This window comes from Paenibacillus sedimenti, from assembly GCF_014534655.1.
Lineage (GTDB): Bacteria > Bacillota > Bacilli > Paenibacillales > NBRC-103111 > Paenibacillus_E > Paenibacillus_E sedimenti.
Genome location: NZ_JACVVD010000001.1, coordinates 807,401 through 865,071, shown reverse-complemented (window position 1 = coordinate 865,071; position 57,671 = coordinate 807,401). Strand labels below are relative to the sequence as shown.

General features: G+C 48.5%; 50 protein-coding genes and 1 other RNA gene (2 of these 51 running past the window's edge). 3 read left to right on the top strand and 48 right to left on the bottom strand.

Annotated features, from left to right (window positions below; translation table 11 throughout):
* The 12 genes from ICC18_RS03220 to ICC18_RS03165 form a co-directional block, all read right to left on the bottom strand.
* On the bottom strand, nt 1-515 hold the 5' portion of the coding sequence (locus ICC18_RS03220; protein WP_188172920.1) for an ABC transporter permease. Its footprint begins 319 nt before the window's first position; only the first 515 of its 834 coding nucleotides appear in the window; its start codon is at nt 513-515; its stop codon lies beyond the left edge, outside the window.
* Nucleotides 490-1,443 carry an ABC transporter ATP-binding protein gene (locus ICC18_RS03215; RefSeq protein WP_188172919.1) on the bottom strand — a complete coding sequence of 318 codons (954 nt, stop codon included), beginning with the start codon at nt 1,441-1,443 and terminating at the stop codon, nt 490-492. The genes ICC18_RS03220 and ICC18_RS03215 overlap by 26 nt, the downstream gene beginning before the upstream one ends.
* A complete protein-coding gene (locus ICC18_RS03210; protein WP_188172918.1) occupies nt 1,440-3,863 on the bottom strand; it encodes a DUF8725 domain-containing protein in 2,424 nt (807 codons plus the stop codon). The genes ICC18_RS03215 and ICC18_RS03210 overlap by 4 nt, the downstream gene beginning before the upstream one ends.
* Nucleotides 3,864-3,984: 121 nt before the next feature.
* Nucleotides 3,985-4,665, bottom strand: a complete 681-nt coding sequence (locus tag ICC18_RS03205) for a TerC family protein (protein WP_188172917.1) — start codon at nt 4,663-4,665, stop codon at nt 3,985-3,987.
* A 54-nt stretch (nt 4,666-4,719) separates the two neighbouring features.
* A complete protein-coding gene (gene thiI / locus ICC18_RS03200) occupies nt 4,720-5,922 on the bottom strand; it encodes a tRNA uracil 4-sulfurtransferase ThiI (RefSeq protein ID WP_188172916.1) in 1,203 nt (400 codons plus the stop codon).
* Nucleotides 5,919-7,097, bottom strand: a complete 1,179-nt coding sequence (locus ICC18_RS03195) for a cysteine desulfurase family protein (protein WP_188172915.1) — start codon at nt 7,095-7,097, stop codon at nt 5,919-5,921. The genes thiI and ICC18_RS03195 overlap by 4 nt, the downstream gene beginning before the upstream one ends.
* A 151-nt stretch (nt 7,098-7,248) precedes the next feature.
* Nucleotides 7,249-7,944 (bottom strand): lytic transglycosylase domain-containing protein, encoded by a 696-nt coding sequence (locus ICC18_RS03190; protein WP_188172914.1) that lies wholly within the window; start codon nt 7,942-7,944, stop codon nt 7,249-7,251.
* A 137-nt stretch (nt 7,945-8,081) separates the two neighbouring features.
* Nucleotides 8,082-9,374, bottom strand: coding sequence for a hemolysin family protein (locus ICC18_RS03185; RefSeq protein ID WP_188173214.1), 1,293 nt, complete (start codon nt 9,372-9,374; stop codon nt 8,082-8,084).
* Nucleotides 9,375-9,716: 342 nt separating this feature from the next.
* The gene (locus ICC18_RS03180) at nt 9,717-10,151 is read right to left on the bottom strand and encodes a hypothetical protein (RefSeq protein WP_188172913.1); all 435 of its coding nucleotides are present in this window, start codon (nt 10,149-10,151) and stop codon (nt 9,717-9,719) included.
* A 22-nt stretch (nt 10,152-10,173) separates the two neighbouring features.
* A complete protein-coding gene (locus ICC18_RS03175; protein WP_188172912.1) occupies nt 10,174-10,389 on the bottom strand; it encodes a DUF1540 domain-containing protein in 216 nt (71 codons plus the stop codon).
* Nucleotides 10,390-10,436: 47 nt separating this feature from the next.
* Nucleotides 10,437-11,531, bottom strand: a complete 1,095-nt coding sequence (locus ICC18_RS03170) for a glycoside hydrolase family 15 protein (protein WP_188172911.1) — start codon at nt 11,529-11,531, stop codon at nt 10,437-10,439.
* A gap of 82 nt (nt 11,532-11,613) precedes the next feature.
* On the bottom strand, nt 11,614-12,114 hold the full coding sequence (locus tag ICC18_RS03165) for a YpuI family protein (protein WP_188172910.1): 501 nt from the start codon (nt 12,112-12,114) through the stop codon (nt 11,614-11,616).
* 181 nt (nt 12,115-12,295) lie between these two features.
* Here ICC18_RS03165 and ICC18_RS03160 point away from each other — a divergent pair, with 181 nt between their 5' ends.
* On the top strand, nt 12,296-14,170 hold the full coding sequence (locus ICC18_RS03160) for a S8 family peptidase (protein WP_188172909.1): 1,875 nt from the start codon (nt 12,296-12,298) through the stop codon (nt 14,168-14,170).
* A gap of 14 nt (nt 14,171-14,184) precedes the next feature.
* On the opposite strand, the gene ICC18_RS34705 is transcribed toward ICC18_RS03160, so the two are convergent.
* The 29 genes from ICC18_RS34705 to rsgA all read right to left on the bottom strand — a co-directional run bounded on the left by ICC18_RS34705 (nt 14,185) and on the right by rsgA (nt 38,191).
* A complete protein-coding gene (locus ICC18_RS34705; RefSeq protein ID WP_188172908.1) occupies nt 14,185-14,352 on the bottom strand; it encodes a thioredoxin family protein in 168 nt (55 codons plus the stop codon).
* Nucleotides 14,353-14,814 (bottom strand): MarR family winged helix-turn-helix transcriptional regulator, encoded by a 462-nt coding sequence (locus tag ICC18_RS03150; protein WP_188172907.1) that lies wholly within the window; start codon nt 14,812-14,814, stop codon nt 14,353-14,355.
* Nucleotides 14,815-14,951: 137 nt separating this feature from the next.
* Nucleotides 14,952-15,362: RNase P RNA component class A (rnpB, locus tag ICC18_RS03145), an RNA gene on the bottom strand.
* An 89-nt stretch (nt 15,363-15,451) separates the two neighbouring features.
* Nucleotides 15,452-16,561: a Nif3-like dinuclear metal center hexameric protein gene (locus tag ICC18_RS03140; protein ID WP_188172906.1), complete on the bottom strand. Its 1,110-nt coding sequence runs from the start codon at nt 16,559-16,561 to the stop codon at nt 15,452-15,454.
* Nucleotides 16,537-17,301, bottom strand: coding sequence for a tRNA (adenine(22)-N(1))-methyltransferase (locus tag ICC18_RS03135; protein ID WP_188172905.1), 765 nt, complete (start codon nt 17,299-17,301; stop codon nt 16,537-16,539). The genes ICC18_RS03140 and ICC18_RS03135 overlap by 25 nt, the downstream gene beginning before the upstream one ends.
* Before the next feature lies 1 nt (nt 17,302).
* Nucleotides 17,303-18,133, bottom strand: coding sequence for a hypothetical protein (locus ICC18_RS03130; protein WP_188172904.1), 831 nt, complete (start codon nt 18,131-18,133; stop codon nt 17,303-17,305).
* A gap of 116 nt (nt 18,134-18,249) precedes the next feature.
* Nucleotides 18,250-19,368, bottom strand: a complete 1,119-nt coding sequence (gene rpoD, locus ICC18_RS03125) for an RNA polymerase sigma factor RpoD (protein WP_188172903.1) — start codon at nt 19,366-19,368, stop codon at nt 18,250-18,252.
* A 43-nt stretch (nt 19,369-19,411) separates the two neighbouring features.
* Nucleotides 19,412-21,241, bottom strand: a complete 1,830-nt coding sequence (dnaG, locus tag ICC18_RS03120) for a DNA primase (RefSeq protein ID WP_188172902.1) — start codon at nt 21,239-21,241, stop codon at nt 19,412-19,414.
* Between the two features lie 50 nt (nt 21,242-21,291).
* Nucleotides 21,292-21,756: a YaiI/YqxD family protein gene (locus tag ICC18_RS03115; RefSeq protein ID WP_188172901.1), complete on the bottom strand. Its 465-nt coding sequence runs from the start codon at nt 21,754-21,756 to the stop codon at nt 21,292-21,294.
* A 260-nt stretch (nt 21,757-22,016) separates the two neighbouring features.
* On the bottom strand, nt 22,017-22,835 hold the full coding sequence (locus tag ICC18_RS03110; RefSeq protein ID WP_223192267.1) for a pyruvate, water dikinase regulatory protein: 819 nt from the start codon (nt 22,833-22,835) through the stop codon (nt 22,017-22,019).
* Nucleotides 22,836-23,004: 169 nt separating this feature from the next.
* Complete coding sequence (gene recO, locus ICC18_RS03105) at nt 23,005-23,754, bottom strand: DNA repair protein RecO (RefSeq protein ID WP_188172900.1); 750 nt, start codon at nt 23,752-23,754, stop codon at nt 23,005-23,007.
* A gap of 29 nt (nt 23,755-23,783) precedes the next feature.
* Nucleotides 23,784-23,942, bottom strand: coding sequence for a YqzL family protein (locus tag ICC18_RS03100; protein ID WP_188172899.1), 159 nt, complete (start codon nt 23,940-23,942; stop codon nt 23,784-23,786).
* Between the two features lie 93 nt (nt 23,943-24,035).
* On the bottom strand, nt 24,036-24,935 hold the full coding sequence (era, locus tag ICC18_RS03095) for a GTPase Era (protein WP_188172898.1): 900 nt from the start codon (nt 24,933-24,935) through the stop codon (nt 24,036-24,038).
* The gene (locus ICC18_RS03090) at nt 24,935-25,387 is read right to left on the bottom strand and encodes a cytidine deaminase (protein WP_312029483.1); all 453 of its coding nucleotides are present in this window, start codon (nt 25,385-25,387) and stop codon (nt 24,935-24,937) included. The genes era and ICC18_RS03090 overlap by 1 nt, the downstream gene beginning before the upstream one ends.
* A gap of 6 nt (nt 25,388-25,393) precedes the next feature.
* Complete coding sequence (locus ICC18_RS03085) at nt 25,394-26,098, bottom strand: diacylglycerol kinase (protein ID WP_188172896.1); 705 nt, start codon at nt 26,096-26,098, stop codon at nt 25,394-25,396.
* The gene (gene ybeY / locus ICC18_RS03080) at nt 26,098-26,622 is read right to left on the bottom strand and encodes an rRNA maturation RNase YbeY (protein ID WP_188172895.1); all 525 of its coding nucleotides are present in this window, start codon (nt 26,620-26,622) and stop codon (nt 26,098-26,100) included. Before ybeY ends, ICC18_RS03085 begins: the two co-directional genes overlap by 1 nt.
* A 57-nt stretch (nt 26,623-26,679) precedes the next feature.
* Nucleotides 26,680-28,908, bottom strand: coding sequence for an HD family phosphohydrolase (locus ICC18_RS03075; RefSeq protein WP_188173212.1), 2,229 nt, complete (start codon nt 28,906-28,908; stop codon nt 26,680-26,682).
* A 40-nt stretch (nt 28,909-28,948) separates the two neighbouring features.
* Nucleotides 28,949-29,914, bottom strand: coding sequence for a PhoH family protein (locus ICC18_RS03070; protein WP_188172894.1), 966 nt, complete (start codon nt 29,912-29,914; stop codon nt 28,949-28,951).
* Between the two features lie 6 nt (nt 29,915-29,920).
* Nucleotides 29,921-31,114, bottom strand: coding sequence for a sporulation protein YqfD (gene yqfD, locus ICC18_RS03065; protein ID WP_188172893.1), 1,194 nt, complete (start codon nt 31,112-31,114; stop codon nt 29,921-29,923).
* Nucleotides 31,115-31,150: 36 nt separating this feature from the next.
* Complete coding sequence (yqfC, locus tag ICC18_RS03060) at nt 31,151-31,429, bottom strand: sporulation protein YqfC (protein WP_188172892.1); 279 nt, start codon at nt 31,427-31,429, stop codon at nt 31,151-31,153.
* Nucleotides 31,430-31,585: 156 nt separating this feature from the next.
* The gene (locus tag ICC18_RS03055) at nt 31,586-32,065 is read right to left on the bottom strand and encodes a YqfB family membrane protein (RefSeq protein ID WP_188172891.1); all 480 of its coding nucleotides are present in this window, start codon (nt 32,063-32,065) and stop codon (nt 31,586-31,588) included.
* A gap of 18 nt (nt 32,066-32,083) precedes the next feature.
* Entirely contained in the window at nt 32,084-33,073 is a 990-nt protein-coding gene (gene floA / locus ICC18_RS03050) for a flotillin-like protein FloA (protein WP_188172890.1), read from the bottom strand.
* Entirely contained in the window at nt 33,070-33,747 is a 678-nt protein-coding gene (locus ICC18_RS03045) for an NfeD family protein (RefSeq protein ID WP_188172889.1), read from the bottom strand. Before ICC18_RS03045 ends, floA begins: the two co-directional genes overlap by 4 nt.
* Nucleotides 33,748-33,888: 141 nt before the next feature.
* Nucleotides 33,889-34,332, bottom strand: coding sequence for a GatB/YqeY domain-containing protein (locus tag ICC18_RS03040; protein WP_188172888.1), 444 nt, complete (start codon nt 34,330-34,332; stop codon nt 33,889-33,891).
* A gap of 8 nt (nt 34,333-34,340) precedes the next feature.
* Nucleotides 34,341-34,514: a 30S ribosomal protein S21 gene (gene rpsU / locus ICC18_RS03035; protein ID WP_010491812.1), complete on the bottom strand. Its 174-nt coding sequence runs from the start codon at nt 34,512-34,514 to the stop codon at nt 34,341-34,343.
* Nucleotides 34,515-34,627: 113 nt separating this feature from the next.
* The gene (locus ICC18_RS03030; RefSeq protein WP_188172887.1) at nt 34,628-34,978 is read right to left on the bottom strand and encodes a histidine triad nucleotide-binding protein; all 351 of its coding nucleotides are present in this window, start codon (nt 34,976-34,978) and stop codon (nt 34,628-34,630) included.
* A 97-nt stretch (nt 34,979-35,075) separates the two neighbouring features.
* Nucleotides 35,076-36,539 (bottom strand): methyl-accepting chemotaxis protein, encoded by a 1,464-nt coding sequence (locus tag ICC18_RS03025; RefSeq protein WP_188172886.1) that lies wholly within the window; start codon nt 36,537-36,539, stop codon nt 35,076-35,078.
* Between the two features lie 189 nt (nt 36,540-36,728).
* Nucleotides 36,729-37,031 carry a hypothetical protein gene (locus tag ICC18_RS03020; protein ID WP_188172885.1) on the bottom strand — a complete coding sequence of 101 codons (303 nt, stop codon included), beginning with the start codon at nt 37,029-37,031 and terminating at the stop codon, nt 36,729-36,731.
* Nucleotides 37,032-37,129: 98 nt separating this feature from the next.
* Nucleotides 37,130-38,191, bottom strand: a complete 1,062-nt coding sequence (gene rsgA / locus ICC18_RS03015) for a ribosome small subunit-dependent GTPase A (protein ID WP_223192266.1) — start codon at nt 38,189-38,191, stop codon at nt 37,130-37,132.
* A 195-nt stretch (nt 38,192-38,386) separates the two neighbouring features.
* Here rsgA and ICC18_RS03010 point away from each other — a divergent pair, with 195 nt between their 5' ends.
* Nucleotides 38,387-40,309, top strand: a complete 1,923-nt coding sequence (locus ICC18_RS03010; protein ID WP_188172884.1) for an FAD-dependent oxidoreductase — start codon at nt 38,387-38,389, stop codon at nt 40,307-40,309.
* 78 nt (nt 40,310-40,387) lie between these two features.
* On the opposite strand, the gene ICC18_RS03005 is transcribed toward ICC18_RS03010, so the two are convergent.
* From ICC18_RS03005 to addB, 6 genes are all read right to left on the bottom strand, one after another.
* Entirely contained in the window at nt 40,388-42,379 is a 1,992-nt protein-coding gene (locus ICC18_RS03005) for a stalk domain-containing protein (RefSeq protein ID WP_188172883.1), read from the bottom strand.
* 152 nt (nt 42,380-42,531) lie between these two features.
* Complete coding sequence (locus ICC18_RS03000) at nt 42,532-43,629, bottom strand: chymotrypsin family serine protease (RefSeq protein WP_223192265.1); 1,098 nt, start codon at nt 43,627-43,629, stop codon at nt 42,532-42,534.
* A 143-nt stretch (nt 43,630-43,772) separates the two neighbouring features.
* Entirely contained in the window at nt 43,773-47,300 is a 3,528-nt protein-coding gene (locus tag ICC18_RS02995) for an SbcC/MukB-like Walker B domain-containing protein (RefSeq protein WP_188172881.1), read from the bottom strand.
* A gap of 101 nt (nt 47,301-47,401) precedes the next feature.
* Nucleotides 47,402-48,577: an exonuclease SbcCD subunit D gene (locus tag ICC18_RS02990; RefSeq protein WP_188172880.1), complete on the bottom strand. Its 1,176-nt coding sequence runs from the start codon at nt 48,575-48,577 to the stop codon at nt 47,402-47,404.
* Between the two features lie 15 nt (nt 48,578-48,592).
* Entirely contained in the window at nt 48,593-52,588 is a 3,996-nt protein-coding gene (addA, locus tag ICC18_RS02985) for a helicase-exonuclease AddAB subunit AddA (RefSeq protein ID WP_188172879.1), read from the bottom strand.
* A 25-nt stretch (nt 52,589-52,613) separates the two neighbouring features.
* Nucleotides 52,614-56,144, bottom strand: a complete 3,531-nt coding sequence (gene addB / locus ICC18_RS02980; RefSeq protein WP_188172878.1) for a helicase-exonuclease AddAB subunit AddB — start codon at nt 56,142-56,144, stop codon at nt 52,614-52,616.
* A 200-nt stretch (nt 56,145-56,344) separates the two neighbouring features.
* Between addB and ICC18_RS02975 the strand changes: the two genes are divergently transcribed.
* Entirely contained in the window at nt 56,345-56,788 is a 444-nt protein-coding gene (locus ICC18_RS02975) for an Rrf2 family transcriptional regulator (RefSeq protein ID WP_188172877.1), read from the top strand.
* A gap of 443 nt (nt 56,789-57,231) precedes the next feature.
* Here ICC18_RS02975 and ICC18_RS02970 read toward each other — a convergent pair whose 3' ends face one another.
* A protein-coding gene (locus tag ICC18_RS02970) for a citrate synthase/methylcitrate synthase (protein WP_188172876.1) crosses the window boundary here: on the bottom strand, nt 57,232-57,671 show its end. The gene runs 661 nt beyond the window's last position; 440 of the gene's 1,101 nt are visible here — the last part of the coding sequence; the start codon falls outside the window, past its right edge — the gene reads right to left on this strand; it ends in the stop codon at nt 57,232-57,234.

Sequence of the window (57,671 nt, the reverse complement as noted above, 5' to 3'; positions counted from 1 at the left end):
AGTATCGTGGAGAAAAAGACGCCCACAGCTCCAAGCAGGAGCATAACAAACACATAAAAAATAAATACCGACAGCAGCTGCCACGGCGATACCCCGCCATATAAAAACACAATGCTGTATAGCGGCATGGTAGCCACGACCGTCAACAACATGAAGCTGAGCGAGGAGAATAATTTGCTTAAGATGATAGTCCCTGAGCTCTGCTGTGTCGTTAGCAGCATATTTAACGTTTGTTTCTCACGCTCCCCGCTAACTACGCCAGCCGTTAATCCCGGCGTCATGAAAGCGATCAGTACCAGCTGCGCACCGCTCAAAAAGTAAAACAACTCGCTGCTTTTTCTGATGCTGAGAACACCGCCGGGTTGGTTCCCCATATTGATATAGGCGAAGCCAAGGGCGAGCAGACCTATTGCCAGCAAATATACAAGTATGGAGATTGGAGACCGAATCGTGCGCATGCGCAAGCGGAACTCTTTTTCCATTACCGGGTTAATCCAATTTAATTTGTTGTTCATCGTGCGCACCGCCCCCCTTCGTAATTTCCAAAAACACATCTTCCAAATTCGTCAAGGCTTCACTGAACGAAAGGACCTGGAAGCCCTTCTCAACTAATCGAATTAGCAGCTTGGCCTGATCTTCATCTGCGCCTCCGAAATGAACGTGAATCCCTTTCTCATCCGTGAATACCATTGTGACATGAGATTGTTGTTCGAGATAAGAAGCTGCTTCTTCCATGCCGCCGACGACGCGAACATGCAAGACACGATTCGCTTTCATCCGATTTTGAATATCCGACACTTTGCCTTTGGCAATGAGCTTGCCATATTCGATAACCCCGATCTCATCCACCATCTCCGCAAGCTCAGGCAATATGTGCGACGAAATGATGATCGTCTTGCCCATAGCCTTCAGTTCCTTCAGGATTTCCCTCATCTCGATTCGCGCCCGAGGATCCAGTCCTGATGCAGGTTCATCGAGTATAAGTACTTCAGGTTCATGGACTAGGCATCGCGCAAGACAAAGACGCTGCTTCATCCCTCTCGATAATGAATCCACATAGAAATCCGCTTTTTCCGATAAATTCACCAGTTCCAAAAGTTGTGGAATCAGTTTTAAACGTTCCGCCCTCGGAATCCCATAGCTAGCTCCATAGAAATCCAGATATTCTGTTGCTTTAAAATTATCATATACCCCAAAGAAATCCGGCATATATCCAATCAATTTACGGACTTCTTTCGGTTTCTCCGTCACGTCATAGCCCCCGACCTTTGCAGTACCCGATGTCGGGCTCAGCAAGGTGGCTAAAATCGACATCGTCGTTGATTTGCCTGCACCGTTTGGACCAACGAAACCGAATACAGTCCCTTTATCAATCTGCATGGTAAGCGAATCGAGTGCCGTAAAATTTCCGTATCTTTTGGTCAATTGCATAATATCGATCATGGTTTCACCGCTCCTTCCATTGAAATGGCCGGAATGCGGAATCCGATATTATTTTGTAATGCAGTTGCTTTTATGCGGATCATTTTTCCCTCCAGAATATAGGGCTGAAGCTTCTCGCCTTCCCATGTCATGAGAGGCTTTACATCGATGGTCTCCCATTCACGCGACTGCGTATTCCACAGATCTAACGTCACGTCTCTATTGACATCGGCGTGCATCTCCATCTTTTGATAATTCGCTCCGGGTATCGAAGGCAACCGATACTCGAACGTAACATCGCCTCCCCCCATTTGCATGTACGGGCCATTATGAAAATTGATGTCACTTACTTTAAGATGATTATCGACCAGATCCGGGACGAGCATCGGAAAAGGAATATGGATTTTTCCATCTGTCGATACAAAATTGATCTTCATTTTTTGTGCAAAAAGCGTTAATTGATCAGTAGGCAAGGTTTTACCATTGCCCAACAGGATCGAAGTCTGATCCTTCGACCAGCCGATAATGAGCGGATCAAATCCACCCGACAGCTTCGTTTTGTCAAATAAATAAGCATTCAACACAGAGCGTTGATGTAAATTCGCATCCAAGCCGCCCATTCCTGAATTAGGAAACGCTACATGAGCGGCATCGGGTCCATATGAAATGCCACTGCCGTTGGAAGTGTCAAAGCTTGCTGATGCCCCGGCTTTCATCGGGCCGATTTTGATAAAAACCTGATTGATAATGACGGCTACATCCGTCAAATCGTGCTGCGTATGATTCGTTATTTCACCCTTGGCTGCATGACCCGAGAGTGATGTTACGGTATAGTCCAGTTTCCCGGTTTGAATCCGCTTTTCCTCATCCACATGCAACTTGCTGACCGAAGAGTAAGGAACATTTTGCAATCTGGCTAACGTTGCTTCTTGTTCCTGACGAATGAGCAGTTCGCTTTGTTCATTGATTTGCTGCCCGTTATAATTATCGTTTTGCAAGAAAGGACGCACGGCTGCAGTTCCAGGAATTTTCAGATCCAGGTTGCCGCCTTTCGGCAAGAAGACTGACATCGTGGATTGCATAACGCCTGACCCCGATCCGTCCAGCTCAACCGTATGAAAAGCCTGGGCCATCATACTGCCGCGATTCGTCGCGCCAAACTGAAATATACCGATGCTCGTGACTACCGCTAACAGTGGAATGACAACCCATGCCAATTCTCTTCGATCCATCCGCCTGAGTATAAAATAAAGAATCGGTCCCACGACGATGGCGTAAAACAACATTACCCATGCTAAAATAGCCAACCTAGGCGGTTGCAGGTTCGGGAAAAATTCCAATGCCTGCTGCATCTCCCAATACGGTTGCGGTCCGAACCGCATTTGGTTCGTAGTATTATCAACTGCGCGCTGCAGAGGATCTGCGAGGATTTGCTCCCATAGTCTGGAATTTCCATTCCAGGACGCAAGCGGATTCAAAGATAAATCATATGCCGCATACACAATGGATCCGCTCCCGTAAGCTTTGCGGGCAAACAGCGGAATGTTCCCTTCGGCAATCACGATTTCCGCGTCTTTAGCAAGCTGGGCTTGAGAGATTGTAAACGGAGACGTTACAGTCAGCTCCTTTTCACCCGATTTGGCAAGTTCGGGAAGATTTTGAATTGCCGTCGTGCCTTGATAAGTAACAGGAGCTGCCTCGATAAATGGTGCCGCCGTCTTCGGATAGCCTGCCCCTCCTGCCAAAATTAAAGTGCCGCCACGCTGTGCCCATAAATGAATCGCTTGAACCTGTTCTTGGGTGAAGGTATCTGAGGCAAAATCGTTCAAAACGAGAACGTCAAGCCCGGCAAGACCTAATGCGGAACCCGGTATATCCGCTTGTTTCAAATGGAGCACATTCAGCTTCTTGCCCGATTGGTTCAACACCGCCAGAAAGTTCATCGTATCCGCATCTCTGGCTAGAACCCCAACCTGCATCGTTTCTCGCGGCATGTTGAAAGCTTCCAAATATGTAGAACCATCCAGACTAATCTTTTTCCCGGATTGAACTGAGTTTTGAAAAAAAGATATCCGATTATTGCTCTTTGAATACGTGTATCCAGGCACCAGCATGCGGATCTCTTTCGTGCTTCCCTGAGGAAGTTCAACATGCTGAACATAACTGAAGTCTTTGCTCCCGTTCGGATTGGCAATCTGCAGCACGAGATCGCCGGCTATGTCCGCTCCCTGATTTAACAATGTGAATTTGACTGGGGTCAGTAAACCCTGCTTCACATTGGATGCGCCGAACCCGACTTCGGCTTGAACCTCTACTCTAGCTTCCTCCGCCACGGCTAACCCTGCAAACCATGGTATAGCTTGGACCCCTAAAACGAACAAGATAAGTAGTGCCAAACGAGCGATGCGGGACGTTCTTCCGCTGTACCTGCTTACTTTCACACTGTAAGCTCCCTTCTCCTCAAAGTCTATCTACAATCTAGACGACAAAATTGGTAAAAAGTTTCAAAAAAACATAAAAACCGCCAAGTTGATTAATCATCAACTTGACGGTTTTCCCAACCTAGCCGTTTCGTGTCTTCAACTTCAGCGTGCGTGCCCACTTCACGGCAAATCCAATGCCTACGACTAACAACGTAGTGGTAATTGGAATCCATACATGGAGGAATTCGTTCTCCAAAAGGAACAAATCGATCATTTTCTCATCTTTGACAAACATTTCTCCTGCCGTATAGCCCAGTACACCTGCTCCCAGATAAACAAATATCGGGTATTTATGAAGCAGGTTCATGACCAAGGTACTGCCCCAAATAATGATGGGAATACTGAGTCCGATACCGAGAATAATGACCGTCATGTTTCCGTTGCCTTTGGCTGCGATGGCCAGAACATTATCCAGACTCATGACAAAGTCTGCGACAATAATCGTCCAGATCGCTTTGCCCAGCGTAGTTGCCTCTTTGACATTGGAATGGCTGTCGTCGTCAGTCAGCAGTTTAACTGCGATCCAGAACAGCAGAATCGAACCTCCGGCTTGGATATAAGGAATTTTAAGAAGGCTCACAGCAACTAAAGTAAGAATTAAGCGTAGTGCAATCGCACCGAATGCTCCCCACCATATCGCCTTTTTACGCTCCTCAAGCGGCAAGTTTTTACTCGCCAGCGCAATGACTACGGCATTATCTCCGCTTAACACAATATTGATTAACATAATTTGCAAAAACAAAAAGAGCGCCTCTACCATCTTTCATACCTCCGAAGCATACTTTTGTGTTTTACTATTATTTTCATTCTGACTTCAGAACAAGTGTTGTGTTGCCTTATTTTCGCTAAACATTATCTGTATGGTTTCTGTTTGCCGTACAGCTTGTTCGATAAGCTCCGGCAGGAAATCCATACTATGTTCCAACTTTTCTACCACTCGCAAATTAGGGTTTGTGCTGGGCGACGGCGGTAAAAACAACGAACAGCAATCCTCATACGGCAATATGGAAATCGGGAATGTTCCGATTTTTTCCGCAATCCGGATGATCTCTTGCTTGTCCATCATAATCAAAGGCTGCAAAGTCGGCAGCGATACGACGCGGCCAATCACATTCAGGCTGGACAAGGTTTGACTGGCTACCTGTCCCAAGCTTTCACCTGTAACAATGGCGTCCAATCCTTCGCGTTCTGCCACTTTCTCAGCAATACGGTACATAGCCCTGCGTATCAGAGTGACCAATAAGTTATCTTGATAAACACGGTGAATCGATGTTTGCACATCCGTAAACGGCACCAGATGGAGCTTCATGGAATGTGTATAGCCCGAGAGCTGCCGTGCCAGCTCAATGACCTTTTCCTTTGCGCGTTCACTGGTATAGGGATAACTGTGAAAATGAATCGCTTCAAGCTCGAGTCCTTTGCGCATGGCCAGCCAGCCGGCTACAGGACTATCGATTCCGCCTGAGAGCATGAGCAGCGCCTTACCATTCGTTCCTAAAGGGAACCCGCCTGCCCCTTCAATCACTTCTACGTACAGCAGAGCTCTTTCTTCGCGCAATTCTACCCTTAATTCAACTTCAGGATGATGGACATCCACCGTAAGTCCTGGGCAGGCTTGCAGCACATAACCCCCGACCAGAACGTTCATCTTTTGCGAGTCATAAGGAAACGATTTATTTACCCTTCGAACGCTTACTTTGAATGTGGCCGGCTGCTTTGGCAAAGCTTTCATCATCTGAAGCGCAAGCTCCTGAATCGCTTCAAGCTCAAGCGGGGCATGGTAAGCAGGACTAAACGACGTCAGTCCGAATACTTTCTGAAGCGCCGCTGACGCTTCCACAAACGAAGCCCCTCCTAGCTCCACATATACGCGCCCGTACTCAGGAATATACCTTAAATCTGGAAATGCCGCGAACACGTGACGAATTTGCGACATCACGCTTTTCTCAAAGCGTCTTCGATTCCTGCCTTTGAGCGTTAATTCCCCTAAACGCAGAATCATACAATCCGGTTTCATCTTCGCTTTCCCCTCCTGGCTGACGGTACGTTAAGCATTGGGGCAAGCTCATTTACAACATGCCGTAGCGCCGTTATCAATTGATCTGCATCCTCTTCCGTATGTTCCTCGGAAAAGCTTATGCGCAGCCCGCTGGCCGCCTGCTCGCGGCTGCAGCCCATGGCCAGCATCACCAGGCTTGGATCCGACTCGCCCGAAGAACATGCAGATTTGGTAGAAACATAAATATTTCTCTGTTCTAAAGCATGGACAACCACTTCAGCCCTCATACCGCTGAAAGAAAAATGTACAATATGTGGTGCCGCCTCAACTTCAAGCTCTGATCCTGTAATCGCTAGCTCAGGAATAGCGGCAATCCCTTGAACAATGCGCCGCCTGATCCGGTACCTGTGCTCTGTCTTTGCCTCCATATCCTCCATGGAAAGCCTTAACGCTTTAGCCATCCCCACAATAAGAGGAACATTTTCCGTTCCGGAACGGACACCGTACTCCTGGCCTCCACCGGCGAGTTGCGGCTTCAGTTGTATACCGTCCCTGCGATATAAGAAGCCGACGCCTTTGGGACCTCGGAACTTGTGAGCCGATCCGCTGCACAAATCGACGCGCCATTCTTTCGGCCGAAAAGGCAGTTTGGCAATGGCTTGCACCGCATCGACGTGAAAGATGATCTTAGGATAATCAGTAAGGATCCTCCCAATCTCACGAATCGGTTGAATGCTGCCTACCTCATTATTGACATACATGATGCTGACAAGCGTTGTTTCATCGCACACCGCTTCCTTGAGTTCATCCAGCTTGACAATCCCCTTATTGTCCACCGGCAAATAGGTGACTCGAAATCCTTCCTGTTCAAGCTGACGGAATACCTCAAGAACGGAAGGATGCTCAATGACCGTGGTGATCAAATGATCTCCACGATTTCGATAACTATATGCTGCACTTTTAATGGCAAGATTATTGCTTTCCGTGCCGCAAGACGTGCAAATAATTTCATCAGCACGTACGCCTAAAGCGCCAGCCACAATCTCTTTGGAACCCTGTACCAGCTTTTCAGCTTGCATGCCGAGTCTATGTATCGAAGACGGATTGCCGTAATGTTGCTTCATCACTTCGGCAACTGTTTCAACTACTTCCTCATATGGCGGGGTTGTTGCCGCGTAATCCAGATAAAGCATAATTTTTTTCCTCGCTTGCTTATACAAATCTTTTTAAAATGCATTCTTTCATCATTAAAGCTTAAAATGAGACATAACTCAAGCTTCTGCTGAAAACAAAAAAAAGCCGATCCCCGTAAAATAAACGGAAATCAGCCCGCTATCATACAACTTATGTAGAGAAGCTTATCTTGTGCCCGAGTACTTTTTTCACATATGCCTGAGTCTCTCTTGGCAGTAAATGAATTCTATCGGCCAAGTCTTGATCATTGCGGATACCAAGTCGATCTACACGATTAGGTCCGGCATTGTATGCGGCCAAAGCAACGCCTTCATTGCCTTCGTACTTCTTTAGCAAATTGCTCAGAAAATGCGTACCTGCATTTACATTTTGCTGAGGATCAAAAGGGTTCGTTACACCAAACCCGCGGCCCGTACCGTCCATAAGCTGCATCAAGCCTTTGGCGCCGGCAGAGGATACTGCACGGTGATTAAAATGAGATTCTTGTTGAATGACTGCTTTCACTAGCGAGGAGTCAACGCCAAAGCGTTTGCTGGCTGCTTCAATGAGATTATCGTATTGCGTGGAAGCTGACTCCTTACTTACCGATTGCAACGGGGTATACGATTTATTCAAAGCAATTAAAGCACTTGGAATGTTGCCGGTTGTCTGGCCTAGCGTGGAGGACAACGTTGTGTCATTACTGCCGCTTGACGCCGCTTGTCCCATAATAGCCTCTAAGAGTGCGCCAAAATCGCCGGAATCATCAGAGCCGGATGTTGAAGTATCGCCTGATAATAAGCTCATCTTATTTAGTATCTGAAGCTGCAGCAATTCTTTCATGACTCTAGGGTCAATGCTGTTCATGCGGAGTCCTCGTTTCTGTAGATGTGTTAGGCTTCCTCTATTGTACACGTTTTGAGCCCTGGAGACTATCCTCATTTTTTTGCGATCGATACTTAGCCAAAAAAAAGGAACAGCCATTTGGCTGTCCCTCTCATACCCTAAGAAATGTTTTGCTCCAAGACCTCGTTCTGTTCAAGATTCTTTCGGACCTTGACCCGTGAGATACGAAGATGGTCCGTTTCTTCTACAATAAACGTCAATTCGTCATTATACGTCACTTGCTGGTTTTTGCTCGGCGGAATCTCGATCTGAGCATAAATCCAGCCTCCGATCGTATCATAATCATCGGATTCGATCTCGGTTCCGAAATAATCATTCACTTCATCAATGAGCAGCAGTCCATCGATAGAAAATGTATTATCATCCTTCACTTCAATTGTCGGGCGCTCTTCATCGAATTCGTCTTGGATCTCGCCAACGATTTCTTCCATAATATCTTCAAGCGTGACGAGTCCGGAAGTTCCGCCGTATTCGTCAATCAGCAGCGCCATCTGACTCTTTCGTTTCTGCATCATTTTGAGCAAATCGCTAATATGAATAGAGTCCGGAACCGTTGTTATCGGTCGAATGATTTTTTTAATGCCTTTTAGATTCGCATCTGGCTTCAAAAGATCCTTGATATGGACGAAGCCGATAATATTGTCTTTGTCCGGATCGCAAACCGGGTAACGGGTCCGCATTTCCTTGATGGCGATCGAGAGATTTTCTGAGAAGGAGAGGCCTGCGTATAAGCATTCCATCTCGGTTCTTGGTATCATAATTTCTTTGGCGGTTGTCTCGGCAAAATCAAATATATTATCAACAAGCGTAAGCTCTGTTTTATCAATTAGTCCATTTTTATGACTTTCTTTCATCAGCACTCGAATTTCTTCCTCGGTATGCGCGGATTCATGTTCGGTTGTCGGTTCGATTCCGACACGGCGTAGCATCCAGTTGGACAGGCCATTCAGACTCCAGATAAAAGGATACATGATTTTGTAAAACAAGACTAGCGGTCCGGATGAGATCAAAGTCACTTGCTCTGATTTCCGGATTGCATAGATTTTAGGGACTTGCTCACCAAGCGTGATGTGCAGCGTCGTCATGAGCGTGAAAGCAATCAGGAATGTTATCGTATGAAACACGGATTCCGGCAAGTTCAGCGGGCCAAGCAGCGGCTCCAAAATTTTGGCGAAGGTCGGTTCTCCGACATAACCGAGTCCAAGCGACGTAAGTGTGATGCCGAGCTGACAAGCAGATAAGTAGGCATCCAAGTTGTTCATGATGCCTTTGGCGAATTTGGCTTTACGATTGCCCTCTTCGGCCAGCGAATCAATCCGACTGCCTCGCACTTTGACTAACGCAAACTCTGCCGCTACAAAAAATCCGTTCAAAAAAACAAGGCCAAGCATTAGTGCAAAACTAATTAACGTTCCCGGTAAAGGATCCTCCAATACCTTACCTATCCCCTCTAAAGTGCAAATATCGCACCAAGGAGAGTAGGTACACCTCCCTTAAAAGTCAATTTAAAATAGTAAATATCACTTTTCATTATATAATAATACTCTAAGCAATCAAAGGTGCGAATATGACTCCTGACGCCAAAAAGTACGAGCAAACGGGAGCATAGGGGGTAAAATGAGACAACAATGGTGGCATACCAGAGAATTGCCCCTCTCTGGCCCGAATAAACCCATTTTTCCTCTAACAAACAAAACAAGCCGATTTCTCGGCTTGTACTTGTAAATCTATGGTCAAGCATAATACGGGACTAACAGAAAATAAGCGGCGACAGCAACTAACCCAAGTGCGATAGACCAGGAGCCCAAAGCTCTGTTGCCAAAAAAGAACGCGATCACGCCCAGGATCATGCCTGAGATGCCCAACAAAACCGGCCATACAAAGAGAGATGCCAGCGCAACGAACAGGGCGATATAGCCGACTGCTTTATTGCTCCTTACCGAATCTACCAACTCGGCGACCTCTTCATCGCCTACTTCCTGCGTGCGAGAAGCGGTTTCCTTAGTTTTGGCAGATCGATACTGATCGGCGTAGGTAATTTTCCGCACTGGTGCAGTAATTTCCGCCGCATACTCTTCTTTGTTGTTTAAACCGCTCTCGATGCGGAGCTGATCATGTTGGTAACGTTCCTTCTTGGCTTTGCCCGATGAAACGTCGTCTTTTTTCATGTTGCCTCCATGTTGCTTGAAGCTATTTGTTTTTTTTGGGTTCAAACGTGTGGCAGCAAGTGCTGGCTGCTTTTTTTGCAGTATCTTGGTGTTCCGTATCAAACGACTCACCGGCAAATTCTACGTTATAATTTGCGTTCGCATGTTGATCCACTTCGATCATAATCGTACCTGCGCTGCAGTTGTTGCCTTGCGCCCAGTATTCGCAATCGGCAACTGCACATTTCACATCCGGCATAATGATCACCCCTTTAACAATTTGCCCGCAGCCGGGGTGACCTATTCTTAATTAAGTTTGTTAGATAGCACCAAGAACATCGCTTGCGACCATAAAAGCGGTAATGCCGGTTCTCCCCATTTTGAGAGCCATTCTTCGTAAACGGCAGGATTTCGGAGGTTGTCCGCAACCTGTTCAGGTAGTCTTCCAAGGGGATCCGCTTTGCTTATGATCCATTCCAGGCAGCGCATCGCCTCATCACGATCGCCGGTTTCAGCCTTCAGCCACCCATACCATGCGGTCAGAAGCAGCCACTCTCCGCCACCGTAATAACGATCTGCCGGGTATCGCTGAATACCGCCGTGCTTCAAATCATGTTCAATGGCTTGCACGGTCTGCTGCATGATCGGATCTGTTGGTTTCAAAACACCGAAAGGAACGCCAAGCCATAACAAGCTTGCATCAACATCCGGCAAAACCGGCTGCCACACTTCATTTACACATTGAATAGATTTAACAAGGCGTCCTTCCTTGACCGCATGTTCGAGGATAAATTGCCGAATCTGTTCGGCTCTTTCTAACAAAGGCTGACGCTGCTCCAGTTCACCTAAAGCTTTAAGTCCTCCATATACACAGGCTAACGTTGCAGGATGAACATAGTCAGGAAATTCTTCCCAGCAGTCGAAATTGGGGTAATGCCAGAACGTCATCAAGTAATCAACCGTAATTTCGATACTCTCTCTTAGTTCCTGAAGCAAGGAGTGATCGCCAGTAGCGCGGACATGCTCCGCCAAACCCCATAGCCATGTTCCGTATCCATCCAGTTGAAAGTGTCCCCATTCCGATTGATCTTCTCTGCCGTCGAGATGGTACCTGGTCCCCAGAAATTCCCCACGGTCAATCCATTCCTTTCGTTCATGCTTGCCGATAAGCATGTCCACTGTGCTTCTCTTATCCTTCAGCACACGGTGTACCCAGCGATAAAATTGTTCGGCGCTTTCGCTCTGATGAGACTGATCCATCGCATAGGCGATAAATGTGCCATCCCGGAGCCAACTGTATGTATAGTGGGTGAATAACGGAGATGCAGCATATCCCCCGCGAGGGTGCTGGTTCAATTTAATAATAGATATACAATTAGCTGTTAACTGGTCGCGATCCATGATACTGCACACCTCCTAAATGAAAAGAGATGCAACTGTTGTCGCATCCCTTAATTGTCATTTTGTCTTTAAATAGAATCTATTATACCTTTTCGCCCTGCATGCGGCGTTGAGTGATGTAGTCTGTCTCATAATAAGCCAAATCCTCACGAAGCTCTTCGAATACTTTGGAAAGCTCGATCGTCAGATCGCGCACTTCGCGCGAAGGCTTTTTGCGGAAACGAATCGCATCCTGACCTGTGTAGGCATATCTGCCATCTTCTGAATAGCATTCATTTTTAGGATAGAAAAATGTATTGACGCATGTATGATACACTTCATACAACACTTTTTCGGAAAAATCCACGTTAAACGTCGGACGTCGCAAGCAAACGCCCAGTTTCTCATAAGCGACTTCACAAAATACAAGCAGATGGCGTGTATCTTGCAGATAGCCTCTGTAAAACTCATCCATTGCCGGGTCATTCTCCACATTTAACTGTGCGAGCGAATGTTGATTCAGAAACAGCTCCATTTTGGCAGTAGTTTCTTTTAGTTTAATACGGGTAGAATCACAAATATTTTTGACATTAAAAACAGCCATGCATGAAGACCTCCTCTAATTGCGCTATTCCTATCCTACCATAAAATAGCCTGAAAAGGTATAAGCAAAACTCCAGTCGGGATGCATAAAACAAACCTCCGCGCCTAACCCTACTTCAAGAGATATTTTTTTGATGCTAATAAAGAAGTATTGCTTGGATAAAATGCGAGGAGGCCTATTCATGTGGCGTTATGTATGTTCTTTTTTTCTCGTTTTGGGCTTAGGTATTTTCCTGCTGGCAGATCGGCCTAACCGAAATACAACACCTGGACCTGAAATCTATAACGTGAAGTATGAAATGGCAAGCAAGCAGTCGCTCCTGGATCAGGATGTGAAGCTGACCGATGATTTGTGCAGAAGCCAATGCTCCCTTGATTTCACGAATATGATCGGACAAATCGAGGCCGGCGGGCCAGTGGATCAGGTTTTGAAGGCAATGAAGTCTGAACATGAGAAAATGGACGTTTTGGTGTGGTCCAAAAGAAACCAACCTCTGGAGCAAGGTATTCAAGCCGGTGAATTTCAAACGCCTTATAAGGATCAGGCCGCTTCATACATGAAAGAAGCAAAAACAGCTGTAGAAGCAGGAAAGCACTATCAATCACCCAAATTCGGCCAAGGCCAACAAGCGTATTTCGTGATAGGAGTACCGTCGGAGAAAGCAGACGGTTCACTTGTTGGCATCATTCATCAGGACATCCTGCATCAAGTTGCTGACCATCAGCGCAAAAATTTACGGCTAGAACCCTATCCTAATGAAAATCGTTGGAAAGTCGAGTCCGTAGATACAAACACATTAAAAGATAAAGTCGTCGATCATCCGGAAGACAATCAAGGGACGAGCCATTATAACCAAAATGAGGTTGTCGTTCGTTTTAAACAAAACCCTACAGATGATCAGCTTGCTCAAATCAAAAATGAGATCAAAGCTAATTCCGTACAAAAATTAGGATATACGTACGTATTTCGTACGGATGGCATGGAAGCGAAGCAGTTAATGACCTACTTCAATAAGTGGAATGTCGCTTATGTAGAACCTCACTTTTTATATTTAACAAACAGCTGGTTTGATGACGACAATGATGATTACGGTGATTCGAATGGGGATGCGAACCCAACCGAAACGGCGCCAATCAGTCAGAATTTTACGCCGAATGACAATTTGTTCAGCAGATATCAATGGAACTTGCCATTAATAGAAACTGTTCAAGGCTGGCAAGTGAATCGCGGGGCCGAAGATGTCGTCGTTGCAGTTGTCGATACTGGGGTGGATTTGGAACATCCGGATCTGAAAGACAATCTTTTGTCGGGTTACAATGTCATTAGCGGTACAGATTCGCCGCAGGACGATGTCGGACACGGCACGCACGTCGCGGGGGTTATCTCCGCACTTGTCAATAACAGTCTAGGTGTCGCTGGGATGACTTGGTATAACAAGGTGCTTCCCATTAAAGTTCTTGATCAAACGGGGGCCGGCAGCACCTATGCAGTCGCCCAAGGGATCATCTGGGCTGCAGATCACGGAGCCAAAGTGATGAACCTCAGCCTAGGCAACTACGCGGATTCCAGCTTCCTCCATGACGCGATCAAATATGCCTATGATAAGGATGTCGCGCTTATCGCCGCAAGCGGCAATGATAATACGGAGCAACCCGGCTTCCCTGCGGCATACCCGGAAGTATTTGCCGTCGCTGCATCGGATTCGGAAAATAATAAAGCGCCATTTTCCAACTATGGCGACTACATTGATGTAGCTGCGCCCGGAGTAAGTATTGCAAGCACGTATCCCAACAATCAATATGCCGCATTATCAGGAACATCCATGGCTAGCCCGCATGTGACTGCCTTGGCGGCATTGATACGCTCAACGAATCCAATGCTTAAAAATACCGAAGTTTACGAGATAATAAGACAATCGGCCCAAGATTTAGGTTCCCCGGGCAAAGATAAGTACTTCGGGTTCGGGTTGATTGATGTTGTTAGAGCGGTTCAGGCGGCTGAACAAACCAAAAGTTTCAATTCCTATGCACAGCCGAATACTTCGGCTCAGAGATAAAAGAAACGCCGTCCCTAGAGGATGGCGTTTTTGCTCGCGTAAAATTCGCGAACAATCTCCTCAAAAATGGGAAGTAATGTTTTGCACGGCGAACACCATGGAGCATCAAAATCAACAAGGGTAACGCCTTGAGTACGGATGAGGTTTTTAAACGCTCCCCCAGTGGCGGAAATAATGGCCATCTACTTCACATCTCTCAGGAAGCTCAGACTCTTTTTCAGCAATCTGATAAGCTGTTTGCTGTCTTCTTCACCTAGGTGAGCCGCCAGCTCTTTGAACACATCAAAAAAATGAGCTTCCGTTGATTTTATTTGCTCCTCACCTTTCGGTGTTACCCGTACAAGAACGATCCTGCGATCGTCCGGATCCGGCATGCGCTCAAGGAAACCGCCCTCTTCAAGAGCATCAACTAAATGAGTGGCTCCTGCCGGGGTCATCTGCAAAGATTTGCTCAGTTCGGAAATTTTAATCCCAGTAGAATTTGGTCCAGCGTAGTAGGATACTGTTGTAAGCAGTGTAAATTCGCTTTGTCTAAGACCTTGAAAAGACCGGCTTTTGCTGCTTGCTCTTGATAGTTGACCAAAAGTACGTGCTAATTCTTGAACTAGGAAAGTGGAATCGCCCTGACACTCAAATTCATTCATGAGAAAACCTCCTTTTATTTTAGCACATAAACTTTACTTACTAAATATTTATTAAATATATTATTTACTAACTAAAATAAAAAGTCAAGAAAAATGAAATACCCGCAAGGCGAGAAGCCTTGCGGGTAACCGACAGAATGGAAAGTTTGCCGTAAGCCGGGTTCTGTACTTCCAGTGGTCATAACGGGCGTCTATTTCCCTGCCACCATTGAAGCGACAATCATCTATCTAGGCCGTACATTGCTGCACGGCTCAAGCGACCAACCCGAACGCGTCTCGGGCAAAGACTGCCGCTGCGAGAGCGGCCTGCGTTCCTCTAGGTCTTGCTCCAAGTGGGGTTTACCAGGATCTATGTCACCATAGAACCTCGTGGTCTCTTACACCACGGTTCCACCCTTGCCTGTGCGCTTATTAAGCGCCATCGGCGGTCCGTTTCTGTGGCACTATCCTTCAACTCGCGTTGACTGGACGTTATCCAGCACCCTGCCCTATGGAGCCCGGACTTTCCTCTCGCGTGTCACCACGCCAGCGATTGTCTGTCAAACTTTCCGTTGCATTTGCTAGTATACAAGGATTGTCCGCGAAATACAACTACTGATCGCTTCCTCATTTTCCAGCGGAAAGAACTTGATCAGATTTATAGAAATTGAAATGGCTCCGTGTTCACCACGGACGCGATCACTTGTGTGTCCGTCTTCGCCAGCTGCGCGGCGAGATAATCGGCCACGCCGCGTATCATAATCTTCTCGACATTGTGCCCTACGTCGAGCAAAGCAATCCCCGCTGCCAACGCATCGTGCGCGGTATGGTAATCGATGTCGCCGGTGACCAGCACATCGGCGCCGGCAAACATGGCGTGCCGCATATAGCGGCCGCCGGATCCGCCCAGCACGGCCACCTTGCGGACGGGCCGTGCCAAATCGCCGACGACGCGCACCGCCGGCACGTCGAACACCCGCTTCGCGAGCTCCGTCAGCTCGCGGAGCGTCATGGCCGCAGGCAGTTTGCCTGCGCGGCCGAGCCCGAACACTCTACCCTTGAGATCCATCGGGTAGAGGTCATAGGCCACCTCCTCGTAGGGGTGGGCCTTCAACATCGCCTGAACCGCCTTGCGCTGCACGCTGGCGGTTACGATCGTCTCCACGCGAACTTCCTGTACGCGTTCGAGTTTGCCCGCTTCCCCGATATGCGGCTGAGTCCCTTCCTGCGGCAGGAACGTGCCCGTGCCGGGGATGTTGAAGCTGCAATGGCTGTACTGCCCGATCCACCCCGCTCCCGCGGCGAATAGGGCATCCAGCACCTGCTGATGGTGCGTCTCAGGCACGAAGACTACAAGTTTTTGCAGCTTCTCCGTATGCACATCTTCGAGATGCGTCAGCTCAGTTAATCCGAGTGCCACTGCCATCATGTCGTTGATGCCGCCTTCCGCGACGTCCAGGTTTGTATGAGCGATATAAACAGCAATATCGTGCTTGATTAGCTTTTCATAAAGACGGCCAGCCGGCGTGTCGGTTTGAAGATGTGCAAGCGGACGGAAAATAATCGCGTGATGGGCGATAATGAGATTCGCTCCGATGCGAATGGCTTCTTCCACGACTTCGTCTGTCACGTCAAGCGCCACGAGCACCTTTCGGATTTCTTTTTGCAAGGAGCCGAGCTGCAAGCCGATTTTATCATCCGGCATTGCATAATGCTTAGGTGCAAGCTGTTCAAATAATTGAATTACGGTTTGACCTTTTGCAAACAAGCGAGCACCTCCTTGATCTCCCGAATTTCTTCGGCAATTTGTTCAGCCTTCGCCTTGGAAGCTTCAGCCGAAGAGCGAGATAGTTGTGCCTCAATCATCGCAAGCTTCTCCAGCTCGCTTTCCCATTTGCGAAACCAAACCTCCGGGGCTTCTTCCAACAAATAAGGTCCCATTTGCAGGAGACGGGCTTTGTCTACGACCTTGCCGCCATGCAAACGCCTATCCTGATACAAGGCTTGGAACGGACCCGCCATAACGCCTTCCGCAGGAACGGCAGTCAATATTTCATAGATCTTGCCGTCTTCCTCCAAAATCGCCTCAGACTCAACGAACCATCCATGCTCATCCAACCAACGACGTACTTGATCCTCACCAACATTCGGCTGCAAAATCAAATGTTTCACGCCGCGCAGCTTGTGCTTGCCAGCTTCCAAAATACTGGCAATCAGGTTTCCGCCCATGCCGGCGATCGTAATTACTTCTGCTTCGCCCGGTTCAATGACAGCGAGCCCATTACCTGATCGAACACTAATTTTACTTGACAATCCGCATTCCAAAACCTGCCTGGTCGCAGCCTCAAAAGGCCCAGGATTTACTTCACCGGCTACCGCGTATACAACAATACCTTTTTGGACCAAGTAAGTCGGAAGGAGCGCATGATCTGAACCGATATCGGCGAGTCGGGACCCTTTAGGTACTCGGTCTGCAATCATTTGAAGTCTTTTTGATAATTTCACCATGTTACATTACCCACTCTACCCATTTTTTACGAAACAAAAATAACGCTATTCCCGCTGATACCAGCTTACCTGTAAACGACAATTGGATCAATCTGGAGCTCATATCTACATCAACTAGAAACGTAATTGCTTCTGGAGCGAACCAAACCAGTCCACCTACCAATAATAATATACTTGCAGACTGCTTATTGGTATGATGCACAAGCCATGCGATCCATATAAGTACTATACTAACGGGAATCCAACTAATTTCAAGCAAGAACCAGCCGGGATTGTCCAGTTTACGCATCAAAAACCAGCCATACGTGCCAACAAGCCCGATCCAGCCGCAAAATTGAAAGATCCCCATTCGAGCCGCCAGCCCATTGATGAGCCAAACCAAGCTGCAGAGGGCTACATAACCGACATAGGCATAAGATGAACTCACTTCATACAAGTGCAACAAGTAAAGACCAATAAAAATCATTGCCATCGAAGCAAGCCCACAAAGTAAGCAGCTGACGATAGGTGATTTATTGTATTGACGATATCCAAGCACATAACAAATTACGACAAAAAGAGTGGAAATTCCAATTTGCATTGGCATTCCAAAAGAGTTAAAATTAAGAGCAGATAAGGCTAAAGCGGCAATGATCGCCATGACGACTATCCATATTTTCCAATTACTGTTCGCTACTGAGGACGCAGAAACTCCCATCAACGATTTTGGTTTTTCCATTCCTTCGTCTAAATATAAATTCATCAAGAAATCACAATAATGTTCGGGCAACAGCCTGCTTCTCCGCCAATGCTCGATTTCTTTTACTATTATTTTCCTTTTTTCGGTATCCATTAGTTCGCTCACCTTCCTAGCTACTTTATCGGTGAATTTGGCTGAACGCATTAGTATGAATTGGAGAAACTGACACAAAAAGACCCCACCACGTCGATGGGGCAGGGCCTTCTCACTTATTCCAAGAAATCCTTTAATCGTTTGCTTCGACTCGGGTGTCTTAGTTTACGGAGCGCTTTGGCCTCAATTTGACGAATCCGTTCTCGAGTCACGCCAAATACTTTGCCTACTTCTTCAAGCGTCCGCGTGCGTCCGTCATCCAGTCCAAAACGTAAGCGGAGTACATTTTCTTCTCGCTCGGTCAACGTATCCAGAACATCCTCAAGCTGTTCTTTCAGAAGTTCATATGCCGCGGCATCCGCTGGCGCTAAAGCTTCTTGATCTTCAATAAAGTCTCCCAAGTGGGAATCGTCCTCTTCACCAATCGGCGTTTCAAGGGATACCGGCTCTTGTGCGATCTTCATGATCTCACGTACTTTATCCGTGCTGAGATCCATTTCTTTCGCAATTTCCTCCGGTGTAGGTTCGCGCCCCAGTTCTTGCAGCAATTGACGGGAAACCCGAATCAACTTGTTAATCGTCTCAACCATATGTACCGGTATACGAATTGTTCTCGCTTGGTCTGCAATTGCGCGAGTAATCGCTTGACGAATCCACCAAGTTGCATACGTACTGAACTTGTAACCCTTGGTGTGATCGAACTTTTCTACAGCTTTAATAAGCCCCATGTTGCCTTCTTGAATTAAATCCAGGAACAGCATGCCACGACCCACATAACGCTTCGCGATGCTGACTACGAGTCTTAGGTTAGCCTCTGCTAAGCGTCTTTTTGCTTCTTCATCGCCATTCTCAATCCGTTTGGCCAAATCGACTTCATCTTCCGCAGAAAGAAGCGGTACACGACCAATTTCCTTCAAATACATCCGAACAGGATCATTAATTTTAATGCCCGGCGGCAAAGCCAGATCATCATCGAAATTGAATTCATCGTGTTCTTGCTCATCAGGATTAATTGACATCTCGTCGTCCGATTCGTTCCCTACATCGATGCCATGCTCAGAAAGCTGTTCGAAAAATTCATCGATTTGCTCCGGGTCCTGATCGAAGGGGGCCAATTTCTCCATAATATCCTTGTAAGTCAGTGAGGACCGCTTCTTACCCTGCTCGATTAGCTGGTCTTTCACCTGTTCCAGGGTTAATTCTGTCTCTAGTTCTGTACGCTGATCATTCGCCATAGTACGGACTCCCTCCTCCCTACAAATAAGTGTCTCCAGTTGACTATAATTGCTTACGTAGGGCCATAATCTCAATTGCTAACTGAACTGCTTTCTTCGTATCGCCCGCTCTGTCAGCTATCATGCTTTGTTCAGTCATGCGGGCAATTTCTTGTGTAATCGAATATTTCTTGATTTCACTGATGTAATCATCGACGATTCGATTACTGCTAACGTGACCAGCTCCAATATCTGCAATAGAACTGGCTAAGCTCTCCAACTTTCCATCTTGAAGCATTAACATATATCGGCTTACGTCGGGCTCCATATTGTCTTCAAAAAAAGAATATAGATAAGCAGCTAATACTGCATGAGCTTCGAAATTAAATTGATCGCCTAATTGCTCTTCAACATACTTGCATACTTCACGGTCTTGCATCATAGCCGCAAGTAACAATCGCTCAGACTTTTGATATTTGTCGAGAATAGGATCTCGCGATCTTCCAGCTGGTCTCCCATTATTCATAACATTATTCCACAGAAATGGTTTATTATCCCCGTCTGATCGGTTTTTTTCCGATTGCAGCAAGATTTCATGAAGATCCAGCTTCATCGACTCATAAGACGAATCCGGAAATTCCGAAGCAAGCTGCTTCAAATAATGTTCACGTTCCATAGGTGAATGGAGATCAGCAATCATCTTTACTGCGGCTTGCAAATAACGGAGTCGGTCACCGTCCTCGTGCAGCTTGAAGTTTTTACGAATGTATAAAAGCTTATATTTCATCGACGGTACGGCAGGTTCAATAATCTCCCGTACAAATCGGTCAAAACCGTAAGTACTTACATATTCATCAGGATCCTTACCATCCGGCAGCATCGCTACGGTTACTTGACAGCCAGCCTCTTCTAACAGAGGTATGCTTTTGAATGCGGCGGATTGTCCGGCATTGTCGCCGTCATAACATACGACGATTCTGTCCGCATTGCGGTTTAATAACGCCGCATGTTCTTTCGTCAAGGCTGTACCCATCGTGGCGATACCATTGCTGACGCCTGCCTCCCATGCTTTGATTACATCCACATAGCCTTCAAATAGAACAGCTTGTTGAAGCTTACGCATATGAGGTCTAGCTTGATGCATGTTGTATACTGTCCGGCTTTTATTGAACAGCATAGATTCCGGACTATTTAAGTATTTGGGCTGTGCATCACCCATCGATCTTCCACCGAACGCGATAGTCTTACCCGTCGGATCGCATATCGGGAACATGATGCGGTCCCGGAATTTGTCCACATACCCGCTGCCTTCGTGTCTGGCGGAAATGAGCCCGCCTTTCTCCATCAGCGGCAACGAGAATCCCCGTTTTTCCAGCTGTTGAACGAGTGTGTCCCACATGGTTGGCGCGTAACCGATTTGAAACGTATCGATCAGCTTATCCGATATTCCCCGTGAGACCAGATAGCCTTTGGCCATTTTACCTTGCTCTGTGTTGCCTAATATATAATGATACAACTTTGCAGCAAAATCATAAGCTTTCAGCAGATTGGCTTTCTCAAGCTGCTGTTCGCTCTGCTCCTCCGTTGCTTCTTCCCAAGTGATAGGCATGTCAACCTCTTCAGCCAGCTTGGTCACGGCTTCAGAGAAACTAAGACCTTCGATTTCCATCAAAAAACGTATAACATTTCCGCCAGCCCCGCAACCAAAACAGCGATATATCTGCTTTTCCGGTGTGACGGTGAAAGATGGGCTTTTCTCAGAATGGAAGGGGCATAGACCCTTCATATAATGGCCTTGCTTACTTAAATGGACATGCCTGCCAATGACATCAACGATATCATGGCGCTTGAGGACAGCCTCGATGACCTCTTCAGGTATGCGTCCGTACCTCATGTTCGTTCCACCTACAATTCAAGTCAGCGTTTCCGACTCATTACTATTCGCTACTCTTTTTCAATTTCCTGCAATCGAATCAAAAGTTTTGTCAATCCTTGTAGAAAATATTGCCGATCCGCTTCGGTAAAGGGTCTTGGCCCCTTGCCGTGCTTACCGCTTCGGCGCATTTTGGCGGAAGTATGCCGACGATCCAAAAGAAAGTCAATCGTACTATCGGTATATTGCTGCCCCCGGTTAGTTAAACAAATCGAACCTTTGGCCAATCCCAGAGCGGCAAGTCCGAAGTCCTGCGTCACCAGAATATCACCCTTGTGAATATGATTGGCGATATACAAATCGACAGATTGATCGGACCGATCGACCTGTACAACTTTGACGTCTGTACTTTCCTTCATTCGGTGATCGAAGGAAGCAACTAGTATGACTTGAACACCGAATTGTTTGCCCGCCTGCTCAATCTCGGCTTTAACAGGACAAGCATCGGCATCGACGATAATAGTTCTCGCTCGCATCTTCCATAGCCCCCGATGCTCTGTCGGAATCTCACCGTAATATTATATACGATGGACTTGCAAAAAATCCTGCTAGGATAAAGATAAAACTCTACTAATGCAAGTTAAAAAAGTCCGCTTTCAGAACCGAGAAGGTTGAACGTTATATGGAGAAGGAGGAACGGAGCGTAGTGATTTGCTACGTGAGTACTGGACTTCCCGTATTCGTTCAAGATTCAACGTCGAATCATTCCCTGAACAGCATCGTTATGAAAGTGGACTTACTGGATTCGCTCGATATGATCCATGATAAGGCTAGCCGTCTCCTCAACGGCCCGGTTCGAGACATCGAAGATGACGCAGCCGATTTTACTCATAATTTTGTCGGCAAATGCCAGTTCTATCTTAATACGTTCTACATTGGCATAGGTTGCATTTTCTGCAAGTCCGAGCGTACGCAGACGTTCCTGCCGGATTACATTCAATTTATCCGGATCAATTCGAAGACCGATAATCTTTTCTTTGGGTACCGAATAAATAGCCGCGGGCGGCTGCATTTCCGGCACAAGCGGCACATTGGCCACTTTGAATCGCTTATGCGCCAAGTACATGGATAACGGGGTTTTCGAGGTGCGTGAGACACCAAGCAGGATGATGTCGGCCTTTTGGATACCGCTAAAATCCCGACCGTCATCGTACTTAACTGCAAACTCAACGGCTTCGACTTTTTTGAAATAATCCTCGTCCAGCGGATGAATCATTCCAGGCTGTCTTCGCGGCTCCTGCTGCAGTGCTTGCCCTAAAGTTGATACGATAGGTCCAAGCAAATCAATGTAAGGAATTCCGTATTCATTCGACTTTTGAATCAAATCGTCACGCAACTCAGGAATAACTAAGGTAAACACGATTATTCCCCCTTGAACACGGGCCGTATTCAGCACTTTATCAATGCCTTCGCGATCATGAATGAAAGGGACACGGACAATTTCTAAATGTGCAGGGTAAAATTGCATTGCAGCGGCACGTACAACAGATTCCCCTGTTTCTCCTACCGAATCTGAGACAACATATACGCGGGTTGGCGATTGATGGTCCATCATATCCCTGCTCTCCTTTCAATAAGTGCGTCCCATTAGTCATAAGTATGTACGCCATGCAAGAACAGAACGAAAGCACAAAAAAACTCACCAATATGCATGCAGCAGAATGGCGAGACGTTTTCAACAAATCATATCAAAGCGAAATCCACATGTCAATAAATCAGAAAGGTCAAATATTATATTTCTCCATTTGCTCAATAAATCCTCTTGCTTTCCACTGAATACCAACGTGAACGTCCATATAAGCACGCAGGCATTGCTTCAGCTGCGCTTTCGTTTCTTCCTTGACTTTAATGGTGCCAAGCCTCCGCATATCCATTCTAGGGAACAACTTAAGCAGCTTCAATGCACCTTCTCCTATGGGTATGGCAACCGGATCTTTATGCCGACAGCGCGCACACAATATCCCTCCCATTGCAGGACTAAAGGCTGTAATCGGAGATTCAGCTCCGCAAGAAACACAGGCATCTGTTACGGGCAAATACCCTGCCAAATCAAACATTTTCATCTCATACAGATGAACGACGATTTGCATGTCTTTGCCCTCTTCAATCGCAGCGAGACCGGCCTTCACTTGCTCGAACAAATAGGAGCTTCCCTCTTCATCACCCAGCATTTTATCCGTCAGCTCGACTAAATAAGAAGCATAGGCGGACATATATAAATCCTCACGCAAAGCGTGGTGCGCCTCAATAATTTCGGCACTATTCAGCGTACCCATTTGACCGCTTTGTTTGAAAAACACAAAATCGCCGTACGTAAAAAGCTGCGTTACGGCGGCATGTCTGCTTTTCATTTTTTTGGCTCCCCGAGCCATGATACTGACTTTGCCAAGCTCGGGTGTGAACAGACTTATAATTTTGTTCCCCTCTCCGTAGTCCATACTACGAAGCACGATTCCTTGTACGCTGCGCAGCAATTAACGTCCCCCATGAATGCCGCTTAGAACTAATGAAAGCCATCCAGCCCTTCCAGCGGCTCTTCGTTACTTTGATCCTCTTCCTGTATATCTGTCTCCATGCCTGGCTGAGCAGAGACTTGTTTATACAGCAGATAGGCATCTACATCACCGGTCTTTGAAAAATACTTCCACGAAAAGTCTTTCATGTGCAGCATCCTCCCCATCGCTCGTGATACGTATAGGATGGTTCGGAGGAGGCTAATCTATGCCTTGCAATAACTGGTACGAATAAACCGTTATTACTCGTGGCGGAATCCGAGATCACGCAGAACACGCTCTTGGTTGCGCCAATCTTTTTTGACTTTTACCCAAAGTTCCAGAAAAGTTTTGGAGCCCAGCAGCGCCTCAATATCCTGTCTGGCTTGTTTGCCGATCTCTTTGAGCAAGCTGCCCTGCTTGCCGATGATAATTCCTTTTTGCGAATCGCGTTCAACGAAAATAACGGCCGAAATGCGAACAAGACCGTTTTCCTCCACCCGCATGTCTTCAATTTGAACGGCAATCGAGTGTGGAATTTCCTCACGCGTTAGGTGAAGAATTTTCTCACGGACGAGCTCAGCGCATACGAATTGTTCCGGGTGGTCCGTAATTTGGTCAGCCGGGTAATACTGCGGTCCTTCCGGTAAGTATCGGATGATTTGCTCCAGCAGCGTTGTCACATTATTGCCCTTTAGAGCGGAAATCGGCACAATTTCAGCAAAATTGTACAAATCTTTGTAGCTCACGATAATAGGCAGCAGCTCTTCAGGATGTACGCGGTCTATTTTGTTAAGTACGAGGATGACCGGTGTTTCTACATGTTTAAGCTGTTCGATGATATATCGGTCCCCGCCGCCCAAACCTTCTGCTACGTCGACTAGAAAGAGAATCGCGTCAACCTCGCCAAGCGTGCTGTGTGCAACTTTGCTCATGTAATCGCCCAACTTGGATGTCGGCTTATGAATGCCTGGTGTATCCAGAAAAACGATCTGACCGTTATCCGATGTGTAAACGCCATGTATCTTATTCCGTGTTGTCTGCGGCTTGTCCGACATAATGGCTATCTTTTGGCCGATGATCTGGTTCATCAGCGTCGATTTCCCTACATTCGGACGTCCGATAATCGCGACAAAGCCTGATTTAAACTCCTTGTTAGTCACTACTTTTCCTCCATTGAATGCAAATCTTTGGTTGTAAATGCTCCAGGCAATAAATCTGCAACTGTCGTTTGAACGAAGTCACCTTTAAGATTTCCTAAATAAACAGGCATATCCGGCTTACATAACTCTATCAAAACTTGTCGGCAAACGCCACAAGGAGAAATCGGTCCTTCCGTATCACCCATAACGGCAATTGCATGAAAAGAACCTGCCTGGTTCCCGTCCGCGATTGCCCGAAATAACGCGGTCCGCTCGGCGCAATTCGTTGGCCCGTAGGCGGCATTTTCGACATTGCAGCCATGGTGCACATGACCGTCGGCCCCAAGCAGCGCAGCTCCAACTTGAAATTTTGAATAAGGTACATAAGCTTTTTTCATTGCTTCTCTAGCATGTTGAATAAGTTCTTTTGGATCCATAGACTTCGTCCCTTCTTGATTATTATTGCTTAAAATAAGAGTTTAAAGTAAATGCAGGCATGCAAAAGCTAGTATGGTTACTGCTGTGCCAATTAACGCTCCCAGTATGAGGGCTGGGAATGGTCTTGTTTTTTTATCATACAGAATCATAAAGATAAGTGCGGATAACGTATACGCAAGCAGTGCGACAATAGTCAGGGTGACAAATAACGTAATGACTGTCGATACTGCGAATGCGATTGCAACCAGAAGGCTCGGACGAACGAGCTTCCCTTTGTCAGAGAAACGAGTTTCAATGACGATAACGGTCAGAACGACGAGTGCAATCAGTACCCATATAGTCCCCGCTGAAATAGGAGTATTTTGAAGCTTGGCTTGCCGAAACAATCGGTCTATAGGTTCGAAGAACACAATCATACCGACAATGACGGCAAAACCCGCGGACACCAATACGGACGCCGCGGCGACGTCCTTCGCAATTTTGGCAAGCGGATGACGATCCGGCATCGCCAGATCGACTGCTTTTTCCACAGCGGTATTAATAAGTTCCGTAACAATCATGAGGGTGACGGCCAGCAAAATAAACAGGATATCTGTTTTGGGCAATTGAAAGAACAAGGCCGCCAGTAAAACGAGAAAAGCAACGCAAAAATGAAATTTCATATTGCGCTGCGTATCAAGAGCATATTTGATTCCTTCGTAAGCGTATCGGAAGCTCCTGCGCCATTTACGGAAGCCGTCCGACATTAGCGGGTGAGACCTGCTTTTTGCAAAATCTCTTCTTGCTTAGCGAACATCACTTTTTCTTCTTCTTCACTCTGATGGTCGTAACCAATCAAGTGCAGGAAGCCATGCACGAACAGAAATCCAAGCTCTCGTTCAACTGAATGTCCGTACTCTTCTGCCTGGGCAATGGCGCGTGGCACAGAAATAATAATATCGCCTAACGGTTCAATAAATGCAAAATCCTCGTCACCGTCCGCACCTTCGACTTCTTCACCGTCTTCGTAGTTAATTTCAATCTCATCCACGCCGAATTCGCTCATCGCAAACGAAAGCACATCAGTCGGTTTATCGATATTGCGGTACTGCTTGTTGAGCTCATGAATCGCCTCATCGTCAACAAATGTAAGCGCAACTTCGCCTGCAGTAACGCCTTCCGACTCACCAGCCAGTCGTAAAAGTTCTTCAAGTTTGCCGGCAAACTCAGGCGTGATGTCCTTTACTTCTTGCTCGCTGCTCCATTCCAGCGTTAAATCAACACTTGCCATTGCAGCCGCCTCCTTAAATTAACCCCACAAATATAAATTACACAATCAACATCACCGTTAAGTGCCCGTCTTCTTGGAAGCCAGTTCACTTGGATACTCAATCCTTGAATGAAAAATACCTAATAGAGTTTCGTTCAACGTTTTGGCAATCGTGTCCAGTTCTTTCAACGTGAGATCACATTCATTGAACTGACCGTCGTCCAGGCGCGATTTAATGATTTTGTGGACCATCGAGTCAATCTGCTCCAGCGTCGGATTTCGAAGAGAACGAACGGCAGCTTCTACACTATCTGCAATACCGACAATAGCCGCTTCCTTGGACTGCGCTTTCGGACCCGGATAGCGGAAATCCTCTTCACGAATTCCGTTGTCCGCGCCCTCCTCCTCTGCCTGTTTCACTGCTTTATGATAAAAAAAGTGCAGCAGGGTCGTACCATGATGCTGTTCGGCAATATCCCTAATCGGCTTCGGCATCTTAAAATCCTTCAACATTTCAACCCCATCGCGCGGATGGGCAACGATGATTGATTTACTCAAGTTCGGATCGATGCGATCATGCGGATTCTCGATGTTCGTTTGATTTTCAATGAAGTAACTTGGACGTTTCGTTTTTCCGATATCGTGGTAGTACGATCCGACTCGACACAACAGGCCGTCCGCCCCGATCGACTCCGCCGCAGCTTCTGACAGGTTACCAACCATCACACTGTGATGATAAGTGCCTGGTGTCTCCGTGAGCAACTTACGCAGCAGCGGATGATTAGGGTTTGACAGCTCCACAAGTTTTAGAGGCGACAAGATACCGAATGCAACTTCAAAGAAGGGCAGCAAACCGATGACGAATACGACTGTGAGCAGGCCGCCGGCAGCCGCAAAGGAGAGCGACATAATCGCTTCTTTTTGGGAGAATTGATCCTCCATCAGCATCATGGCCGTGATCGTCAGCATCGAGAAGAACGAGATCATCAAACCGGCTTTCAATATGGTCGCTCGTTGGCTTGCCCTTTGAATCGTGAATACAGCAACGAAACAAATAACCAAACTTACTAATCCGTATCGAAAATCAAAAAGAAGCATATGCTCCGTGTTGAAAATAATGCTTGCCATTAAGGAAAATAAGACCGATGAGATGAAAGCAAGCGGTGCGTCCAGCAAAATCGTGATAAGGATGCTTCCTAGAGCCATAGGAGCCAGGTACCCGATATACGGGTAATCCATGTTCTGACCAAGCGAAATGATTTTCATACCTGCAACGTTTATCAGAAAAATAAGGATAAGCATCACAAGTTGCGAATTATTGTATGTAATCGGTAATGTGCTTTGTCTCACAAACATAAAGACAACAAAAGATAAAAGGGCAGCTAATATCGCAAGGCCCAGCTGCGGCAAATGATTCGCTTTGTCCTTGAGCAGCTCCAGATTATCCAGCCTTGCGTAAATCTCCTCGGTGATGACATCACCGACGTTCACAAGGACATCATTCTTGTTAATATAGACAGGCTTTACACTTTCCCGGGCTTGTCCTCTTGCATCGTCGGTACCTTTTTGATCGAAAAATTTATTCGGTGTAATAACCGCTCGAACAATCTCTGTCACCAATTCCCTTGACGTATTCTTCGTCAGGTTGGATGTGTTAACCAGCTCCGCCACTTTCGCACGCGCCGTCTGTGCATCAAGAATCTGATCGTTCATCAGTTTTGATACAATATCCTTTGTAACCGGCAGCATGGCGGTTAAATCTTCTTTTGTCAAACGGGGAAGTTTGAAGAATGCTTCCTCAGGGAGCTGATACTGTTGTTCAGCCAGCCCCTGTTGTATCTGTTCCAACAATGAATCGTTGTACTGGCCGCTGTTACGCAGCGTTTTAACCGACTGATTTTCCAGCTCGCTGATGAGCTGTGGAATGACTCGGCGATAAATGCTGACCTTATCGTCGAATTTCACTTCTTCGTCAACATTGATTTGTAATAATTTATCATAAATAGCATCAATTAACGCATCATTCTTCAGATTAACAACCCGATATACAGGTTGGACGCGTTTGGCCGCATCTTCTTTGGCTTGCTCGGTAGCTACAGCATTCTCGATTTGCCTTGGTGCGTAGATCGTTTTCTCGCTGACAGCGCCTAGTTGAATATCATATACTTGCGGGACGAGCTTAACATAAAGAGACATATAAAAGATGAGCGCCAGCAGGAGAAACAACAGCAAACGCACCCAAATGCTGTATTTCCATCCGATCAGCCGGTAATGAAATTTGCCTTTTACTTGCACTTCATTCTTCATCACGGAAGGTCATTCCTCTCTACATATCAACCAAGCTTGTTCACTTATCCTTTTCTTCGTTATAGGCTATGATGATCTTCTGTACAAGCGAATGACGGACAACATCCTGCTCATCAAAATAAATAAAACCAATCTCCTCGATATTGCGGAGAATCCGATTCGCTTCAACGAGTCCTGACGACTTGCCGCGAGGCAGATCGATTTGCGTCACGTCTCCGGTAATAACCATTTTGGAACCGAAGCCAAGGCGCGTCAAAAACATTTTCATTTGCTCCGGCGTTGTATTTTGCGCTTCATCCAGAATGATGAAAGAGTCATCCAGCGTTCTGCCGCGCATGTAAGCGAGAGGGGCGATCTCAATAAGCCCGCGCTCGAGCGACTTGGCCACCTGCTCGGGACCTAATACATCATTAAGAGCATCATACAATGGGCGCAAATAAGGGTCAACTTTTTCCTGCAGATCCCCGGGAAGGAATCCGAGACTTTCGCCGGCTTCAACAGCCGGACGCGTCAAAACAATCCGTTTGACGGCACCCTCTTTAAGCTTGGTTACGGCAAGAACGACGGCCAGATAGGTTTTACCCGTGCCTGCAGGCCCAATACCGAAGACAATGTCTTTCTTTTTGATCGTCGATACATACTGCCGTTGGCCGATTGTTTTGACCCGAATCGGTTTACCCCGATGGGTCGTAGTAATCTCGCCTTTGAACAGGTCAAGCAGCTGGTCCGCTTTCATTTGTTTGGCAAGCTCCACTGCGTACAACACATCGCGCTCTGTCAATGTGTAGTTATTACGAATGAGCTGCAGCAAAACCTCAAAAAGCTGCTGAAGTGAGTTCACTTCGCCAGCAGCTCCTTGTATCGTTATTTCCTCTTCTCGAGTAAAGATTTGCGCTTCAATTTCGCGTTCGATCAAGTGCAGGAACTTATCCTGCGGTCCGAACAAAGCTAGTCCTTCAGCAGGATTTTTCAAAGTCAATTTCACGGATTGTGCGTTTTCTACCAACAGGCCTCATTCTCCTCGTGTCACAATTGGCTGTTCTACAGCTATATTTTCTTCCACTTCAAAATGCACTTCCATATAAACTTTACCACTCTCTGTTTTTTCATGCAAAATTTTTTCGCCGGCGATCCGCGAATCCGGTCCAGCGGAAGTGAGTAAATCGGCTCTCGCTTGCTCTAAACCGCTCTTCTTGGCATTCTCTGCTTCAACAGGCTCCTCGATATAATTAACCTCCATGACTTTCTCATGAAGCCACCCTATTGGCAGTGTAATAGAACGCCATTGCAGCGTTTTGCGTTCGGGAATCGTTTCGAACTGAGCATATTTGTGTTTGCCATAGCCGCTGACTTTCAGTGCCCTCGTCCCGAAAATGAGATAATTGCGATTGGTCGTTTCTCCTGTATATACTTTATAGCTTTTCGTTAACAGCACTTCGATTTTGGAGGTATACCAGACAATCCCTTTCACTTTTCCATTCGCTACGACAACCTGATTATTCGCATCATTACCGATAATCCCGGAAATGAGCACGTCCCCTTTGCGGACATACGTATTCGGCTTCACCATCGGTCTGCCTTTCACCGATTGAATTTCCGTAACAAGCGCGTTTTTCGAAGCAACCAGATGCCTGGGGTTCATAAGCGGTCCTCTATCCGGAATCGTCGCTTCTACAACTTTAATTATAAGATGCGTCCCGCGAATTTCGACACCAACCCATGCGGCATTCGGCAACATTCCCTGAATTTCGCGCGAAAGCTCCTCGGTTTTTTTTAGCCTAAATTTCCATTGGAACGTATGTATTCCTTGTTTAGCGGCTGCTTGCAAGATCTCGTCTTTCCTAATGCGCTCATTCCCTTCCACACTAACCTGCCAAACAAGGGATGTCAGCACGTACAAAGCAACGATGAAAGCGGCTATACCGCCAAGGAACAGCTTGCGTCTGCCCAGTCTGTCCATAAAAAAAGGAAGCCCATGACGCGTCAGGACATGTACGCGACAGCCTGTCCGTTTCAAAAGCGGTCGCAGCCTGAAGAAGTCCTTGATCAAGATATATAACTCCAGCTTATTCTCTTCCGTCGGCTTAATATCCCATATGGAGAAGCCGCTCTCCATCATGGGATTAATGATGCCTTGGGCGCCCTTACCTTTTAGCTGTATGCGAACATACCCTCGCAGACGGGCAATGAAAATTGATTGCTTCATGGTACAGCCTCCTGTTCATAACTATCAAGCGCGCATCTATGGGATGTACTTTACATCATCAATCAAACCTTCGATGAATACTTCCTCTGATAAAATCGCGCGAATGACCAGCTGCTTTCCGTACACTTCTAGCTTCCCTTTCGTTAATTCGAGCTTCAAAATCTCGCTGGAGAAGTGAAGCACGCCCCGGTGATTCTCCACATAAAGCTGTACGTTGCCGATCATCGTAATGCGCGGCAAATCCTGCACCACATCCTGGGGAAGATCGAGGATTTTAGCCGTGAACTGGTTCCATTTGCGGGTCAAGCGACGCATAGCTGGGCAGTACCCCCTCTAAACTAGATGATCATGGCGGCAGGAGCGCGCATAGACTTTTTACCAAATTATGCTGTAAATCCGTGATTTATGTGCTCCAAGAAAAAACACCCCGTCTGATAGTAGTCAGAGGGGGTGTTAGCTCGGAACTATTATTTATCGGCGATACGGCTTCTTTGACCTAGGGGGGCCAAGGATTTCTGCCCATACGATGCCTTGCATAAGCTGCTGCTGCGTCGGTTGTACGGAAAGCAGTTCAGGGCTATGGCCGGGTTGATTGTCAGCAGTTGATTCAGCAAACGCGTTTAATGCCGACGCGGGTGAATGAAAAGGCGATTCCTTACGCTCAGGAGAGAGCGTTGAAGTTCTGGCAGCTTCAGACCTCCCATATTCGTTCTGCTGGCGTTTTGGCTGCTTGGTTGCAGATGTATGACCTTCTGAGCTTCGAGGCGCTCCGTGAGGCTTTGAAGGGCTGCTTAGTTTGCCATCGAATGAAGGCATACCATGAATCGTTCGCCTCTTGTCGCTTCCTTTCGAAGATGCATCCATCCACTTCTTTCTGACTTGATAGAAGAAGGTTAGCGCTATTATGACCAAGTACCAATGCTTGAATGCAAACTCGATCCATTGTTCCACTCCGGCACTTCCTTCCTGCTATTCCTTCTCATTCTTGCCGTCATTCATTTTGCCGAGAGAAGAACGCATTTGCGTATCTGCATCAATATTTTTGAGATTCATGTAGTCCATGACACCTAACTGGCCGCTGCGCAGTGCTTCCGCCATCGCCAGCGGTACCTGCGACTCGGATTCGACAACTTTTGCGCGCATTTCGACAACCCGAGCCTTCATCTCCTGCTCGGCTGCAACCGCCATCGCACGTCGTTCCTCGGCTTTTGCCTGGGCAATACGCTTATCCGCCTCAGCTTGCTCAGTTTGCAGATGTGCGCCAATGTTCTTGCCTACATCGACATCGGCAATATCGATGGATAAGATTTCGAACGCGGTCCCTGCATCCAGTCCTTTACCCAGAACAGTTCGGGAAATCATGTCAGGGTTCTCCAAAACATCCTTGTGGGAATCGCTGGATCCGACTGTTGTAACAATCCCTTCACCGACGCGGGCGATGATCGTTTCTTCCCCTGCACCCCCGACCAAGCGATCGATGTTCGCCCGTACCGTAACCCTCGCGATAACTTTCACTTCAATTCCGTTTTTCGCTACGGCAGATACGATTGGCGTTTCAATAACGCGTGGGTTTACGCTCATTTGAACGGCAAGAAGCACATCACGACCTGCGAGGTCGATCGCCGCTGCTCGTTCAAACTCCAAATGAATGTTGGCGCGATGAGCCGCAATTAATGCATTGACGACGCGGTCCACGTTACCGCCTGCCAGAAAATGGCTCTCAAGTTGATTGATGCTTAGTTCAATGCCGGCTTTTGTCGCCTTAATCAAAGGGTTGACGATCCGGCTTGGAATAACGCGGCGCAGACGCATCGCGATTAAAGTGATGATGCTGATACGCACGCCTGAAGCGAGCGCCGAAATCCACAGCATCACAGGCACTACACTAAGCAGCACCGCTAGCGCAATAATAATAATGGCTGCAAGAAGCAGCATATACAAGCTTGGGTCTAAGGTCATTTCATTGCCTCCTTGGTATCTGTTTGATTGTATTCCCTAACGACGATACGCGTTCCTTCTACCTGTACAACGATAACCGCCCTGCCAGTCGGGATAAAGCTGCCGTCTGTTACCACATCAACGCGCTCTCCGTCTAATAGTGCCGTCCCTGCGGGGCGAAGCGGCGTTATCGCTTCTCCGGTTTTGCCGACTAGAAAGCTCCGATCGGGATGGGATATGAAGCCTTTATCCGCCGTTAACTGCTCCCTCAATATAAAGCGATTCCATACGCCGCGATGCTTAAAGTGCTTGATGGCGAAGGCTACTGCAATAATAGCTACTAACAACGCTACGCCAAGCATGATTGCGGCTTCCTTAGGATCTGACGAGGCCATCATGACTCCGCCGAATAGACAAATTGCCCCCAGGACGCTGAGAATGCCAAAACTCGGGACGACAAGTTCCAAAATTAATAGCAAGATACCGATACCAAACACAGCCAAATCACCAAAACCGGCGAACCCGGCCAAATAAAAACCTAAAAAATAAAGTGCGAAGCCGGCAATCCCCGCTGCGGCCAGCAATCCGCTGCTAAAAAAAAGCAGTTCAAGTGCAATCCCCACAATTCCGACAATCAACAACACAGTTGCAGTAACCGGATGAGTCAGAAAAGCAGACAATTGTTCCGCAAGCATAACCCTTCACTCCCTTTCCTTATACTTCCTTCACGCACCTATCAATAATATGTACGTTTTACAACACAAACTGTTTCGTAAACTGAAAAAACAAAAAACCGGAAGGATAGCATCCCTCCGGTCTTGCCGAACATATTTGGTTTAACCTAATTGTTGTTGGACCAACTGATTGATAAGTTTACCATCAGCGCGTCCCTTTACCTGTGGCATTAATGCAGTCATCACTTTGCCCATATCCGCTTTGGAAGAAGCACCAACTTGCTGGATGGTCTGCTGTACAATGGCTTTCACTTCTTCCTCAGAAAGCTGTTGCGGCATGTACTCAGCTAGAATAACAAGTTCTGCCTTCAGGTTGTCGGCCAGATCGTCTCTGCCGGCTTTTTCAAATTCTTGGAGGGAATCCTTACGCTGTTTGATCTCACGAGTAAGAACGTCAAGCACTTCATTGTCGTCTAAGGTTCTTTTCAGATCTATCTCCGAATTCTTGATAGTAGAACGAACCATACGGATTACAGAGAGTTTGAACTTGTCCTGACTCTTCATCGCTTGCTTCATATCTTCGTTCAATCGTTCGCTTAAGCTCATGTTGCCTCCTAGAACTTTCTCTTACGAGCAGCCTCTGACTTCTTCTTACGCTTAACGCTAGGCTTCTCATAATGTTTGCGTTTTTTAACCTCTGCTAGAACGCCATCCTTAGCGATGGAACGCTTAAAGCGACGAAGTGCAGCATCTATAGTTTCGTTCTTGCGAACTCGAGTTTCTGACACCAGTTTTCCCTCCCTCCGAACAGACCGTCCAAGACAAAGCGGTTCATCAAATCTCATTATATGTGATAGCAATTAGGGTGTCAATGCGTAACCTTTCCTAGGCAATGATCACCTTAGTTGGCGACCCCTAACGGAGCTAATTTAGCCCCTCCCATCAGATGATAATGGAGGTGATGTACAATTTGTCCCGCATTAGTTCCACAGTTCGTAATCACCCGATATCCGGTTTCAGAGACTCCCAATTCCCTTGCGACTTGTTGGGCCGCTTTTTGTACTTGTCCGATAACCGTCCAGTCTTCGTCAGCTGCCGCGTCCAATGAAGCAAAATGCTTTTTGGGAATAATCAATACATGAATCGGAGCCGCGGGTTGAATGTCGTGAAACGCCAAGACTTGCTCGTCTTCGTAGACTTTTTTGGAAGGGAGTTCTCCTGCAACAATTTTACAAAAAATACAGTCACTCATCTTTTCGAACGCTCCTTTAACTTATATCGAATGTGGCTATTCTAATCTTATCGGAAAGAAAAGAAAAAATCCATTTCCGGATACAGTTGCAAATGCTTCAGCTATCAAACCATTCTTGCGCAAGATCGACGGCCATCTTAAACCGAGCCCTGCCTTGATTTATAAGGGAACTGCGAGCTTCTTCATAATTTCCGCTCAACATCCATTTTGCATTTTGTTCTTTAACCTCGTGAAAAGATTGCCAGGCTTGCTCTAAGTTTTGCAAGAATAGCCGGTCTTCGGATTTTTGAGCTAAATCGTTCAGTTGTTTGAAACATGTGGAGAGCTCCGATTCCAGCACATTTTTTTCCTCGAACCAACTCTGGATTCGCTCTGTGTCCCGAGACTCAATCATCGAAACCATAACCGCTCGAATACCGATAGCCCCTTCAATCCAGGCATCAATACTAGATTTTATCGGATGGATAATATTCGATTCCGGAAGCTTAAACTGGGAAACGGCTGAACGTAACGATAAACTGTTACGTCTCGCTCCGCGAATATTGTCGGACATCGTTGTAATACTGCGCTGCTGTACTTCTGCAGAGGCCAACACCTCTTCACTGCCGGCTGCAATCTGTTCAAACATAGCTGCTGTATGCTGTACGGCTTCCGAAATTGTACTTGTGCTGCCAGTTACCAGTTTCAAAGACTGATCAACAGATTCAATGCTGCCGCACAATTCGGATAAGAATGATTCAACTCGACTGTATCGGTGGGCACCCTTATCCATGATTTGTACGCCGTTATCCGCGGCTTCTTTCATATTAGATACAGAAGCGGCCAACGTATTTGCCGAATCCGAGACTCTTTGAAGTTGCTCTCCGATATTTGCGGTTGCCAGCTTAGACTGGACGGCTAATTTGGAAATCTCCTGGGCGACAATTGCAAATCCTCTGCCATGTTCACCAGCTCTGGCTGCTTCGATATTAGCATTGAGCGCCAATAACTGAGTTTGACCAGATACCTCTTCAACGATATGGGTAATTTCGGCTATTTTGGCCAATGCATGATGCAATTGATCCATTTCCAGATGAAGCTGTTCGCTTTCTAAAGTCATTCCTCTAATGTGTTCGGCGGCAGCTGAGATCTCTTGTTTGCCGTGAGCGATTTCAACTGACAATTCGGCAGATGCTGCAACGACATTATTGTTGTCTTTGCGAATATGCTCGAGAGCGGATTGGATACCATTAACCTGTGCAGAAGCATACTGAATATGCTCTGCCGAATCTTGAATGCCAATTGTCATCTCTCGTATCGTATTCGTGACTCCTTCAACTTGAAGCGAAACAGAATCCGAAGAATCCCGAATGATTTCGACCTTTTCATGAAGCTGACGGGAGGAACGGTCTACTATGCGAATCAGGGAATTCAAACTATGTACTGTTTTGAAGATCATATTTGCGAAAGTCTGTTTCTTGGGTGATGGTTTTGTTCGTACAATCGTCAAATCACCGGCCGCAAGACGAGATAGCATCTCTGTTGTTTGTTGCCTAGAAGACTGAAATGGAAGAATCCTCACAACAAACACCTCCTCTACGTAATTAGTTATGTTATATAATCTAACACAATTATATCGAAAGGCCTATAAAAGTACAAATTTTCCTAAAAATCGACGCTCTCGACAAATACTGTGACACCAACGTAACATAAAACAAAAAACGCCACGAAAATGAATTTCGTGACGTCACATTTAATGATCAGCTCTTCTTTAGTAATAAGGCAACAGCGATAAAGCTAACAAAGTTGCCAATGGCAGCACTTGTCTGGCAAATCTCCGCCGTGGGAAATAATAACCCGGATACGGATATGGATAATATGGATATGGGTAACCAAATGGCGCAAACGCCCTCATTTGCTCCATTTCTTGCCCGCCAATCGGCACAGCAAGGTATAAATGATCATCATCCACATTCTCAACTATTCCGTCGTACATCGTGCCATCCACCGTAGTCACGCTAACATATCTGTACATGTGACTTTTACAAAGAGAATAAGCTTCCTTTTTATGCATAGGCTCCAGCCTCCTTTTTACCAACAGCATATTCAGCTATGGGCAAATGGCTACTAGGAGTTTTAGAAATAGGCTTATCTTTTGTTGAGAATCAAAATCTAACGGTTATGCTGCTTTTTGGCAGCTTGATGAATTTTCTTCCACTTGGCTTTTTCCGCCGCTTGCAGCCCTTTATCTTCTTTGCGCGCCAAAAAAGCGAGCTCTTTCTGCAGCTTTAAATAATTTTGAAAGCGCTCATGTGCCAGAGTCCCGTCAGTTAGTGCCTGCTTCACAGCGCATTTAGGCTCATTCTCGTGCTTGCAATCCTGAAAGAAACAGCTCGCTCCCAGCTCTTCAATATCTTGAAAAGACGTACTCAAGCCCTCGGACGCATCCCACAACTGGAGCTCCCGCATGCCCGGTGTATCGATCAAGATCCCTCCGCCAGGAAGAGCGATCAACTCCCGATGCGTGGTCGTATGTTTTCCTTTATCGTCCCCGGAACGGATATCCCCGGTTTCCAAAATCTCCTCGCCATAAATACGATTGACGAGCGTGGACTTTCCTACACCCGATGAGCCTAGGAGAGCTACTGTTTGCCCGGCTGAAACATAAGCAGCAAGATCGGCCAGCCCCCGATTTTCCGCCGAGCTAATGATGTGAATCGGCACGCCGACAGCCACCGCTTCCACTTCCGCGGCTTTCGCCTCCGGATCATCGCACAAATCAGCTTTGCTTAGTACGATTACCGGATTAGCGCCGCTTTCCCAAGCCAGTACAAGGTAACGTTCGATTCTTCTCACATTAAAATCCAGATTAAGCGCTGTGACTAAAAATACCGTGTCTACATTGGTGGCGACAATCTGCTCTTCTGTGACTTGACCTGCTACTTTGCGGGAAAACTTACTTTTGCGCGGCAGCACAGCGTGGATTGTCGCTCTCTGCTCATCTTCGCGAACGGTGATAACCACCCAATCGCCTACAGCCGGATAATCCTCACGCCGAAGTGCGTTATGGCGCATTTTCCCGGAAACTTCCGCCAACGCTTCACCTGATTCCGTTTGTACGCGATACATATGCTTATGCTCCAAAGAGACGCGGCCTGCTTGATATCCTTCTTGTTTATAAGGTTCGAAAGCTTTTTCAAAAAAGGGACTCCATCCCAAATCATCTCTACTCAATCGCCCGATTCATCCTCTCATGCAAATCTAATACAAGTATAGTCCGACGGCTTAGAAATCACACGGGAAACAATCATTATTAACGATTTTTTCTCCACCGCAGCATTACGTTAACAATGGTCAATTCCCTTATAGACTGACGGTCTAATTAAGCATATAATAAAAGTATACCGATCGTTGAAACGGAGTGATCCGATGAGTCAGTTCATGAGAGCCTCCACCCGCAAAAAGCGGGATGTCATGATGGAAGCGGCTTTGACCATGTTTATGGAAAGAGGCTACGAAAACGTGTCTGTTGACGATATTATCGCATCGACAGGTACATCAAAAGGAACCTTTTATCATTATTTCAAAAGCAAGGATGCCATCATTTCAGCGATTTACAGCAAGCAAATCGAATTCATTCAAGACTGGGTAAAACAACCTCCTTCCAAGGTGCAGTCCCTTGAAGGCCACATTAACCGCTTGTTTTTAGACTTAGCGTCCAATATTGGACCGTACCCGCGTCTGATTCGAAGTTTACAAGCACTTTCGCTGCAAAACGATACAGTGAAGGCGGAAGAACAGCATCAGCTGCGCATACTCTCGGAAAGCTTGCTGCATTGGCTGCCGGAGCCTAAAAAAATCGAACTGCTAGTATGTATGTACGCAGGCACCATACTGAAATGGTGCAGCGAAGACAATGCCGATTTACTCTCCATGATGAAAAACAACTTAGCCTGGCTATGGGCAGGCCTTCGATCCGAAGAGCCAAATGCGTCGCTGCAGGTAGAACCAGTCTCCAAGGAGGAAAACAAAATGAAAGTAGCAATTATTGGCGGTGGCCTCGCCGGATTAACCGCTGCCGCTTATTTATCCGAAAATCCACATGTTGAAGGCATCTTGTTTGAACGCAGTCCGCAATTGGGCGGACGCGCTTTTACGTACGAAAAAGTCGGCTTCACGCTTAATTACGGCGCACACGCGGTGTATGGCATCGACCGGCACACATTGACCTCCATGGAAAAAGAACTGGGACTTTCTTTCAGCTCCAAGCAAGTGGATAAGCGCAAGGTTGTTTATGCCAAGAACAATCAGCTCACGCCGGCTCCGCTCGATGCAATCAACCTGCTAAGAACCGATCTGCTCAATACCGTTCAAAAAGTTCGATTCGTCGGTGAAATTGCCGCCATTATCGCAAATATTCATAACCTTAAAAATTACGCGACCTTAGCGGATTACTTAGCCGAATCCGATGCTGACGAGGATGTAAAAGAATTATGGGAGCATCTCGTTTGCTCCAACTTCTTCATCGCCCCTGAAGATGCCCGTAAAGTATCCGGCGCCGTCATCAGCGAGTACTATCACAATCTGTTCCTTTCCAGCAAGCCGGTGAATTATGTTTTGGGCAGCTGGGCCGTCATTACGAATCAGCTGAAGCAAAAAATGACTTTAAGCGGCCGCTGGGAAATCGCGCTTCAAGAAGGCGTAGACAGTCTTCGTTACTCGGACCGGAAGTTCATCCTTCAAACGAAAAACCGTGAAATGGCATTTGACAAAGTCATCTTCGCCATGCCGGTTCAACAAGTCGTGAAGCTGCTCAAAGGTACGGCGTGGGAGCCTTTCCTAGCCCCTTACGAATCCAATACGGCTACGGAAGTCATGGTCTATGATATCGGACTCAGCAACGTTGTTGCCAGACCGTTCAGCTACATCAGCGATATGGACAACAAGCTGTTTATCAGCGACGTATCCGCAACGGATCACACGCTTGTTCCTGAAGGCGGGCAATTGCTGCAAGGTATCGCCTATCTGAGCGACAACTTTGACAACGAAGAAGAACGCAAAGCATACTTGGAACGGAAAACCGTGCAAATGGAAGCCCTGTTTGACAAGCACTATCCAGGCTGGCGCGATGTGACAGCTGTGAAACGGGTATCGAAAAAAGCGATGGTTTCCAGTGTAAAAAACATCGCAACCAACAACTTATTGCCAACGCGCATAGAAAATGTGCCGTTCTACTTCTGCGGAGACGGCTGTACGGGAAAAGGCGAATTGGCTGAACGAGCATTCTCCAGTGCACGTATTGCTGCATTATCGATCGTAGAGGAAGTTCAACAGGCACTACAACACGCATAAAAAAAGAAACGGCTCCAACGTTTGCGACAATTGTTGTCGGATGTTGGAGCCGTTTTTTCATTGAGCAATATGTACAGTTTAGTTTCCAGTCGCAATCGTAACCGTTCTGCTCGTACCATCCCATGTCACCTTACCGCCAAACGCTTCCCCAACGAATCGGGCAGGTGCCAGCGTAAAACCATTGACCAATTGAGCAGGTTCATCCAATTGCATGGCTTTCCCATTCAGGTAAACGGTCGTCTGATCAATTGTGAGCTGTATGGTCGTGCTTCCTTTGCGCGCAGTTACTTTACGCGTCTGGGCCTCATATTCCACAGTCGCACCCAGCTTTTCAAAAATTGCACGCAAAGGTGTCATCGTGGATCCGTTAATAATCGCAGGAGGTTGTTCGAACGCTTCGTTTTTGCCGTCAATTTGGACGGAAACTTGCGAGGACAACCCGAACGTTCGGCTTGCGACTTGCTTGCCGGATTTATTAAAAACGCGCAGCTGCAAAACGGATCCTTCCGGCACTTCACCGGCCTGCAACTCCAAACCATAAGGTAACTCAGTCTGCGTCGCAATTACTCGCCCGTTCAGCGCATACTCCACTTTTCCGATGTATATGTCCGGTATTTTCACAAATGGAACAAGCTTGGTCTTCTTGGCAAATGTCTGGTGATTTGCATCAAGAGGGACGTAACCGATACCATCCGCAGGTTTTGCTGCTTGAGACACATTGTCCAGCAGATAAGGATTTGCAATCAACTTGCTGTAATAGCTTTGGACGGCGGCCGAGTCGCTTAAAGAATAGTCATTTTTGGCGTTGTCCATTTTTTGATCGACATTAAAGTACGTGATAGCCTTCAATCTTGGATATTTGTAAGGCATAATTTCATATAACCTTTGTAAATTGAGCTTCGCCCATTCCGTAAAATCTTCACCCGCCGAATGGGAATAGTGAGGAACACCCGTCTCGGCCAGCATAAGCGGTTTGCGATCCGCGTAGGTGTTATATAGCCTCGTTAACCGCTCCACATTGCTGGTTGCAATCATAGGAGGCAATGAAGGATCACCGTTCTCGTAAGGCTCAATGTACAAACTCACACCTACCCAATCCACATATGCGTCACCTGGATAATAGGGGTCAATATCGTTCGCAGGGACGTCGCCGGGACTCCAGACCATTGCAATGTTCGGCGCTTCGGCTGCAAACACGTCGTGAAGCATGCGGAATTTCTCTATATACTGGCTTGGATTGCCGTGCCATTTTACCCATGCCCCGTTCATCTCGCCTGCAAAGCGCAAGAAAATCGGGATGCCCGCAGCTTTTGCATCCTGAGCCCATTTACGCAAATAAGCGTTATCCGCTACCGGATCGAGTCCGTCATCAGGTTCCCAAGCAATTTGCAAAGCGGCCCCGGCTTCTTTGGCTCTTTTGACGTAACTTGAAGGGAAAGGCTGCCCCCAATGTGCATAGGCCAAATAAATCGCATGCTTTTTGCCGTAAACACTTTCCGTTTTCGTAAACAGATTACCGACTTTCGGATCTTGCTCGGAATATAATCCTAAATATGTACCATACGCAGGTTCGAATTTGGCGAGTTTGCCGTTCGTTGGCAGCGCACGAGCTTGTAACTCCGTTTGATCGGAATCCTGCATATACAATTCGACCGTCGTTCGAATTTGGTCAGCGCGCTGCAATTTCACGGCTCCCCAATCTTTCCCGGCTTTGACCCAGTATTCGTTTTCAAGCTCGTAATATCGAATCGCTTGATCATAATCGCCTATGGAATCGAAGTAGGCATCCAGTTTGCCGTAAAAGAGGGCGGCATTCTCCCACTCTCCGATACTTGCGTAATGGTCGGCGAGATATTGCCAGTGAGGGACGGCTTCCGCTTTATTGCCTTTGGAAACTAACGAATCCGCCAATTGCCAATGATCCCATACGATATCGGCACGGGCAGCATGAGGTGCGCTCACGAGACTGACTGCCAGCATGGAGCTGACTAAAGTCATAACTCCGGCATGTTTTAATTTGTTACTTATTGAAGATCTGCCCCATTGACCTTGCGTTCGACTTGTTTTCATCCATACCTCTTTCCCATCCGCTTAACAGATGGCATAATTTGACGCTATTATACAACAAAATCCCTACAATAACGTGAAACAATTTGTATCCGATAAACCTTTAGAAAAAAAAAAATCAGCGAACAAAGTCGCTGAATCAGGCAAATTTCTTATTATTGGGACGGTTTCGCGAAAATGGCGCGTGTTCGTTTGCGCTCAGCCCGCGTTAACGGTTGAACATAGGCAAAATTACCTTTTTGAGCAGCCCCTCTAATGGCACCGGCTCTGAAACGACCGCCGGCAGCCGGTACGGCAACCCGTACTCCATAGGTGGACATGATCACTCCCAAAGGATTACTGATCGAAACCCGTCCATTCTCAGATCCGGCGAAGTTCAGGGCTGCTGCGAATCTGTCTGAACGCAACCACACCGATCCGGAGTCTCCCGGAAGCGATACGGCGCCGACGTTTCCTCGAATGATACTCTGGTTTCGGAACATGATCGTACCGAGGGTACCACCATAGTTCACATTTACATCCGCATTATTCGCTTCGACCGTCCCTCTGACAAATCCCGTTGTACGACCTGATTTCATAAGTTGTAATCCAACCGGATAACTGGTCAGATGTCCGGATAACGTGATTAACGCGCCAGAGGAACTGACCAAATAACGCGGATTCAGCAAACTGTTGGATGTGGGAATAGAAATGGCTGAATCTTGAAAATTAACCCCAGCCGGCCGCAACGGGACAAACTGGAAAAGACGCCCAATCCGGTCTGTGCCTGATCTTCCGGCATCCGCCGGTCCCGGTTGAACCGTTTCCGCAAATGCTGTACTGTTATTTTTGACGATAACATGGTTATTGCTGAGAATGTAAAGCTGGTTGTTCTTGATGACAACGAGCCCGCCCGTTCCCGTGCTAAAAGGGTCCACCTTCCCTATGCTTGTGCCGCCCGGTACCGGGCGTACACGGCGATTAAACAAAGTGGGTCTGACTAATTTCGGTTTAGAAGCAGCCGCATTGGCTCTGAACTTGCTGGAACCTATAAATCGGACAGGAACATTCGTTCCAACAGCTGCCATTAACATTTTCAAATTCTGTACACTCGTAGCTGCAATATTTTTCCGGGTATACACATTAATGCCGGCCCCTGATGCCGGTTTGTTCGGATTTGCGTAACCGACGCCAACACCATAGACATCGGGCCGTTTCAGCAGTGACATTGAAATTCTGTTCTTATGCTTTAAAGCCTCATAAAATGTCGCCATTCGCATGCTCCCTTACGGTCAGGATGGTGCAGTGTATGCACCCATGTACGACTTTGCTTGAGGACTTCGCCTAATAACTTTCAACGTTATGAAAAAAAGGCTAATCAACGGTAAAACCTTCGATCAGCCTTCTCCAATATGATTTATAATTCTTCCATCGTAATTCGACTTCCCCGTCCTGACGGCTCTGCCGGATGGACGATCAACTTTCTTGGTAGACGAGCCCTTAACTCCGGTACATGAGAGATTACACCTACGGCCAGACTGTCCATATGCAGCTTCTCCAGCGCCCCGATGACCATATCCAGCAGATCTTGATCCAGCGTGCCGAAGCCTTCGTCCAGGAAGAAAAACTCCAGCGGATACTCGCCTTTCAACTGGATCTGAGCCGATAAGGCAAGCGCTAAAGCCAGCGAGGTGAGGAACGTTTCTCCGCCAGAAAGCGTGCTGACCGGGCGCTTGACACCTCCGTTAGCGTCGTCGCGGATGACGAAACCGCCCCCGGAGTCGACCTCAATGGCATAGCGCCGGCGCGTCAACTCGCCCAGCCGCTCGGAAGCTGCGCGGCTGACCTGAATGAGCTGCTCTTCGGCGAGGTATTCGACGAAGGCGTTTGCCTTCAGCACGGCTTGCAGCTTACCAAGCCGCTCCAGCAGTGCCGCCAGCTCGATGCGGCGTACCTCCAGCTCGCTCCACCGCGCATGCCGCGCAGCGAGCTCTTCGGCGGCTTGCGCCGCCTTGGCGCGCGTCTCCAGCGCGGCCTCCGCCCTTGCCTTCGCGGCGCCCAGCTGCGCCTGCGTCTGCTCCCACTCGGCCGCGCTCAGCACGCGGCCCTGCAGCTTCGCCGCCAGCTGCGCCAGCCCGTGGCGCAGCGCCTGCTCGCGCTCGCGATGCTCAGCCGCGAGCGCAGCCCACTGCTGGCGCTGCTCCGGTGCCAGCACAGCGGCTTCGGCGGCTTCGCGCGACGCGAAACCGTTATCCGCGAGCGCGGCATGGAGCGCGCGCTCGGCTTGCGCCAGCTGCCGCCCTGCTGCGGCTGCAGCTTCAGCGGCGGCGCTGTGGCGCTGCGCCGCCAGGTGCTGCTCGCGCTGCGCAGCCGCATGCGCGAGCTTGGTCTGCTGCGCGTGCTGCCGCAGCCGCTCCAGCGCGGAGGAAGCCTCCGCGATGAGCTGCGGCACGGCCGCGCCGGGCGCGCGCTGGGCGAGCTGCCGCGACTTGTCGGCGGCGAGCTGCGCCAGCCCCTGCAGCCGCTCGTCCAGCTGCAGGGCGGTTTTGTCCTGCTCCAGCGCCGCGCGCTGGAGCTCCTCGATCTTGACCAGCAGCCCGTCCAGGAACGGGATGCTTTTCTCGATGCGGCCGCGCAGTTCGTCCGCGGCGCGCTCATTCGAAAGCAGCTGCTCGAGCTGCGTCTCGACGTCATCCCACGACAGCTCTGCGAAACGGCTGTGCCAATGGCTTAACTGCTCAGCTAGCTTCTCATTGTTAGCAACCAGCTTGCGCTCCGTCTCTGCGAACATACTAGCTGCTGCTTGCTGTTGAGCGGCCGCTTGAGCATGCTGCTGTTCAAGCGATTGATGCTCTTTCTGCAAAGCGTTTAGGCTGCGTTCCAGTTCCCCCACTTGGTTTTTATTGGAAATTATAGATTCCCTTAACGACTCCCACGCAGTTTCAAGCATTACGAAGCTTGCTGCTTGGTTAATCAATTCGTCTGTATGTACGACAGGAACAGCGAGTTCTCGAGCTGCAGCTACCTCGCCCAGCAATACGTTGTTTCGAAGGTCTCCCAGTAATAATTCGGATGACTGCAAATTCGGCATTGAATCCGTAACTCCTGTCATCGTTACACCTAAAGCCTTCGCTTGTTCAATCGCATGAGCAGCTGTGTATATTTGCTGCGAATGCGTAAATTGAAACTCCTTTGCCAGCTGAAGCAGGTCTTGAATTTGCTGCAAGGTCTCTTCCGATGCTGCTCCGCTGCCGGCAGTCCCATGAAACGCATGACCGTCTTCCAATGCACGGCGTGGCGAAGGATGTTCGGTTGAACCGCATACCGCACAGGCTTCACCGGCTATTAGCTGCTCAGCTAGAATTGCTGCAAGTGCCTCCCGCTCATGCTGCTTCCAGATTCGTTTATGCTCGTCCTGAGCTGTCTGTACGACTGAGATTAATTGGACAAGCCGTTCGTTATCCAAAAACATCGAGTTACGCAGTTGCCCAGCTTGTACCAACCACTCTGATAGCCGTTGATGGAAAACTTGACGCTTCGCTGCCTGCTCCGCTTGGTTTTGTTCTGATACCATTAAAGCAGCCGCTTTGGCGTCTTTTTCTTTCCGGGCTTCCAGTTCCTGCACTTGCAATAATTGTATCGCCTTTTTCTCCTGCTGAGCTTCTTGCAAATGATGGCGCATAGTTATATTGGGCTCAACCTGCTTCAGCTGTTCTTTGAGCTCCGCTTGCTTAACGAGTGCTTTCTGCTTCGTCTCCACGGTTTTCCCGATTTCAGCCTGAAAACCATCCAACAACGCTTTCGCAGCCGCTTCTTGGGTTTGTGCCTCCTGTACTTGAAGCCGAATTTGCTCAAGCTCATTCTGAAGAACCAATGCTTGCTGCAGCTGATCCAGGCGCAGCATTAAAGGTCCCTCTTGAGCCGCCAGGTCCCGTTGGGATTGTTCGTTGGCCGTTTCCGATTGCTCATAAGTGATATCGGCAGCTTTTTGTGATATCGTCGCCGCTTCTAGCTGCGTTTGACTCCTTTGAACTTCCGTCACAGCAAGCGCCTGCTGCTCCAAATAAGGTCGCACGCGTTCCGCTTGCTCAGCTTTTTGCAGCAGCAGCTCTTTCTCCAGGATGTACGCTTCTTGTTCCTTCTGCTGCCTAACTTGCAGCTCTAAAGCGGCTTTTTCCGTCTGCCATTGGAACACCTGCTTGTGTTCTTCATGAAGTGCTTCGTGGCGCTGCAGCTCTAAGCGACTTCGTTCCGATTCCTGCTCGGTTTCAATGAGTCGGGCTTTGGCTTCCTCCAGCGCTGTTTCCGAAGCATCCCCTAGTCCTTGCTGCTCGGCTGCAAGCTGCTTGACAGCGCTGTCCGTTTCTTTCACTTTAGAGCTCACTTTCGCGCTCAGATGATCGCCGTATTGCTCCAGATGAAACAGTCTTTGCAGCATTTGCCGGCGGTCTTTACCCGTCAGCGTCAGAAATTCGGCAAATTTCCCTTGCGGCAGCACGACAGCCCGTGTGAAATCCTGCATGGATAGTCCCAGAACAGTCTGTACCTGCTGATTCACCTCACCCGATTTATCGGCAAGCACAACCGTCTCTTCCCCCTTGAACTGAAGAAGCCTCGCAATGGTGCCGTTAATCGATTGCTCCGACCCGCGCTTGAACTGCCGTTCGACCCGGTAGCGCTCGGTTCCTGCAGCATTCGTCAGCTCGAACGTAAAAGAAACGAACAGCGTCTGTTCGGCATGATTCATAATCGCTTGTGTGCCGCCGCTGGCCCGCTCAACTTTTCCGTACAGCGCGAGCGTTATGGCATCGAGGATTGATGATTTGCCGCTGCCAGTAGGACCGAAAATACCAAACACCCCGGCATCGATAAGCTGGCTGAAATCAATCGTCTGCAGCTCGCGATAACTTTGGAGGCCGGACATTTGTAACTGAATAGGACGCATGTGTTCAAGTCCTCCTAAGTGTTTTTCGTTTTTCGTTTTTCGTATTCCCTTGATAGTTATCCACAAGCACTCCATTAGGATAAGCTCAGATTCTCTCGCTATTACCCATCCGCTTCCGCAGCATCATTCTCCTGCAGCAGCTCAAGAAATAACCGGACAAGCTCCGGTTCAGGCTGCGCGCCGCCTGTTTGACGCGAATAAAAGCGCGCAAAGTGCTCTTCCATCGAAAGTGCAGCGCGCGGTGCGGAAGCTCGAACAACTTCCGTCTCCGGGTAAATAGGACGGATATGGATGAAGCCGTCGTAAGCTTTGCGGAGGGATTGAATCTGTTCCATCGACATTGCCTCGGTCATCGTGATCTCCAGATCGATCCAGGCACTGGCGTCGCGTCGTTCTTCCAGCCACTGGTGTACCTGACGGATGCCTTCTTTCGCTTTCCAGCTGACCAGCGGACGGCCTGATGTCAGAAAGATCTCCTGCGGTTCCGCCTTCTGTCCTGGTGCCAAGTCAAGAACTGTAACCGACTTCGCTTGTCCCGCTTCGGAGAAGCTGTAAGCGATCGGGGAACCGCAATAGCGAATTGGTGATGCTGCTTTCACATTCTGCGGCCTGTGTAAATGGCCTAGGGCCACATATTGCGCTCCCGCCACGAAAGCGGAAGTATCCACGGTGTAGGCGCCTCCTACTTGAATCGGACGTTCGGATTCCGTTTCCAGCCCGCCCAAGACGTACAAATGACTCATGATTAAATTCACCGTACCGGCTTCAAAGGAAGCCGCCTGATGACGAATGAGCGAAGCTACCCGCTCGGAATATTTGCTTCGCAGCGTCTCCTCCTCAGCCGCATCCGATAAAAGTTCCTTCAAACGCGATTCCGAAGGATAAGGCAACGCTGCCAGCTTGGCTATTTCTCCTGTTCTGGGGATACCGATCGATTGTATCTCAGGCACAGGCAGCCCAATGAGCGTTATACCCTGCTTGGCGGCCAAAGGTCCGGAAGCGGCGAGCCTGTCCGGATGATCGTGATTCCCTGAAATGATGGCTACTTGGCGTTTGCCTCCATCAGCAAGTCTTGCGATTCCCTCATAAAAGAGCTGCTCCGCAGCTGCCGGTGGGTTGACGGAGTCGTAAATATCTCCTGCAACCAGCACAAGATCAATAATCTGGTCTTGAACGATCTGTACCAGCTCGTCCATGAAAGCCGTCTGTTCCTCCATTCGGCTGCGCCCTTCCAGCGTCCTGCCGAAATGCCAGTCCCCCGTATGTAAAACCCGCATCGCTTACGCATCCTCTCACATTTCAACTAACTTTGCTCCGTCAAAGAAGTACAGATACTTACCCGTTACCTGACGTTTCCAAATATGCTCCACGGCCCGTGTATAGAGAGTAATTTGAGTTTCATATCGGGCGCGCAATTCGGAGACATCGCTGCTTTTGACGGCATCTGTTTTATAATCAACGAGCACAAGCCCTTGCTCATCTTCAAACAAGCAATCGATGACCCCTTGAATAAGCACCGTTTCGCCTTCAGTGGAACGATCCGATCCTTCATATAATTCGCTGGCCGGCAAACCGTAACTGAACGGCACCTCGCGCTGAACGTTCGCGGCCCGTACCATACGTTGCCCGACGCCGGTTTGGAAGAAGCTCAAAATGACAGGAATGTCCACAACTTCCGTTTGCTGCGGGGTCAGCGTTTGTTTGTTCAACATCTCTTCCAAAGTCTGTCTAATGCTCGCTTCTGTCGGCATTTCTTGCAGCGATATATTTTGCATGACTGCGTGAACGACGGTTCCCTTTTCAGCAGCATTCAGCTTGTTTTCCTCCATAAATCTCGGTCTGCGCCAAATCCCGGCCGTTGTTTTCTCCCGGGCCGTTCCAGAAGGCGATACAGACAATCCTGCGATTTCCGATGATGCAAGCTCTCCTTCGCCAGCCACCCGATTTTGCTCAGAAAGCCGCTTCATTTCGGAAACAGTCGTCTTGGCAAAAAGCTTGGGCGCATCGGGATATTCATATGTCCAGGAAAGCCGTTCCCCCAGCCATTCCTTCCAACTGCCTGATGTGGCGACGGGCTGAATGCTGCGAATCGCTTCCAAGCGCTCCGCATCAGGCAGTATGTCCACTTGCTCCAAACGCTCGTCCGACTGTAAGCTATCCGGCGTAATCACAGTCAACTTCCATTTAGAAGGATCTTGAAGCAGCCGCACTCCTGGCGTAGCAGCACTAATGCCTGTGCGCTCCCGCCACAGAGACGCATCGGGATGACGCAGCAGAGCCGGGCCTACCCAGTCCAGGTAGCTTTTGGCCTTGGCCAGTTCAAAATCGGGCAAATACCATTCCGATCTCGATAAGTGACGTCCCCACCCTCGAAGCTGCTTGTCCAGCGACTTGACGGTGCCAAGCAGGTACAATTTCTCTCTGGCGCGCGTCAGCGCCACGTACAGAACGCGCATCTCTTCGGCGAGCAGTTCCAGTTTCATACGTCTCTTAATGGCAAGCGAAGGCAGCGTCGGATAGCTTACCCTAAGCGTCGTATCGACAAACCGGGGCCCGAAGCCAAGCTCTTTGTGCAGAAGGAACGCGTCGTTCAGATCGCGCTGATTGAACATTTTCCCCATACCCGCCACGAAAACGACTGGAAATTCAAGCCCTTTACTTTTATGGATGGACATGATTCTTACGACATCTTCCTGTTCACCGAGCGCCCGCGCCGTTCCCAGATCGCCTCCGCTTTCTTTCATCCGCTCAATAAATCGCAAAAAGCGGAACAACCCGCGAAGCGATGTGCTTTCATACTGTCTGGCCCGGTCGTACAAAGCTCTCAAGTTCGCTTGTCTTTGCAAACCGCCAGGTAACCCGCCCGCAAAATCATAATAGCCTGTTTGCCGATATATGTTCCAAATCAGATCCGCCAGCGAGCCCTGTCTTGCCTCGCTTCGCCACTGCGCTAACAGCTTCAGAAAATGATTCAACTTTTCCAGCAAAATCGGATGGTGATCACCAGCGTTAGGTACATTTGCATCACCGCTTACAAATCGCAGTAAGGATTCGTAGAAAGGCATCAACTTATCTGTGACTCGAACAAGAGCCATCTCCTCGGCCGATAGCTGCACCACAGGAGAACGAAGTACTGCAGCCAGCGGCACATCCTGATAGGGGTTATCGATCACTTTCAACAGAGAAATCATAACCTCTACTTCCGTCGCAGAAAAATAACCTGTACTCAAGTCCGCATAGGCAGGAATGCCATGCAGCTTGAGCTCTTCTATAATAATCGGCGACCATTGCTGCGTGGCACGGAGCAAAATCACAATGTCCCGGTACGTCACAGGACGAGTGCCGCCTGTCCGTTTGTCAAAGGCCTGGAAAGCCTCCTGCTTGCCCCCGTCGCCTAACAGCTGGCGAATATGCCTTGCGATCGTCCGCGCTTCGAGCTGGGCGGTTTCCAACTCTTGAGCATCTTGAATCGGATCGAGCGCATTCGAAACAGAATCTCCAGTTCCTGCATCGTCTGCTGAATCGACATCGTCTTGATCGTCAGAGTCTCTGCCAAACGCTTCGCTTTGGTTCTGCACATCCGCGGAACGGTCCACGATCAGCATTTCGACCGAGCAATCCGAAGCCGGCGGCGGATAACCCGCACCGTATACAAGCTCCGCACGCTTGTCATATTCAATCTCGCCAACGGTCTCGTTCATCATTTGTTTGAACAAGAAGTTTACAGCATCGACGACTTGAATCCGGCTGCGGAAGTTGCGCGCCAGATCGATTCTGCCACCTTGAACAGAGGCTTGCGCTGACACCATTACATCCGTTTTTGAGCGATAAGCCTTATATTTTTCTAAAAATAGCTCAGGTTCGGCCAGTCGGAATTTGTAAATACTTTGTTTCACGTCGCCAACCATAAAGCGATTACCCGGCTTCTCATTCGAGATTAGCGATACGATCGCTTCCTGAACACGATTCGTATCCTGATATTCATCGAGCAGCACTTCGGCGAATTGCCGCCTGTATGCAAGAGCCGCCTCAGATGGATATAGTTCATCGGGCATGGAGCCCGGCGCGCATAAAATCTGCAAGCAGTAATGCTCCAAATCGGCAAAATCAATTAATCCTTTGGCCGCCTTGGCCTGCTGGTACCTCTGTCCGAAATCGAGCACGAGATCGACCAAAGTATGCAGAACCGGTGCAAGCTCGGCGATTTCCTGCCCAAACTGTTCAGGAGTACGGCCGAACAACTCCTCATTGATTTTGTTGATTTGCTCTTTTGCCCGATTGCGCAGTTCTTTCACTTCTTCTTGAAGTTCTTTATCATAATCGTCGCCTTTGCACGCTTTCAGCTTACCGAACTCCACCGTCTGAAAGCCTTGATACAAGACCGACCATGGATATGTCGTCGTCTCCAGCAAATTGTTCACGAGAAGCAAGTCCTCTCGCAGATTGTCCAAATACGGCGCCGGTCCGCCCGGCAGCTCAGCCAGCTGCTGAGCTTGACGCAGAAGGTCGGCAGCGCCTTCCAGCTCAAGCCGCAGATCGCGGATCAGACTCCGCTCCCAGATCGAAGAATCCGCCGTCGCCGTCGCTGCGGCTACATAAGGCAGCGCCTCTGCAAACGCGGAGGCGGCCTCATCCGCAGCTTCCTCGAGCGCAGGCGGCCCAAACATCGAGGCCGTCGTCCTCAGCCAGTGCTCCGGCCACGGATGGCTGCGCGACACATCATACAGCTTTTGAATCAGCTGCATGATCGCGTCGTCGTTGCGCTCGCCGCTGAACGAATCGACCAGCCTCCAGAAGGAGCTGTTCTCTCCGCTCGCGGCATAATAGGACTCCAGCATCTCGCCGAGCAGATCCTGCCTGAGCAGCTCCGCTTCCGTCTCGTTCGCGATACGAAAGCCAGGATCCAAACGAATGAGACTGAAGTAACGCTGTACGACTTCCAGACAAAAAGAATGCAGCGTTGTAATCGAAGCGCGTCCCATCAGCGCCAGCTGCTTGCGCAGATGCTGCGAGCCCGGATGTTTGGTCAGCTCTTTTTCCAACGCTTCCCGGATCCGATGCTTCATCTCCGACGCCGCAGCTTTCGTAAATGTCGCAACGAGCAGTCGGTCGACATCGATCGGTTCCCGCTCGTTCGAAATACGACGAATGATCCGCTCGACGAGCACCGCTGTTTTACCGGAGCCGGCCGCCGCAGCGACCAGCATATTTTGACCGCCGAGCGTAATGGCATCCCATTGATCGTCCGTCCATGTGCTGCCCGCCGGTTTTGGTTGTTGTTGATTCATTTCCATGCGCTCCTTTCCGATTTGGTCATGTCGTTGCTGCGCTTTGCTCCAATTCGGACCAGAGTTGGTCTTTACCTCGTTGTTTCCATACCTGAACTTCATTTCCCTCGAACAACGGGTCAAACTGGCAAACAGATTTATATGAGCAGTGCAAGCAGGCCGTTTTTTTGCCCAAACGGTAAGGAGCGATATCGACATGTCCATTCGTGATGCCGGTTCCGATTTGCTTGACCTGTTTGCGAACATATTTTCGAAGCGTATCCCACTGCGCATCCGTTGCTACGGAGGAGCTGGAATAGAAGCTTCCATCCTTCTTCAAAGCAACCGGAATCAGCTGGGAATGGCCCGCAGCGTGAACCAATTGGTCGTCCATAAGACCAGCCACGCCTGCATCGGCTGTAATGAGACCTTTCATTTTATACCGCTTGCGCAGCTCCTTTTCGACTTCGGCCGGGTCCAGAGCATTTTTTTGTTGAAGCATCGGGTTATGCACATGAAAATAGAGCACTCCCGCCGGTTTGGCCGGTATTCCGAGCCACTGCTCGGCATGCGTAATAATGACGTCCAAATACGTCAGCATTTGGAGAGATAGACCATAGTATACCTCGGATAGCTGCAGGGAGGTCTGACTCGATTTATAATCAATGACGCGCAGCAGAACACCTTGTTCGCCATCGGCCCGATCGACGCGGTCGATCCGGCCGATGATTTCCATCGTGCAGCCGTTATCCAATTGGAACGTGAGCGGCGGCAGCTCTTTGCCGGGACCAAAATCGATTTCGAGTCCGAGCGGCTGGAATTGTCCGCGCTTCGCATGCTCGCCAAGCACGATCGCTGCCCGGCCGACGACTTGCTTGAGCTTTCTCGCGATGTAAGCATAGCGGCTTGAGCTTAGCAGGATTTCCCCTTGCAGCCTCGGTGCAAGCTCATCTACAACTTGCGCTGAGCGCTCCAGGCAGGCTTCGGCGGAAAGGGAGCCCCAATCGAGCTGATCCTGCTGAAGCTTTTGCACAAATTGATTCAATGCCGCGTGAAATAATTGCCCGATGTCCGGGGCGTCCAAGCGATAAACACGTCGTTCCTGCAGTCTCAATCCATGCGAAAGAAAATGAGAGAACGGGCACGCCACATACTTTTCCATCCGGGATACGCTGGCGCGTAAATGCTGCCCATATAAACGCTGGCTTGTGGCGGCGCTTAGTCCGGATTCTTTATTCGTATATTGAAGCGCAAGCGCTAATGCTTGCAGCTTCATCTGCCATTTCGGTTGATTGGCGTACCAATTGTACGTTTCCCACCAGAGGTCAGCCATCCGCCCGCCGAGCATCCAGTGCTTCATACGGACAGCCAGATAGGAAATAGCTTGGCTCGGGTGAGCGATATATGCGGCCTGATCGATTTCCGGCGTATCGCCGGCTGGTTCGGCAAGCAAAAGCGGTTGCCCGGTGCCGGGAAATAAATGACGAATTTGCTTGATGAGCTCGGATGGAAGCAATGATTTCCCTTCTTCATCAGCGAGCGGATAGCTCATCCACAATCTTTTGCCCGGTACGGTGAGCGAGGTGTAAATGATAAACTGCTCGTCAAGCAGCTTGCGCCTGCTGCCGTCGGCCATCGGCAATCCGGATTCCGTTAACGCTTCCCGTTCCGCCTCGGTCAGGACGCCTTTTTCGTCCATTTGCGCAGGAATGACACCGTCATTGACGCCTAATATGTAAGCATAGCGAATGCCGCTGGATCGTGTCCGATCCATGCTCCCGATGAGCAGCTGATCCATGGAAGGCGGAACCAGTCCCAGCTTCATGCTCTCCATACCGGTCTCGATCAGTCTTGTGAAAAGCTCTTGAGATAACTCATTATCGCCCATCGTCTCGACAAGCTGATCAAGCATATCCATGACGCTGTTCCACATTTGCCCGTGCTCGCGGGCTTTCTCAGGCTTACCCTCTTGAAGAACAGCCTGACTCCACGCCTCCAACTTGTCTGGAGCTTGCACATCTACAAGCAGATCATACAACGCTTGAACCTGATCTTGGACAGAGTTCGCCCGGTTAAGACGTTTGGAGAATGCCATCAGCGGCCGCACAATCCATTCCTTGCCCGCATTCAACTGCTCAAGTGCAGCAGTATCTTCGTTAGCGCGCTCATCCGCTTGCTCCAAATTAGCCCGATACTTATAAGTCCATGGCTTTCCGTCCGTCCATCTATAGCCATGGATGCCGAAGGCAAGCACGTAATTTTCCAGCTTGTCCATCAGGTGTCGCCCGGACGAGGCGTCCATGGGGAGCAGCAGATCCGTTTTGACGCACCGAAACACAGCGTCATAGTGCCAATTATGCTGGACAACCTCAAGCGCTGAGCGAATGAATTCAACAAGCGGATGATGAAGCACAGTACGCTTTTGATCAAAAAAGTACGGAATTTCGTAGTCGGTCAAAACCGCCTTCAATAAATCCTGGTACCCTTCCATATTGCGAACCATGATTGCAATTTCGCGCCAACGAACGCCTTCCTCTCGCACGAGCTGCAGCATATCCCGAACAGCGCCCTCTACTTCTGCACGCCGATGAACGGCCTCCCGGATGACAAGCTGATCGCTCACCTGTTCGCCGTCAGTCGGCTGATAACGGTGTGTCCCGCCGCCGATCCGGCGGTCAAACACCTTTTCCAAATATCCTAGAGCCGGACTATCTTGAAAACGCGGGGAGCATTCCGGCTCAAGCAGCAGCACTTCAGCGGCGTTAAGTCCCAGCTGCCCAATCATCTCTTGCAAACGCACCATGGTCATCGCCGTCGGGTGGAACAAATCCAGCTCGTCCGGTGTATCACCGGATTCAAACGGTCGGTCCAGACAAAGCGTGATCGTCACGTCTTTGCAATGGGAGAAAAGCCCGCCAAGTACCGCGAACTCTTGCGGCGTGAAGCCGTGAAAGCCATCGATCCACAGTGTTGCCGAGCGCAAATAAGCGGAATTCGGAATTTGCTCCGCCAGTAGCGTCAAATAATCTTCACCATCCAAATATTGACGAGAGAGTACCGATTCAAACTCCCGGTAAACGAGGCTGATGTCATGCATTTTTTCTCGAAGCAAACCGCTTTCCCCTATCGAAGTAATACGCTTGCTTTCGTGTTCATCGAGCTGTTCAGCCGAGACACAGTAGCGTTTCAACTCCGTAAACAGCTGGTTCAGCCTGTCGACAAACCCCATTTGTTCAGCGGAATGTCCGAATAGACGAAGCTGATCTTTGTTCTTATGTAAAATGCTCGTTAAGAGCAGCTTTTTACCTGTATCATCAATAGGGAGTCTGGCAGTTCCGCCTTCCTCTTGCATCACCCGCCATGCAAGCCGGTGAAAACTGAGTACTTGGGCGCGTATCATCCCTCCGAGCCGGGGATCGGATACTAGGGCATGCTCGGCTTGAAACGTCGCTTGCTCCGGCACCAGCAGAATGAGCGGATCGCCTTCCGGCTCTACAGACAGGCGCTGCTTCATCTCTTCCAAACAGCGCTCGCTTTTGCCGCTGCCGGCTCTGCCAATCACGAATCGAATGGTCATGGGAGTCTCCTTCGCTTACGATATCTTCCTCTTATTCTATCATACTTTTCCTAGAGAGGAGAGACTTTGAGCTGCGCTCAAAGGTCCCTTTATATGGTAGGGCAGATGATGGGGTTGCCGATATTCGCCCCTTTTCAATCGCTTTCTTGACATTCCGAGTGGCTGTAATTAAAATATGTACATCAAAGAGGGTGAAACTTATGAAAAAGTTCAGCAGCCGCTTCACCATTGGCGTTCATATCCTGTCGTTAATTGATCTGGAAAAAGGCGAACACTGTACATCGGAATATATTGCCGGCAGTATTAATGTTAATCCTGTCATCGTGCGCAAATTGAGCGGGATGCTCAAAAAAGCCGGCTTACTCCACGTTAAACAAGGCGTTGGCGGAGCCACATTAGCCAAACAGCCTGACGAAATCACGCTGCTTGACATATACCGCGCGGTCGAAGTGGCTGAAGAGACGGATTTATTCCATTTTCATGAGCAGCCTAATCCGAACTGCCCGGTCGGCAGCAACATTCAATCTGTTCTGCAGCACAAACTTCAGCAAGCGCAAAACGCGCTCGAGCGGGAATTAGCTCAAGTGACGCTTGACCAGGTCGTCCATGATCTTGCAAATAAAATCAGCTCTTTACAGGGCTGATTATTTTGATCCATCGGCATTTTAACGTGAGAAAAACCTGAGGCTGAGCCTCAGGTCCTGTTTAACCCCATACATTTGATCAGGAGGTGGATATAGGGCGGTCGTTAATTATTGCAGTTTGTGCAACAAGGCAGTTGCTGGGCAGCTCTATACTCACTTCTTATTGCAAAACATACAACAAATTGGCGTAAATAGGGGACTCGGCACTACATGAATAAAATGTTGATGTACTTAGTGCAATATCTCATTGTTTCCGGCTTTCGTTCTGCCAGTTTGTTGTATGTTCGTTACCTAGCGTCATTTGTTCTCCTTTCCCCATTCGCTGGCAATTTGCTCGAATTTATGCGTCCAGAAAGTCTTTATTAACGAATAGGGTCCCAATTCCGCTATTTCATGCAATTCAACAATAAGACCTGGCTTATAGCCAGGTCTTGAGCTTTAACTTATCCCGGTATTGTCCCGACATATACGGACTGCGGTCGGAAAATACGATTACAGCTCGCTTGTTCGAGCAAATGAGCCGTCCACCCAACCATTCGGGCTGCTGTAAACGTAGGCGTAAACAACGTCTTCGGCATAGAGACGGCTCTTAGCACGGCTGCCGCGTAAAACTCCACATTCGTATAAAGTTTCCTTCCCGGCTTAAACTCATGAAGCAGATTGACGGCAACGGACTCTACAAGTGTTGCCAGTTCAAACCAAGGATCCTCCGCCGCCAGCCCGGTCGTAATGATTCGCAGCGCTTCCGCCCTCGGATCGAACGTCTTGTAGATGCGATGCCCGAATCCCATCAGCCGTTGACCTGAGCTCAGCTGCTGTCGAAGCCACATTTCTGCGCGCTCCTTCGTTTCGATCTCATCCAGCATATGGACAACCTCGGAAG

What these genes read in the sequence shown, in the direction of transcription:
- yqfC (WP_188172892.1), bottom strand. Translation starts at nt 31,429, where the DNA reads ATGCGTCGCTTGACCCGCAAATGGAACCAGTTCACGGCTAAAATCCTC.
- addA (WP_188172879.1), bottom strand. Translation starts at nt 52,588, where the DNA reads ATGAATCAACAACAACCAAAACCGGCGGGCAGCACATGGACGGACGAT.
- ICC18_RS03190 (WP_188172914.1), bottom strand. Translation starts at nt 7,944, where the DNA reads ATGAACAGCATTGACCCTAGAGTCATGAAAGAATTGCTGCAGCTTCAG.
- ICC18_RS03010 (WP_188172884.1), top strand. Translation starts at nt 38,387, where the DNA reads ATGAGTCAGTTCATGAGAGCCTCCACCCGCAAAAAGCGGGATGTCATG.
- ICC18_RS03215 (WP_188172919.1), bottom strand. Translation starts at nt 1,443, where the DNA reads ATGATCGATATTATGCAATTGACCAAAAGATACGGAAATTTTACGGCA.
- rpoD (WP_188172903.1), bottom strand. Translation starts at nt 19,368, where the DNA reads ATGGCGAATGATCAGCGTACAGAACTAGAGACAGAATTAACCCTGGAA.
- ybeY (WP_188172895.1), bottom strand. Translation starts at nt 26,622, where the DNA reads ATGGCAAGTGTTGATTTAACGCTGGAATGGAGCAGCGAGCAAGAAGTA.
- ICC18_RS03005 (WP_188172883.1), bottom strand. Translation starts at nt 42,379, where the DNA reads ATGAAAACAAGTCGAACGCAAGGTCAATGGGGCAGATCTTCAATAAGT.
- dnaG (WP_188172902.1), bottom strand. Translation starts at nt 21,241, where the DNA reads ATGAGGTACGGACGCATACCTGAAGAGGTCATCGAGGCTGTCCTCAAG.
- ICC18_RS02975 (WP_188172877.1), top strand. Translation starts at nt 56,345, where the DNA reads ATGAAAAAGTTCAGCAGCCGCTTCACCATTGGCGTTCATATCCTGTCG.
- ICC18_RS03030 (WP_188172887.1), bottom strand. Translation starts at nt 34,978, where the DNA reads ATGAGTGACTGTATTTTTTGTAAAATTGTTGCAGGAGAACTCCCTTCC.
- ICC18_RS03020 (WP_188172885.1), bottom strand. Translation starts at nt 37,031, where the DNA reads ATGCATAAAAAGGAAGCTTATTCTCTTTGTAAAAGTCACATGTACAGA.
- addB (WP_188172878.1), bottom strand. Translation starts at nt 56,144, where the DNA reads ATGACCATTCGATTCGTGATTGGCAGAGCCGGCAGCGGCAAAAGCGAG.
- thiI (WP_188172916.1), bottom strand. Translation starts at nt 5,922, where the DNA reads ATGAAACCGGATTGTATGATTCTGCGTTTAGGGGAATTAACGCTCAAA.
- ICC18_RS34705 (WP_188172908.1), bottom strand. Translation starts at nt 14,352, where the DNA reads ATGGCCATTATTTCCGCCACTGGGGGAGCGTTTAAAAACCTCATCCGT.
- ICC18_RS02995 (WP_188172881.1), bottom strand. Translation starts at nt 47,300, where the DNA reads ATGCGTCCTATTCAGTTACAAATGTCCGGCCTCCAAAGTTATCGCGAG.
- ICC18_RS03205 (WP_188172917.1), bottom strand. Translation starts at nt 4,665, where the DNA reads ATGGTAGAGGCGCTCTTTTTGTTTTTGCAAATTATGTTAATCAATATT.
- ICC18_RS03110 (WP_223192267.1), bottom strand. Translation starts at nt 22,835, where the DNA reads ATGATGGACCATCAATCGCCAACCCGCGTATATGTTGTCTCAGATTCG.
- floA (WP_188172890.1), bottom strand. Translation starts at nt 33,073, where the DNA reads ATGACCTTAGACCCAAGCTTGTATATGCTGCTTCTTGCAGCCATTATT.
- ICC18_RS03165 (WP_188172910.1), bottom strand. Translation starts at nt 12,114, where the DNA reads ATGGCTGTTTTTAATGTCAAAAATATTTGTGATTCTACCCGTATTAAA.
- ICC18_RS03115 (WP_188172901.1), bottom strand. Translation starts at nt 21,756, where the DNA reads ATGCGAGCGAGAACTATTATCGTCGATGCCGATGCTTGTCCTGTTAAA.
- ICC18_RS03150 (WP_188172907.1), bottom strand. Translation starts at nt 14,814, where the DNA reads ATGAATGAATTTGAGTGTCAGGGCGATTCCACTTTCCTAGTTCAAGAA.
- ICC18_RS03170 (WP_188172911.1), bottom strand. Translation starts at nt 11,531, where the DNA reads ATGGATCGCGACCAGTTAACAGCTAATTGTATATCTATTATTAAATTG.
- ICC18_RS03160 (WP_188172909.1), top strand. Translation starts at nt 12,296, where the DNA reads ATGTGGCGTTATGTATGTTCTTTTTTTCTCGTTTTGGGCTTAGGTATT.
- ICC18_RS03175 (WP_188172912.1), bottom strand. Translation starts at nt 10,389, where the DNA reads ATGCCGGATGTGAAATGTGCAGTTGCCGATTGCGAATACTGGGCGCAA.
- ICC18_RS03085 (WP_188172896.1), bottom strand. Translation starts at nt 26,098, where the DNA reads ATGTCGGACGGCTTCCGTAAATGGCGCAGGAGCTTCCGATACGCTTAC.
- ICC18_RS03000 (WP_223192265.1), bottom strand. Translation starts at nt 43,629, where the DNA reads ATGGCGACATTTTATGAGGCTTTAAAGCATAAGAACAGAATTTCAATG.
- ICC18_RS03100 (WP_188172899.1), bottom strand. Translation starts at nt 23,942, where the DNA reads ATGAAAGACTTTTCGTGGAAGTATTTTTCAAAGACCGGTGATGTAGAT.
- ICC18_RS02990 (WP_188172880.1), bottom strand. Translation starts at nt 48,577, where the DNA reads ATGCGGGTTTTACATACGGGGGACTGGCATTTCGGCAGGACGCTGGAA.
- ICC18_RS03180 (WP_188172913.1), bottom strand. Translation starts at nt 10,151, where the DNA reads ATGAAAAAAGACGACGTTTCATCGGGCAAAGCCAAGAAGGAACGTTAC.
- ICC18_RS03185 (WP_188173214.1), bottom strand. Translation starts at nt 9,374, where the DNA reads ATGCTTGGCCTTGTTTTTTTGAACGGATTTTTTGTAGCGGCAGAGTTT.
- ICC18_RS03195 (WP_188172915.1), bottom strand. Translation starts at nt 7,097, where the DNA reads ATGCTTTATCTGGATTACGCGGCAACAACCCCGCCATATGAGGAAGTA.
- yqfD (WP_188172893.1), bottom strand. Translation starts at nt 31,114, where the DNA reads ATGAAGCAATCAATTTTCATTGCCCGTCTGCGAGGGTATGTTCGCATA.
- ICC18_RS03040 (WP_188172888.1), bottom strand. Translation starts at nt 34,332, where the DNA reads ATGAGCTTAAGCGAACGATTGAACGAAGATATGAAGCAAGCGATGAAG.
- ICC18_RS03135 (WP_188172905.1), bottom strand. Translation starts at nt 17,301, where the DNA reads ATGGTGAAATTATCAAAAAGACTTCAAATGATTGCAGACCGAGTACCT.
- ICC18_RS03045 (WP_188172889.1), bottom strand. Translation starts at nt 33,747, where the DNA reads ATGCTTGCGGAACAATTGTCTGCTTTTCTGACTCATCCGGTTACTGCA.
- ICC18_RS03075 (WP_188173212.1), bottom strand. Translation starts at nt 28,908, where the DNA reads ATGAAGAATGAAGTGCAAGTAAAAGGCAAATTTCATTACCGGCTGATC.
- ICC18_RS03130 (WP_188172904.1), bottom strand. Translation starts at nt 18,133, where the DNA reads ATGGATACCGAAAAAAGGAAAATAATAGTAAAAGAAATCGAGCATTGG.